The sequence below is a fragment of the Pseudooctadecabacter sp. genome (assembly GCF_020627745.1).
GTDB lineage: Bacteria > Pseudomonadota > Alphaproteobacteria > Rhodobacterales > Rhodobacteraceae > Octadecabacter.
This window is the reverse complement of the sequence record NZ_JAHDGE010000016.1, coordinates 1-56846: the sequence shown is the minus strand read 5'-3', so window position 1 is coordinate 56846 and position 56846 is coordinate 1. Positions and strand designations below refer to the sequence as shown.

Annotated in this window: 53 protein-coding genes, 1 tRNA gene and 1 pseudogene (1 of these 55 running past the window's edge); 24 read left to right on the top strand and 31 right to left on the bottom strand. The window is 59.7% G+C overall.

The features are described from left to right. The 3 genes from QZ653_RS08485 to QZ653_RS08475 all read right to left on the bottom strand — a co-directional run. Positions 1–501 carry the beginning of a mechanosensitive ion channel domain-containing protein gene (locus QZ653_RS08485; RefSeq protein ID WP_296419473.1) on the bottom strand. The gene continues 822 nt to the left of window position 1, outside the view, so the window shows 501 of its 1323 coding nt (coding positions 1–501); the start codon lies at positions 499–501; its stop codon lies beyond the left edge, outside the window. A 126-nt stretch (positions 502–627) separates the two neighbouring features. Then, entirely contained in the window at positions 628–2253 is a 1626-nt protein-coding gene (locus QZ653_RS08480) for a capsule biosynthesis protein (protein ID WP_296419471.1), read from the bottom strand. After that, positions 2195–2890 (bottom strand): ABC transporter ATP-binding protein, encoded by a 696-nt coding sequence (locus QZ653_RS08475; RefSeq protein WP_296419469.1) that lies wholly within the window; start codon positions 2888–2890, stop codon positions 2195–2197. Before QZ653_RS08475 ends, QZ653_RS08480 begins: the two co-directional genes overlap by 59 nt. 202 nt (positions 2891–3092) lie before the next feature. On the opposite strand from QZ653_RS08475, the gene QZ653_RS08470 reads away from it, so the two are divergent. Next, a complete protein-coding gene (locus QZ653_RS08470; protein WP_296419467.1) occupies positions 3093–3677 on the top strand; it encodes a uracil-DNA glycosylase family protein in 585 nt (194 codons plus the stop codon). Further along, complete coding sequence (locus tag QZ653_RS08465) at positions 3670–4458, top strand: SseB family protein (RefSeq protein ID WP_296419464.1); 789 nt, start codon at positions 3670–3672, stop codon at positions 4456–4458. The genes QZ653_RS08470 and QZ653_RS08465 overlap by 8 nt, the downstream gene beginning before the upstream one ends. An 80-nt stretch (positions 4459–4538) precedes the next feature. On the opposite strand, the gene QZ653_RS08460 is transcribed toward QZ653_RS08465, so the two are convergent. The 7 genes from QZ653_RS08460 to QZ653_RS08430 form a co-directional block, all read right to left on the bottom strand. Then, positions 4539–5468 carry an NAD(P)-dependent oxidoreductase gene (locus tag QZ653_RS08460; RefSeq protein ID WP_296419463.1) on the bottom strand — a complete coding sequence of 310 codons (930 nt, stop codon included), beginning with the start codon at positions 5466–5468 and terminating at the stop codon, positions 4539–4541. A gap of 3 nt (positions 5469–5471) precedes the next feature. After that, a complete protein-coding gene (gene rodA / locus QZ653_RS08455; protein WP_296419461.1) occupies positions 5472–6611 on the bottom strand; it encodes a rod shape-determining protein RodA in 1140 nt (379 codons plus the stop codon). A 4-nt stretch (positions 6612–6615) separates the two neighbouring features. After that, a complete protein-coding gene (gene mrdA, locus QZ653_RS08450) occupies positions 6616–8580 on the bottom strand; it encodes a penicillin-binding protein 2 (RefSeq protein WP_296419459.1) in 1965 nt (654 codons plus the stop codon). Continuing rightward, a complete protein-coding gene (locus tag QZ653_RS08445; protein ID WP_296419457.1) occupies positions 8577–9212 on the bottom strand; it encodes a hypothetical protein in 636 nt (211 codons plus the stop codon). Before QZ653_RS08445 ends, mrdA begins: the two co-directional genes overlap by 4 nt. Beyond that, complete coding sequence (mreC, locus tag QZ653_RS08440) at positions 9205–10122, bottom strand: rod shape-determining protein MreC (RefSeq protein ID WP_296419455.1); 918 nt, start codon at positions 10120–10122, stop codon at positions 9205–9207. Before mreC ends, QZ653_RS08445 begins: the two co-directional genes overlap by 8 nt. A gap of 20 nt (positions 10123–10142) precedes the next feature. Then, positions 10143–11180: a rod shape-determining protein gene (locus QZ653_RS08435; protein WP_296419453.1), complete on the bottom strand. Its 1038-nt coding sequence runs from the start codon at positions 11178–11180 to the stop codon at positions 10143–10145. Positions 11181–11399: 219 nt separating this feature from the next. Further along, positions 11400–12959, bottom strand: a complete 1560-nt coding sequence (locus QZ653_RS08430; RefSeq protein ID WP_296419451.1) for a 2-isopropylmalate synthase — start codon at positions 12957–12959, stop codon at positions 11400–11402. Between the two features lie 294 nt (positions 12960–13253). On the opposite strand from QZ653_RS08430, the gene QZ653_RS08425 reads away from it, so the two are divergent. From QZ653_RS08425 to QZ653_RS08415, 3 genes are read left to right on the top strand one after another with little or no spacing between them, the layout of a single operon-like run. Beyond that, positions 13254–13913, top strand: coding sequence for an SDR family NAD(P)-dependent oxidoreductase (locus tag QZ653_RS08425; protein ID WP_296419450.1), 660 nt, complete (start codon positions 13254–13256; stop codon positions 13911–13913). Continuing rightward, complete coding sequence (locus tag QZ653_RS08420; RefSeq protein WP_296419448.1) at positions 13907–15433, top strand: cryptochrome/photolyase family protein; 1527 nt, start codon at positions 13907–13909, stop codon at positions 15431–15433. The genes QZ653_RS08425 and QZ653_RS08420 overlap by 7 nt, the downstream gene beginning before the upstream one ends. 55 nt (positions 15434–15488) lie before the next feature. Then, positions 15489–15947, top strand: a complete 459-nt coding sequence (locus tag QZ653_RS08415) for a CreA family protein (RefSeq protein WP_296419446.1) — start codon at positions 15489–15491, stop codon at positions 15945–15947. Between the two features lie 4 nt (positions 15948–15951). On the opposite strand, the gene QZ653_RS08410 is transcribed toward QZ653_RS08415, so the two are convergent. Further along, positions 15952–17391: an MORN repeat-containing protein gene (locus QZ653_RS08410; protein ID WP_296419444.1), complete on the bottom strand. Its 1440-nt coding sequence runs from the start codon at positions 17389–17391 to the stop codon at positions 15952–15954. Positions 17392–17529: 138 nt separating this feature from the next. Between QZ653_RS08410 and QZ653_RS08405 the strand changes: the two genes are divergently transcribed. Further along, positions 17530–19197, top strand: a complete 1668-nt coding sequence (locus QZ653_RS08405) for an NAD+ synthase (RefSeq protein WP_296419443.1) — start codon at positions 17530–17532, stop codon at positions 19195–19197. A 30-nt stretch (positions 19198–19227) separates the two neighbouring features. After that, positions 19228–19656: a DUF1801 domain-containing protein gene (locus tag QZ653_RS08400; protein ID WP_296419441.1), complete on the top strand. Its 429-nt coding sequence runs from the start codon at positions 19228–19230 to the stop codon at positions 19654–19656. Positions 19657–19661: 5 nt separating this feature from the next. On the opposite strand, the gene QZ653_RS08395 is transcribed toward QZ653_RS08400, so the two are convergent. Continuing rightward, a complete protein-coding gene (locus QZ653_RS08395; RefSeq protein WP_296419439.1) occupies positions 19662–20048 on the bottom strand; it encodes a metallopeptidase family protein in 387 nt (128 codons plus the stop codon). A gap of 61 nt (positions 20049–20109) precedes the next feature. Between QZ653_RS08395 and gltX the strand changes: the two genes are divergently transcribed. Beyond that, positions 20110–21432, top strand: a complete 1323-nt coding sequence (gltX, locus tag QZ653_RS08390) for a glutamate--tRNA ligase (RefSeq protein WP_296419438.1) — start codon at positions 20110–20112, stop codon at positions 21430–21432. A gap of 59 nt (positions 21433–21491) precedes the next feature. After that, complete coding sequence (locus tag QZ653_RS08385; RefSeq protein ID WP_296419436.1) at positions 21492–22886, top strand: MATE family efflux transporter; 1395 nt, start codon at positions 21492–21494, stop codon at positions 22884–22886. Between the two features lie 408 nt (positions 22887–23294). On the opposite strand, the pseudogene QZ653_RS08380 reads toward QZ653_RS08385, so the two are convergent. The 3 genes and pseudogenes from QZ653_RS08380 to QZ653_RS08370 form a co-directional block, all read right to left on the bottom strand. Next, positions 23295–23399: pseudogene (locus tag QZ653_RS08380) on the bottom strand (gamma-glutamylcyclotransferase); the annotation flags it as partial. A 16-nt stretch (positions 23400–23415) separates the two neighbouring features. After that, entirely contained in the window at positions 23416–25938 is a 2523-nt protein-coding gene (locus QZ653_RS08375) for an ABC transporter permease (protein WP_296419434.1), read from the bottom strand. Beyond that, the gene (locus QZ653_RS08370; protein WP_296419432.1) at positions 25935–26621 is read right to left on the bottom strand and encodes an ABC transporter ATP-binding protein; all 687 of its coding nucleotides are present in this window, start codon (positions 26619–26621) and stop codon (positions 25935–25937) included. The genes QZ653_RS08375 and QZ653_RS08370 overlap by 4 nt, the downstream gene beginning before the upstream one ends. 40 nt (positions 26622–26661) lie before the next feature. Here QZ653_RS08370 and QZ653_RS08365 point away from each other — a divergent pair, with 40 nt between their 5' ends. Genes QZ653_RS08365 through QZ653_RS08355 form a run of 3 tightly spaced genes read left to right on the top strand, consistent with a single transcriptional unit; the run spans position 26662 to position 28143 of the window. Then, on the top strand, positions 26662–27294 hold the full coding sequence (locus QZ653_RS08365) for an arylesterase (RefSeq protein WP_296419430.1): 633 nt from the start codon (positions 26662–26664) through the stop codon (positions 27292–27294). Further along, complete coding sequence (locus QZ653_RS08360; protein WP_366933075.1) at positions 27295–27909, top strand: SOS response-associated peptidase; 615 nt, start codon at positions 27295–27297, stop codon at positions 27907–27909. Positions 27910–27939: 30 nt separating this feature from the next. After that, complete coding sequence (locus QZ653_RS08355; RefSeq protein ID WP_296419424.1) at positions 27940–28143, top strand: dodecin family protein; 204 nt, start codon at positions 27940–27942, stop codon at positions 28141–28143. 60 nt (positions 28144–28203) lie between these two features. Here the strand turns inward: QZ653_RS08355 and QZ653_RS08350 are convergent, their stop codons facing one another. The 4 genes from QZ653_RS08350 to QZ653_RS08335 form a co-directional block, all read right to left on the bottom strand. Continuing rightward, the gene (locus tag QZ653_RS08350) at positions 28204–28413 is read right to left on the bottom strand and encodes a cold-shock protein (RefSeq protein WP_296419422.1); all 210 of its coding nucleotides are present in this window, start codon (positions 28411–28413) and stop codon (positions 28204–28206) included. 262 nt (positions 28414–28675) lie between these two features. Then, a complete protein-coding gene (locus QZ653_RS08345; RefSeq protein WP_015496137.1) occupies positions 28676–28882 on the bottom strand; it encodes a cold-shock protein in 207 nt (68 codons plus the stop codon). 296 nt (positions 28883–29178) lie between these two features. Next, positions 29179–30834: an energy-dependent translational throttle protein EttA gene (gene ettA / locus QZ653_RS08340; protein ID WP_296419409.1), complete on the bottom strand. Its 1656-nt coding sequence runs from the start codon at positions 30832–30834 to the stop codon at positions 29179–29181. Positions 30835–30928: 94 nt separating this feature from the next. Continuing rightward, positions 30929–32824 carry a putative bifunctional diguanylate cyclase/phosphodiesterase gene (locus QZ653_RS08335; protein WP_296419407.1) on the bottom strand — a complete coding sequence of 632 codons (1896 nt, stop codon included), beginning with the start codon at positions 32822–32824 and terminating at the stop codon, positions 30929–30931. A 109-nt stretch (positions 32825–32933) separates the two neighbouring features. Here QZ653_RS08335 and QZ653_RS08330 point away from each other — a divergent pair, with 109 nt between their 5' ends. Together QZ653_RS08330 and dacB are read left to right on the top strand one after the other, a co-directional pair. Beyond that, positions 32934–33569 (top strand): nicotinate-nucleotide adenylyltransferase, encoded by a 636-nt coding sequence (locus QZ653_RS08330; RefSeq protein ID WP_296419482.1) that lies wholly within the window; start codon positions 32934–32936, stop codon positions 33567–33569. Between the two features lie 9 nt (positions 33570–33578). Further along, on the top strand, positions 33579–35150 hold the full coding sequence (gene dacB / locus QZ653_RS08325) for a D-alanyl-D-alanine carboxypeptidase/D-alanyl-D-alanine-endopeptidase (RefSeq protein ID WP_296419405.1): 1572 nt from the start codon (positions 33579–33581) through the stop codon (positions 35148–35150). Here dacB and QZ653_RS08320 read toward each other — a convergent pair. Beyond that, complete coding sequence (locus QZ653_RS08320) at positions 35147–35566, bottom strand: tellurite resistance TerB family protein (RefSeq protein ID WP_296419403.1); 420 nt, start codon at positions 35564–35566, stop codon at positions 35147–35149. The genes dacB and QZ653_RS08320 overlap by 4 nt on opposite strands. A 112-nt stretch (positions 35567–35678) precedes the next feature. Here QZ653_RS08320 and QZ653_RS08315 point away from each other — a divergent pair, with 112 nt between their 5' ends. From QZ653_RS08315 to QZ653_RS08305, 3 genes are all read left to right on the top strand, one after another. Continuing rightward, a complete protein-coding gene (locus QZ653_RS08315) occupies positions 35679–37316 on the top strand; it encodes a lysine--tRNA ligase (protein WP_296419401.1) in 1638 nt (545 codons plus the stop codon). Between the two features lie 69 nt (positions 37317–37385). Beyond that, positions 37386–37784, top strand: coding sequence for a DUF4864 domain-containing protein (locus QZ653_RS08310; protein WP_296419399.1), 399 nt, complete (start codon positions 37386–37388; stop codon positions 37782–37784). A 146-nt stretch (positions 37785–37930) separates the two neighbouring features. Continuing rightward, a complete protein-coding gene (locus QZ653_RS08305; RefSeq protein ID WP_296419397.1) occupies positions 37931–40219 on the top strand; it encodes a glycosyl hydrolase family 28-related protein in 2289 nt (762 codons plus the stop codon). A gap of 48 nt (positions 40220–40267) precedes the next feature. Here QZ653_RS08305 and QZ653_RS08300 read toward each other — a convergent pair whose 3' ends face one another. From QZ653_RS08300 to uvrB, 3 genes are all read right to left on the bottom strand, one after another. After that, a complete protein-coding gene (locus QZ653_RS08300; RefSeq protein ID WP_296419395.1) occupies positions 40268–40732 on the bottom strand; it encodes a HugZ family protein in 465 nt (154 codons plus the stop codon). Between the two features lie 9 nt (positions 40733–40741). Beyond that, positions 40742–41176 (bottom strand): excinuclease ABC subunit B, encoded by a 435-nt coding sequence (locus QZ653_RS08295; protein WP_296419392.1) that lies wholly within the window; start codon positions 41174–41176, stop codon positions 40742–40744. A gap of 160 nt (positions 41177–41336) precedes the next feature. Further along, a complete protein-coding gene (uvrB, locus tag QZ653_RS08290) occupies positions 41337–43541 on the bottom strand; it encodes an excinuclease ABC subunit UvrB (protein ID WP_296419390.1) in 2205 nt (734 codons plus the stop codon). A gap of 384 nt (positions 43542–43925) precedes the next feature. Between uvrB and QZ653_RS08285 the strand changes: the two genes are divergently transcribed. From QZ653_RS08285 to QZ653_RS08260, 6 genes are all read left to right on the top strand, one after another. Next, positions 43926–44237 (top strand): ETC complex I subunit, encoded by a 312-nt coding sequence (locus QZ653_RS08285; protein ID WP_296419388.1) that lies wholly within the window; start codon positions 43926–43928, stop codon positions 44235–44237. A gap of 47 nt (positions 44238–44284) precedes the next feature. Next, positions 44285–44361, top strand: a tRNA-Arg gene (locus tag QZ653_RS08280). A gap of 88 nt (positions 44362–44449) precedes the next feature. Beyond that, on the top strand, positions 44450–45598 hold the full coding sequence (locus QZ653_RS08275; RefSeq protein ID WP_296419386.1) for a lytic murein transglycosylase: 1149 nt from the start codon (positions 44450–44452) through the stop codon (positions 45596–45598). A 65-nt stretch (positions 45599–45663) separates the two neighbouring features. Continuing rightward, positions 45664–46350 (top strand): D-lyxose/D-mannose family sugar isomerase, encoded by a 687-nt coding sequence (locus QZ653_RS08270; protein ID WP_296419384.1) that lies wholly within the window; start codon positions 45664–45666, stop codon positions 46348–46350. Continuing rightward, positions 46338–47597, top strand: coding sequence for a glycerate kinase (locus QZ653_RS08265; protein ID WP_296419382.1), 1260 nt, complete (start codon positions 46338–46340; stop codon positions 47595–47597). Before QZ653_RS08270 ends, QZ653_RS08265 begins: the two co-directional genes overlap by 13 nt. Before the next feature lie 32 nt (positions 47598–47629). Next, complete coding sequence (locus QZ653_RS08260) at positions 47630–48493, top strand: endonuclease/exonuclease/phosphatase family protein (protein WP_296419480.1); 864 nt, start codon at positions 47630–47632, stop codon at positions 48491–48493. 65 nt (positions 48494–48558) lie between these two features. Here QZ653_RS08260 and QZ653_RS08255 read toward each other — a convergent pair whose 3' ends face one another. The 7 genes from QZ653_RS08255 to QZ653_RS08225 all read right to left on the bottom strand — a co-directional run bounded on the left by QZ653_RS08255 (position 48559) and on the right by QZ653_RS08225 (position 54529). After that, the gene (locus tag QZ653_RS08255) at positions 48559–49497 is read right to left on the bottom strand and encodes a phosphatidate cytidylyltransferase (RefSeq protein WP_296419380.1); all 939 of its coding nucleotides are present in this window, start codon (positions 49495–49497) and stop codon (positions 48559–48561) included. Then, positions 49494–50168 carry a lysophospholipid acyltransferase family protein gene (locus QZ653_RS08250; RefSeq protein WP_296419377.1) on the bottom strand — a complete coding sequence of 225 codons (675 nt, stop codon included), beginning with the start codon at positions 50166–50168 and terminating at the stop codon, positions 49494–49496. Before QZ653_RS08250 ends, QZ653_RS08255 begins: the two co-directional genes overlap by 4 nt. Before the next feature lie 106 nt (positions 50169–50274). Next, positions 50275–50562: a hypothetical protein gene (locus QZ653_RS08245; protein WP_296419375.1), complete on the bottom strand. Its 288-nt coding sequence runs from the start codon at positions 50560–50562 to the stop codon at positions 50275–50277. A gap of 23 nt (positions 50563–50585) precedes the next feature. After that, positions 50586–51269 (bottom strand): PspA/IM30 family protein, encoded by a 684-nt coding sequence (locus tag QZ653_RS08240; RefSeq protein WP_296419373.1) that lies wholly within the window; start codon positions 51267–51269, stop codon positions 50586–50588. A 110-nt stretch (positions 51270–51379) separates the two neighbouring features. Then, positions 51380–51970 (bottom strand): TetR/AcrR family transcriptional regulator, encoded by a 591-nt coding sequence (locus QZ653_RS08235; protein WP_296419371.1) that lies wholly within the window; start codon positions 51968–51970, stop codon positions 51380–51382. A gap of 128 nt (positions 51971–52098) precedes the next feature. Continuing rightward, a complete protein-coding gene (locus tag QZ653_RS08230) occupies positions 52099–53331 on the bottom strand; it encodes a mandelate racemase/muconate lactonizing enzyme family protein (RefSeq protein ID WP_296419369.1) in 1233 nt (410 codons plus the stop codon). A gap of 115 nt (positions 53332–53446) precedes the next feature. Further along, complete coding sequence (locus QZ653_RS08225) at positions 53447–54529, bottom strand: Zn-dependent alcohol dehydrogenase (RefSeq protein WP_296419367.1); 1083 nt, start codon at positions 54527–54529, stop codon at positions 53447–53449. Between the two features lie 150 nt (positions 54530–54679). Here QZ653_RS08225 and QZ653_RS08220 point away from each other — a divergent pair, with 150 nt between their 5' ends. Then, positions 54680–55585, top strand: a complete 906-nt coding sequence (locus tag QZ653_RS08220; RefSeq protein WP_296419366.1) for a mechanosensitive ion channel family protein — start codon at positions 54680–54682, stop codon at positions 55583–55585. Here the strand turns inward: QZ653_RS08220 and QZ653_RS08215 are convergent. Then, the gene (locus QZ653_RS08215; RefSeq protein WP_296419477.1) at positions 55582–56790 is read right to left on the bottom strand and encodes a TCR/Tet family MFS transporter; all 1209 of its coding nucleotides are present in this window, start codon (positions 56788–56790) and stop codon (positions 55582–55584) included. The two genes, QZ653_RS08220 and QZ653_RS08215, sit on opposite strands and share 4 nt — an antisense overlap. Positions 56791–56846: the final 56 nt, after the last annotated feature.

The following is a 56846-nucleotide window of genomic DNA, read 5'->3' as shown; positions in this document are numbered from 1 at the left end:
GAACAATTCTGCAATAAAGGCGTTCGGGGCAAGCCTGTCCCACGGTTGGTGCCACCGTCCGACCCAAGCGCCGATCCAGTTGATCAGCAAAAAGACGGTTAATGATATCAGCGCCAGAGGAAGCTGCACCAGCAGTTGTTCGATCCGCCCCATGAAACGGTCCACCGCCGGATCGAGCCTTCGGGCGATGTCAGTGGTTTCCGTCACTTCGTTCTTGAGAGCGACCACGCCCTCAACCCGGTTTACCAAAACATCAAGATCCTGACGTTCGACAAGTGAATTGGTCGTGCCCCGCAGCGTGACGACCCCGTCGGCGACCGTGACGGTAATATCATCGTAATTTCCCAGCTCCCCGAGAATATCGCGGATGCGGTTGGCGATATCCGCGTCCTGCTGAAAGCTTTGTTCGGTTGTGATGGGGCCGGATGCCGTGTCTTGGGACAGGGCCATATTGGCCGGCAGAAAGAATAATAAAGCGGCCAGAAGGCGAACGAAGACCATGTCAAATACGTCCCATAAGAATGCGATGATGTTAGGGCGCTGACAGTGTGCGGGCAAGCAACATGACCGCTGCACAGCCCGCCAGAAAGATCCCGAGTGATGTCGGGATCTTCTGGGGGGCCTTCGCTATGAACTGACCTGTTCGCGCAGGATGGATGCGGTCAGCGAAATCATCAGATAGATTCCCGACAGGATCAAAAAGGCCAACAACGTGTTTTCGAAAGCGCGCGGGTAGGTGGGTTCATCCGGCGCAATAGGGGACACGGAAATGGACAGATAGCGGACTTGACGGTTGGCCTCGATCCGGGCGCTGTCCATTGACATCAGGGCCGCCTGAACATTGCCGACCTCAAAGGCATAGTTTTCCTCGGCCAACCTGAGCCGCGCATCGTTCGATACGATGGTCCCATCACCGGACAACTGGCTGCGCAGAATGTCGATCTGGTCTTGCAAAATGGTAATCTGGCTTTCGACCTGTCGCACCTGCGCCTCGTTCGGGCGCCGGTTGTTGTTCAACGCCGCGAGGTTCAGACGTTCATCATCAAGCTGGACCTGCAGGTTGACGATCCGCTGTTGCAACGCAGCACTTTCCGCGCCGACGGGTCCCTGTTCGGTTTCTTGCTGGATGCGCACCAGTTCGGCCAGCGCCTCATTGCGGCGGGCTGCGGCCTCTTCGAATGTGATACGGGCGCCGGCCATCTGGTCTTCGCGAATACGCTGGGTCAGCTGGTCGACCTGTTCCTCGGCAAAGCCGATCAGCGCTTCGGAAAATTCCTGACTTTTTGCTGGATCGGCGGCAATAACCTCCATCTTGAGGATGCCTTCGGTCGTGTCATAGCCAATTTTCACATGATCCTGAAAAAGGCTGTAGGCCGCTTCAACCGTCGCGTCTTCCTCCAGCCGTTGGATCGGATCAATACCGGGGTCGGAAAAATGCGCAGTAAAATCATGATCGGCATCAAGGCGCAAAAATGCCTCTCTCGAGGTCATGTAGGATTGCACCGTGGTGCTGTCTGTCTGCGTCGCAAGACCCGTGCCCGAAAACAGGCTGCCAAGTCCGCCGCCGCCCTGTGCCTCGGCTTGTTGAATGACAAATTCGGATTTTGTGCCATACATCGGGGTGGCGATATTGTAAAAATAGTATCCGGCGGCAATGGTGGGCAGCAGAATAAACAGGCCCAACCGGACCATAAGCAGCGCAAGATTGCGACGTCTGCGGCGGGCGATGTCCCTTTGAATACTGCGAATTTCGTTGGCCCGAAGTTCGGCCGGATTTGATCCAGCGCCCAACTGGGTCGATGGCAGGCTTTGCTGTCGTTGAACGGTTTGGGGAAGCTGCACCTTGGCCTGATTGGCCGGAACCTTGGCTGTTGCGGCCTGCATCTGGTTGCCGCCCGGTTTGGCCTGCTGATCCGTGGGTGCCACCAGTTCCAGAACATTTGCGCGCTGGAAAGGGTCGATACCTTGCTGGCGTAACTGCCGCACAGCATCGAAATCGGACGTTACAGCAAGACCGTTTTTCTGTGCGACCCGCCGCGCCATACGCAGCTGACGTCCTGTCAGCCCTTCCTGCCGGATGGCGTCCAGACTTGTTTCCGCCGCGACAGTTTGGGCGCTGTCCACAACGCCTGTGGCCGCAGCCGCTGGGGCTGCGGGCGGGCGTGCCGGATCGGGGGTCGTCGGTGCGGTTTGGTCAGCCGCTGTTGACGAACGTCGTATCCGGAATTTCTGTGCCTTGGGTTTCGTAGTCATAGAGCTGTTTCGCTTCTTCCAAGGTGTCAAACATGGTCAGTTGGCCGTTGTTCAGAACGGCTGCTGACCGGGCGAATTTTTCAAGTGTCGCGGCTTGGTGGGACACGATGATAACTGTGGTGCTGGACAAACGCTCGCGCAGGATTTCCCCTGCCTTGCGATTGAATTCTGCATCCGTGGTTTGCGGCATACCTTCGTCGATCAGGTACATATCGAATTCAAGCGCCAACATCAGGCTGAAGGTGAACCGCGCCCTCATGCCCGAGCTGTAGGTTCCGATGGGCATGTCAAAGTATTCCTCGATGCCGGTCATCCAGCGGCAGAATGCCTCGACGTAGTCGGGATCAAGAGAATACAGGCGCGCGATATAGCGGCAATTTTCGCGGGCGGTGTGTTTGCCCACAACGCCACCCATGAACCCCAGCGGAAAGGAGATCCGGCACATGCGGTGAATTTCACCCTCATCGGGTTTCTCAAGGCCCGCCATCATGTTGATGATCGTCGTCTTGCCGGTGCCGTTTGGGGCCAGAATCCCGAGGGAGTTGCCCAGTTCCACACGGAACGACGCGCGATCAAGGATCACCTTGCGCTGGGTGCCTGTCCAAAAGGACTTACTGACATTTACAAACTCAAGCATACGGCTGTGTGCGACCTCTGTTCGGGCTATTCTATCGTTTACACGTTTGCCCGCTATTGTCTTCGATAAGTGAACAATCTGGCTATATTATGTCGGCGCTAAGGATTGGTTTACAATGTCTATGTCAGCATTTTGAGGGGAGCCTTCGCGGAATGTCCCCGTCAGGCTGGTCTTTGCCGAACCTTGAGGTAGATGGGAAGGTATGGGTCTTCAAACACAGATCGAAGCGTGCCGGTTGTGCGCCACGCGGTTCGCCGCGACGGCAACGGGGCACAGCCCACGACCGGTTGTGTGGTTCAAACCATCCGCGCGGATATTGATCGCAGGTCAGGCCCCCGGTTTACGTGTCCACAAAAGCGGGCGGCCCTTTACGGACCCTTCGGGCGACCGTTTGCGTGACTGGCTCGGGATGGATGAAACAACGTTCTATGACAAAGACCGCGTCGCGATCGTGCCGATGGCCTTTTGTTTTCCGGGCTACGACAGCAAGGGCGCCGATCTTCCTCCGCCACGTATTTGTGGCCAGACCTGGCACGAGAGCGTCATGGCCAGCCTTCCGCACGTCCGCCTGAAGGTGCTGGTCGGCGGCGCGGCACATCGGTATCATCTGGGCGGCAGAGCCGGAGTGACGCAAACCGTTGAGGGGTGGCGCGATCATGCGCCTGACATCTTTGTCTTGCCCCATCCGTCTTGGCGCAATACCGGATGGCTCAAGAAACATCCGTGGTTTGCGCAGGACGTTTTGCCTGCGCTTCAGGCGCGTGTACGAGAGGTTTTGAATGACTGAAGTGACCGAACTGGACACCGCCCACGGGGCGATGATGGCCAATGAAGAAGACGATCTGGCGCGGCTGCGGTTTTACGAACGGCTGGCCGACAGTGAACTGTTCATGTTGCTGGAGGGCGAGGCGGACGGCGACCAGATTACACCCGCCCTGTTTGAGGTCGAGGACCAGCAGTTCGTTCTGATCTTTGATCGTGAAGACCGCATGGTTGAATTTTATGGCAAAATCGCCCCCTACGCGGCTTTGTCCGGTCGCGGCATGGCGCAGATGCTGGAACACCAGCGCATCGGTATGGCGTTGAACATGGGTGTGGCCTCCTCCGCCATGCTTATCCCGGCTGAGGCCGTGGACTGGTTGGCGCAAACATTAGGGTCCGACCCCGAAGAGGTCGAAGGCCAGATCACCGAACTGACGCCACCACAAGGGCTGCCCGAAAGCCTGTTGGAGGCGTTGGACCGCAAGCTCGCGACAGCGGCAGGTTTGGCCGTTGAGGCATATTTGTGCGGCGTCACCTACGAGGGTGGCGGACGAGGCCATATGCTGGCGTTTGTCGGGACGGTCGAAGGGGCAGAAGGGGCGCTGACGGCAGCGGTTAACGAAGCTTTGGTATTCTCGGGAATTGAAGCGGGGATGCTGGATGTTGCCCATCTTGAAGGGGGCGACGGCATTGCGGAGCGGGTGGCGAAAGTCGGACTGCGCTTCGACTTGCCGACGCCACAGATGCCGGCACAGCCGGGATTGAACCCCGGCATGGATCCCGACAAGCCGCCGAAGCTCCATTAGGCCCTGCGGGGCGGGTTACCAAAATTCCATGAATTTTGGTGCCTCCGGCGGAGGTATTTTCGAACCAGAGAAACGGGGCCTTAATAACCGGCGGTGCGATCAACTGTGTGCAGAAACGGGCGGCCCTCTTCGCCGCGCTGAAGATTGTTGGCGATGACATCGGCGGCGGGTCTCGGGCGGGTGGCGGAGGCGATATGCGGTGTCACCGTCACAGACGGATGCGCCCAATACGGATGGCTGTCCGGCAGCGGTTCGGTGCAAAACGTGTCGAGCGTGGCATGTGCGATGTGTCCGCTGTCCAAAGCGGCCAGTAGGGCGTCATCGTCAATAAGCGGACCCCGTCCGGGGTTCAATACGAATGCACCTTTGGCTGTTTTTGCCAAGGTTTCGGCGTTCAGGATGTGTTCGGTGTCCGGGGTTTTGGGCAACAGCAAGATGACGCCCTGTGCCTGTGTCAGGGCGTCCCCGACGGGGCCGGACAGGCAACGGATGCCGCTTATATCCTTTGTCGTGCGGCTCCACCCTGTTACGGGAAACCCCAAAGCGGACAGGGCCCGCGCGCAGGCTGTGCCCAAAGCGCCGAGGCCAAGGATCGTAATTGGCCGGTCCTCTGCCAAGGGTGGCACAAATCCATCGCGCCAAATTCCGTCTTGTCCAAGGATGTGCCTGTCCATTCCGATATGGTGGCGCATCACATGGGCCACGACCCATTCCACCATGCCCTGATCCAGACCACCGCCCACCATCCGGCAAATCGGAAATGTGATTGTTTCATTGTGGACGATGTCTTCGACCCCCGCCCACAAACGCAACAGCGCCTTGCAACGGATAAAGGGGGAGAAATCCTCGATGATGTGTGACCCTGCCATCACGATGTAGTCGACCGTGTCAGGCGCGTGATCTGCCTTCAGGACCACATGCCGGGGCAGACGTGCGAAGGCCGCGATCAGGGCGGGCGCATATGTATCCCAATCCCGACCGGACCCGACAAACAGGGCATTCACCGTCATCTGTTACCTCGGTTTATGGACATGGGCGGACTGGACCAGACCGAAAGCAACCATCAGGACCAGCATGGCCGATCCGCCATAACTGACCAGCGGAAGCGGCACGCCCACCACAGGGGCCAGCCCCATGACCATTGCCATGTTGACGGCAAAGAACAAAAAGAACGTCACGGCCACCCCCATTGTCACGAGCGATGCAAACCTGTCTTTGTTGGTCACGGCGGACATGACGCAGAAGATGATGATGAGCGCGTAAAGGATCAAAAGGCCGAAGGCCCCGAGAAAGCCGAATTCTTCGGCGAGCGTGGTAAAGATGAAGTCGGTGTGTTTTTCAGGCAGGAAGTTCAGACGGCTTTGTGTTCCTTGCATGAAGCCCCGGCCCGTCCAGCCGCCGGACCCGAGCGCGATTTTCGCCTGGGTGATGTGATAGCCCGCGCCCAAGGGGTCTTGCGTGGGATCAATGAAGGTGTCGATCCGCCGGTACTGATAGTCTTTCAGGATTTGCCATGCCGTCCCTCGTGATTGAAAAACGGCTGTCACAAGCGCAATGCCTGCACCGATCACGGTCGCGAAATAGGCCCAGTGGACACCCGCAAGAAACATGATTGCCCCGCCGCCGGTCACAAGCAGGATTGTGGTGCCGAGGTCGGGCTGGCTGAGCACCAGATAAGCGGGTGCAGCGATAAAAATCAGCGGAATGATAATCCACAGGGGTTTGCTGACTTTGTTTAGCGGCAACCAGTCATAATAGGCCGCGAGCAACATAACGAGCGATATCTTCATCAGCTCCGATGGTTGCAGATCCATTGGGCCGAGGTCGATCCACCGTTGTGATCCATTGCGTTCGACGCCTACAAATTCGACGGCCACCAGCAGTAAAAGTGCCACCACGTAGGCGACCAACGCCATGTTGCGCCAGAACCAGATCGGGATCAGGGCCATGACCATCATAACCACAAGGCCCAGCCCGAAACGTTGGGATTGGGCCGTCACCCAAGGGTCCATCGACCCGCCGGCAACAGAATAGAGCATCAGAAAACCAAAGCCCGACACAGCCGTGATCAAAAAGACCACGGGCCAGTTGAGGTACATCAACTTGCGAAATCCGCTGGGGACGTATTTGACCTGATATTCTAAATAGGACATGACGCTATGCCTGGTCCGTATCGCGGCCAGGCTGGATATCGCGCAACATCGCCTCCATCTGGCGCTGCTGGTTGGCGATGGTCCCACGGACTGCCGCGGGATAAGCCTCAAGCGGCGGGGTGCCTTCGTAGAGGGCCTGCAAAAGCACATCACGGGCAATCGGGGCCGCAGCCACGGACCCGCCGCCACCGTGTTCCACAACCACAGCCACAGCGTACTTGGGATTGTCAGCGGGCGCATAGGCCACATACAGCGCGTGGTCGCGGGCGTTCCAGGGCAGGTCTTCGTTGCGGGTGATGACGCGGCCATTCTCGTCGCGGACAATAGCGCGGACCTGGGATGTGCCGGTTTTGCCGGCCATTTTGAACCGTTCTTCCGCAATGCGGGACCGGTAAGCTGTGCCACGGCTGTTGTTGGACACATCGAACATCGCACGGCGGATGCGGCGCAAATTGTTTTCGTTCAGGCCAAGGCTTTCACCTGCGCCGGAGGGCTGTTCGACGCCGCCGATAGATTTGACCAAACGGGGTTTTACAGCATTGCCCGTGGCGATCCGGGCCGTCATCACCGCCAGTTGCAGGGGCGAGGTGGCCACATACCCTTGTCCGATTGACGCATTGACTGTGTCGCCCACGCGCCAGTCCTCTCCGCGGGCCTCCCGTTTCCACGCTTTGTCCGGCATCAGGCCGGATCGAACGGCAGACATGGGCAGATCATGGCGTTCGCCCAGACCAAGTTTGCGGCCCATAGCGGCGATTTTGTCGATCCCGACCCGTTGGGAGATATCGTAGTAATAGACGTCGCAGGACTGTTTGAGGCTTTCGTTGAGGTTCATGTTCCCATGGCCGGAACGTTTCCAGCAGTGAAAGCGGACGTCAAAGACATCCGAATGGCCGACGCAACGGACAGTTTCATCAGCGTTCACGACACCGTCCTCAAGTGCAGCCAATGCCGTGACCATCTTGAATGTCGATCCGGGCGGATAGGTACCCTGTACGGTTTTTGCGGCAAGGGGACGGCGGTGCAGTTTCGGGTCAACTTCACGTTCGTTCAGTTCATCCCAAAGCGCGACAGAAATGCCTTGCACGAAAAGGTTCGGGTCATAGCTGGGGGCCGAACCGATGCCCTTGATGTCGCCATTGGTCACGTCCAGCACGATCGCCGCCGCACTTTCACCGCTCAACCGGGCCTGTATGTAGTTTTGCAGGCGGGCGTCCACGGTCAGTTGCACGTCGGAGCCGGGCAGCCCTTCGACCCTGTCAAGTTCGCGCATGACGCGGCCTGCGGCATTCACTTCGACGCGCTTGGTTCCAGCCGATCCGCGCAAATCCTGTTCAAGGTTGTTTTCAACCATTGTCTTGCCGATCTGGAAGCGGGGGATTTGCAACAGCGGGTCCTGATCTTCGATCCGGCTGAGGTCATAGTCGGAGACAGGCCCGACGTAGCCGACCACGTGAGCCATATCCGGGCCCTGTGGATAGTGGCGGCTGCGGCCAAGTTCTGCCACGACGCCGGGCAGCGCAGGGGCGTTTACCGTGACGCGGCTGATGTCTTCCCAACTGACCCGTTCGGCCACAGTCACGGGCACGAAGGAGGAGCGCACACGCAGTTCCTCGCGCGCCTTTTCAAGTTGCTCGGGGTCGATTGCGACAAGGCGGCTGAGACGGGCCAGAACCTCGTCCACGTCACCGGCGCCTTCGCGGGTCATCGTGATGGTGTAGTGCTGTTCATTGTCTGCCAGAACGACCCCGTTGATGTCATAGATCAGCCCGCGCGCGGGTGGAATAAGGCCAAGGTTGATGCGGTTTTCTTCCGCCAGCATCCGGAACTCATCGGCCTGTTCGACCTGCATGGTCGCCATACGACCGCCGAGGATGGCCACGACCCCCATTTGCGCAGTGCCCAGCAAAACAGCGCGTCTGGACAGACGGCGTGCGCCTTCGGCGGTTTCCTTTGGTCCACGTCTCATAGTCTGTGCCCCAGTGCATCCACTTCTCCGGGTGCGGGACGGCTTACGCCGAATGCCGCGTAGGAGACAAAAACAACAATCGGATAGGCGGCAATTGTAAGGATAAGCTGAACCAATGTCAGCCCCAGCGCGGCCTGTGGCACCAAGGCCACCGACAGGATCACATGATACAGCCCCGTGATCAGCGCGATCCCCGACCCAACGGTGATCCATTCAAGGGTAAATGGTAACGTGCGCATGGACCGGTTCCGCTTTCGAAGGACTTCCGACAGGATGAGGACAAGCGCCGTCCAAAGGCCGGGCGGACGTTGAAACAGCATGTCGGACAGAAAGAAGACCAAAGCAATAATCGCCACAGGCGCAAAGGACGGTCGGCGGGCGATCCATGCCAGCGTGATCAGCAACAGCAGGTCCGGCGCAATCCAGCGCGATGGTGTGCTGATCGGTTCGGGCGCGACAGCGCTGGCCTGATCGTTAAGGGTGACAACCCCATCAATGGGCATCAACCATTGTCCGCCAAAGCTGGGCGGGACTGTTTCCAAGGGAATGAGGTGTGAAAAGATCACCGCCAGACCCAGCAGCGTAAATGTAATGCGCCCGATCCACCTGCGACGCAGGACGTTGTCATCCATCGTCCGGCTCCTCCACCACGGCTGTGACGTCTTCGACCTCGGCGGAGGGAAATGTCATCGGGGCCAAAAGGGTTCCGGCCTCTTCTATTCGCGCGGTGGGTTGGCTGCGCAGAACGCGCAGGAATTCGAGGCGTTCAAGGTCTGCCGATAGGCGCGCCCGCAAGCGGCCATCGGTACCACGCGCCAGCTGTCCCACAAGAAGATCAGCGGGGAACACGCCCCCATCGCCTGATGTTACGATCCGGTCGCCAGGTTTTACCTGATCGGGGTCCTCGATAAAGCTGAGGATTGGATTGATCGTATTGTCGCCGGACAAAATGGCCCGTTGGCCGGATGGACGGATCGTCACGGGGATCTTGCTGGACGTGTCGGTCACCAAAATGACCCGCGCCGTGACTTCGCCCACGCCGGAGATGCGGCCCACCAACCCGATGCCGTCCATCGCAGGCCAGCCATCCAGAATACCATCGCGGGCACCCACGTTGAGAAGGACAGACTGACGAAAGGGTGACCCGCTGTCGGCCATGACCACGCCGGTGATCCGGGTCAGTTGCGGGTCAAGCTGGACATTGATCAGGTCGCGCAGACGGGCGTTTTCCTGATCGAGCTGGATTGCGGCCTCACGCCAGCTTTTCATGTCCTGCAATTCTCGGCGCAGATCGGAGTTTTGCTGCGCAAGTCGTTGGTAGGATTGAAAGTCGGACAGCAGGTTAACCATGCCCGTCACAGGCGCCATGGCCCAGTCAAAGCTGGGCACGACCGTGTCGATCACCATCATGCGGAACCGTTCCACGCGCGGGTTGTCGATACGCCAGATCAGGAAGGTGGCCAGCATGAACAGCACAAGAACGCCGACCAGCAGCCGCCGGACGGGGTTCACAAAATCCTCTGTCTGATCCTTACGTGCCAAAGGGGTTCCCCCCGCGAGTGTTAGCTGTCGTAATCAATAACGTGGCGCAACTGGGTTTCATATTCCAGTGCCTTGCCGGTGCCCAAGGCCACGCAATTCAGGCTTTCGTCCGCCACTGAAATGGCCAGACCGGTTTGTTCGCGCAAAGCAAGGTCCAACTGGCCCAGCAGCGCGCCACCGCCGGTCAGCATCACGCCACGGTCCACGATGTCGGCCGCCAGATCGGGTGGCGTCGCCTCAAGCGCGGTCATCACAGCCTCACAGATTTGCTGGACAGGCTCGGCGAGGGCTTCGGCCACCTGGGCCTGGCTGATCTCGGTTTCCTTGGGCACCCCGTTCAAAAGGTCGCGGCCGCGGATCATCATGGACTGTCCGCGTCCGTCGTCGGGCATGCGGGCGGTCCCGATGGAGGTCTTGATACGTTCGGCAGTCGATTCACCGATCAACAGGTTATGCTGGCGGCGCAGATAGCTGATGATTGCCTCGTCCATACGGTCGCCACCGACGCGCACGGAGCGGGCGTACACAATGTCACCCAGCGACAGCACGGCAACCTCGGTCGTACCACCGCCGATGTCGACGACCATGTTGCCGGTGGGGTCGGTGATCGGCATGCCTGCGCCAATGGCGGCCGCGATGGGTTCTGCGATCAGACCGGCGCGGCGGGCACCGGCGGACAGCACGGACTGACGGATCGCACGTTTTTCAACGGGGGTCGCGCCGTGGGGCACGCAGACGATGATCTTGGGTTTGGAGAAAGTGGACCGGCGGTGCACCTTGCGGATGAAGTGTTTGATCATCTCTTCGGCGGTGTCAAAGTCGGCAATCACGCCTTCGCGCATGGGGCGGATGGCCTCAATGCTGCCCGGTGTGCGGCCCAGCATCAGCTTGGCGTCTTCGCCCACGGCCAGGACTTTCTTCTGGCCGTCTTTCATGTGGTAGGCCACGACCGATGGTTCGGACAGGACAACCCCTTTGCCCTTCACATACACCAGCGTGTTCGCGGTTCCGAGGTCGATCGCCATATCAGACGAAAAGATGCTGCCTAAGCCAAACATATTGTGCCGTTCCCATGTGTCTTATATCCGCGACTCCCCCACGGGCGCAGACTGGCTGGCTTATAGGGTGTTGGCCGGATGGGGGGAAGAGGGTCAACCGTGAGGATGCGCGTTATTCCGCCACGTCTGCGGGACGGATCGCCGGTGTTTATCTTGCGCCTGCGGCGGGCGGAGGGCGCGCCGCTGCACGGCGCGCCGATAAACCAGCATCAAAGGATGCTATTCCCCGGCGTCGGTGTAGCGGATTTCCTTTTTGTCCGACCCTGCGCCAATTTTCTGACGCCGCACGATCAGGCGGTTGAGTGCGTTGATATAGGCCTTCGCAGAGGCCACGACGGTGTCGGTGTCGGCGGATTGGCCCGTGGCGATGCGGCCTTCCTCTTCCATTCGCACAGACACTGTGGCCTGCGCATCGGTGCCTTCTGTGACGGCGTGCACCTGATAAAGTTGCAGGCGCGCGTTGTGGGGGAACAGCTGTTTGACGGCATTGAACGTCGCATCGACGGGGCCGTCGCCGGTGGCCTGCACCGTGTGATCTGTGCCTTCGACTTCCAGCACCATGGTCGCTTTTTGCGGGCCGTTCATGCCGCAGATCACGGTCAGGTCCTTGAGTTTCAGGTGGTCTTCGGCGCTGTCGCTGAGTTCAATCAGGGCGATCAGGTCTTCGTCGAAAACCTCTTTCTTGCGATCGGCGAGGTCTTTGAACCGCACAAAAATGTCTTTGAGTTCATTGTCGCCCATCGTGTAGCCCAGCTTGTCGAGCTTATCGCGCAGGGCCGCCCGGCCAGAGTGTTTGCCCAGCGGCAGGGACGTGCCGCTGAGGCCAACATCCTCGGGCTTCATCACCTCGAACGTCTCGCGGTTTTTCAGCATGCCGTCCTGGTGGATGCCGCTTTCGTGGGCGAAGGCGTTTTTGCCGACGATGGCCTTGTTGAATTGCACCGGAAAGCCGCTGACCGTGGCCACACGGCGGGAGATGTTCATGATCTTCGTGGTGTCGATCCGCGTGTCATAAGGCATGATGTCGTGGCGCACGCGCAGGGCCATCACGACCTCTTCGAGGGCGGTGTTGCCAGCGCGTTCGCCCAGACCGTTGATCGTGCATTCGATCTGGCGCGCGCCGCCGTTGACGGCGGCCAGCGAATTGGCCGTCGCCATGCCGAGGTCATTGTGACAATGGGTCGAGAAGATCACTGTATCTGCATTATCCACCTCGGCGATCAGACGTTTGATCAGGTTCGCGGATTCCTCAGGTTCGGTATAGCCCACTGTATCGGGAATATTGATTGTCGTCGCACCCGCCTTGATGGCGATATCCACAGTGCGTTTGAGGAAATCCCATTCGGTGCGGGTGGCGTCCATGCTGGACCATTGAACGTTGTCACACAGATTGCGCGCGTGGGTGACGCAATCGTGGATACGGTCGGCCATTTGATCCATGTCAAGGTTCGGGATCGCGCGGTGCAGGGGCGAGGTGCCGATAAAGGTGTGGATGCGGGGGCGCTCGGAATGCTTCACGGCCTCCCAGCAGCGGTCGATGTCTTTGAAATTCGCGCGGCTCAGCCCGCATATTTGTGCGGATTTGGAGCGTTTGGCGATTTCGGACACCGCGTTGAAATCACCTTCGGAGGCAATGGGAAACCCGGCCTCAATAATGTCCACGCCCATATCGTCGAGCATTTCAGCGATCTCGAGCTTTTCGGCGTGGGTCATGGTGGCGCCGGGGGATTGTTCGCCGTCGCGCAGGGTGGTGTCAAAGATCAGAACATGATCGGTCATTTCGTAATTCCTTGTTTTTCCTTAGATATTCTTGGCGCGTCGTCCCCTCTGAGCGGTCGCGCCAAAAGGCACGCTCAGAGGCGGCTAAGGAGTAGGCCCAAGGTGGCCTGCGTATGTGCGGACGTGCTCATGGGGCGGACTATACGGATGGGGGCGCATTTGAAAAGGGAAATGTTCGCGCGAGGCACGCAAGAGGGTCATCCGCGAAGGGGCGTGGCTGAGGCGCGGGTGGAATTCAGGTATTTATGAACCAGAGAAACTGGAAGGACGGTGTAACAAGGCTACCTGCGGCGTATGAAACAGGCATTGGTTATCGGGGCGCAGGGCGGCATTGGGTCCGCTTTGGTGCAGGAGTTGGAGCAGCGCGGCTACGGTGTGACGGGGGTGTCGCGGTCGGCGGACGGGTTGGATGTGACCGATCCGGCTTCTGTGGATAGGGTGTTGGGTGCGGTCAACGGGCCGTTTGATCTGGTCATCATCGCCATCGGGACTTTGGCTGTGGGCGGCGCGCCTGAAAAGACGTTGGGCGCGGTTGAAGCGCAGCAGATGCTGGATGTCTATGCTGTGAACGCGGTGGGGCCTGCGTTGATCTTACGCCACGTCGAGAGGCTTTTGCCACGGGACGGGCGATCGGTGGTGGGGGTCTTGTCGGCGCGGGTCGGGTCCATCGGGGACAACAAGATCGGGGGGTGGTATTCCTACCGCGCGTCCAAGGCGGCGCTGAACCAGATTGTGCGTGGGGCCGCCATTGAAATCGGGCGCAAACGTAAGGAGGCGGCCATCGTAGCGTTGCATCCCGGTACGGTAGAGACGCCCTTCACCGCCGGATATCCCGGCCACAAAAAGGTGCCGGCGGCGGAGGCTGCAAAGAACCTGTGTGATGTGATGGAGGCGTTGAGGCCTGATCAGACGGGGCAGTTTTTCGATTATGCGGGGAAGGATGTCCCATGGTGAAGCTGGTTTTGGTTCTTGGCGATCAGCTGTCCGACAGCCTGTCCTCTTTGAAGGCCGCAGACAAAGGGTCGGACATTATCGTCATGGCGGAGGTGATGGGTGAGGCGGAGTACGTCAAACATCACCCCAAAAAGATCGCATTTCTGTTTGCTGCCATGCGGAAATTTGCGGCCCGGTTGGAAAAAGACGGCTGGGATGTTCAATATTCCAAACTTGACGACCCTGATACGCCCGCGTCCTTGAGCGAGGTTTTGTTGCAACGTGCTGAGGCGGCGGGGACGTCAAAGGTTGTGGTGACAGAACCGGGCGAATGGCGGTTGATTGAGGCGCTGCAAACGGTGCCGCTGGACGTTGAAATTCTCCAAGATGACCGGTTCATTGCATCGCACAAGATGTTTGAGGACTGGGCCGAGGGACGCAAGGCGCTGCGGATGGAATATTTCTACCGTGAGATGCGGCGCAAGACCGGTCTGATGATGGAGGGCGACAAGCCTGCCGGTGAGAAATGGAATTTTGACCACGACAACCGCAAACCGGCGCCCGGATCGGTCGAGTATTCCGGGCCGATGCGCTTTCAGACCGATGATGTCACGCGCACGGTCCTTGATCTGGTGCGCGACCGGTTCGCGGATAATTTCGGGACCGTCGATGATTTCTGGTTTGCCACCGATCAGGGGCAGGCGCGTCAGCATCTGGCCCATTGGATCAAGGGCGGTTTGCCCAAGTTCGGGGACTTTCAGGATGCGATGATGGGGGATGAACGGTTCCTTTATCACGCAATTGTCGGACTTTACATCAACGCCGGGCTGTTGGACGCCATGGAGGTTTGTGAGGCTGTCGAGGCGGCGTGGAAAGCGGGCGACGCGCCGATTAATGCGGCCGAAGGATTTATCCGGCAGATCATCGGCTGGCGCGAATACATCCGTGGCATCTATTTTCTGGAAGGACCGGACTACACCAGCCGCAATGTCCTGCAACATGACCGCGATTTGCCTGCGTTCTTCTGGGGAAAGAAGACATGGATGGCCTGCGTGTCGAAAACCGTCGAACAGACCCATGACGAGGCTTATGCCCATCACATTCAGCGTTTGATGGTTACCGGAAATTTTGCGTTGCTGGCGGGCATTGACCCCCATCAGGTTCATGAATGGTATCTGGCGGTTTATGCGGATGCCTATGAATGGGTCGAGGCCCCCAATGTCATCGGGATGAGCCAGTTTGCCGACGGCGGCATCATTGCGTCAAAGCCCTACATTTCCAGCGGAAACTACATCGACAAGATGTCGGATTATTGTAAGGGCTGCAGCTACAAGGTTAAGGACAAGACCGGACCGGATGCCTGCCCGTTCAATCTTCTTTACTGGCACTTTCTGGATCGGCACCGCGAAAGGTTCAAGGACAACCACCGCATGGGCAATATGTACCGGGTCTGGGACCGGATGGATGAGGACCGGCGGACCGCAGTTTTGAAAGATGCCGACAGGTTTCTGCAAAAACTCGATGCGGGTGATATCGTTTAGGGAACATTGACGGCAGGTCAGGGGTTGGCCGGTGTATTGCTGGAAAGGCACCCTTATGAAATTCCTTATCGCCGTGATTGCCGCGACTTTCACCACCTTCGTTGCGACTGTTGTGGCCGCTGAAGAAGTGGGTCGTGTGGGCGTGGACTGGGTGGGCAACGACATCATCGTGGAAGCGATCCCCGATCCCGACGTGGAAGGCGTCACCTGTCACATCAGTTATTTCGAACGCAGCCTGATTGACCGGTTGTCGAACGGCAACTGGTTTGAGGATCCGTCAAATGCCTCGGTGGATTGTCGGCAGACCGGACCAATCGTCATTGGTGATATCGACAGGTCGCGGGATGGCGAAACAGTGTTTCGCGAAGGTCGGTCGATAGTTTTCAAATCCTTGCGTCTGACCCGCATTCTGGATGAGGAAAATCAGGTCCTGATCTACCTCAGCCACGCCAACGAATTGAGCCAAGGTTCGGCCAAGATGTCGATTTCGACCATTCCGCTGTTCGACGGATAACCCCCTATTCGGTGGCGGGGGCCTCTTCGACAATAACACTGTCTGTTGCAGGGCTTGTCGCGCTTTGAGTGACCAGAGCGCCGTCCTGCCATTCTCCCCCGGCTACCTGCCCGGATGCGTAGGTCATTGTGCCTTCGCCCTGCCTGCGACCCGACCGGAACTGGCCTGAATAGACGTCGCCATTCGTATAGGTTGCCACGCCAAGGCCCGAGATTTCGCCCATATCCCATGCGCCTTCGTAGATAAATCCGTCAGGCATGGTGATCTTGCCGGTTCCGTGCCGTTGCCCATTCAGAAATTCCCCTTCGTAGACGGTGCCGTCCGCATAGGTCGCGGTACCGAACCCTTCGCGTTGCCCGTCGGCCCATGACCCTTCGTAGGTGTAGCCATCGGCATAGGTCATTGTGCCGGTGCCATGGTTTTTGGCATTCAGGAATTCACCTTCATACACCAGACCATTGGCGTAGGTGGCAATGCCGCGGCCCTGAATGACACCCGCTTCCCATTGGCCGTCATAAGTAGACCCGTCGGGATACGTGATTTTTCCGGTGCCGTCCGCCAGATCATCGGCGAATGTGCCTGCATAGGTAGACCCGTCGGGGTAGGTGACTTCGCCGGTCCCTTCGATCTGCCCTTCCGACCAGTCTCCGGTGTAGCGGTATCCATCGGTGCCGATGAACGTGCCTGTGCCATCACGCAGATCGGCGACGAACCCGCCCTGATATACATCACCGTTGGCATAGGTCACGGTGCCCGTGCCTTCGCGTTTGCCGGCCACCAGATCACCTTCGTAGATGTCGCCATTGGGCTGGATCAACCGGCCTGACCCTTCGATCTGGCCTGCAGACCATGTGCCTTCGTAGATCAGACCGTCCGGCATGGTCAGTGTCCCGACGCCTTGCCGTTCTCCGTCTGCCAAATTGCCTTCGTAGATTGCCCCGTCGGGATAGGTGATCTGGCCCTCGCCTTCCTTGACGCCGTTCACCCACGGGCCGTCATAGACGTATCCGCCGGGTGATGTCATCTTGCCGCGTCCGTGATGCATGGCATTCCGGAAATCGCCATCATAGACGACCCCGTTGGCATAGCGGGCAATCCCGCGGCCGGTGATCTTGCCGTCGGTCCAGTCGCCTTCATAGGTGCCGCCATCGGCAAAATTGATCAGGCCAAATCCTTCGGGTTTGCCAGCTGCGAACTGACCTTCGTAAACAGAGCCATTGGGGAAGTTCGCAACACCCTGACCACGGATTTCACCCTCGAACCATTCCCCTTCGTAGCGGTAGCCATTGGGCAAGGTATAGGTGCCCATGCCGTGCTGCAACCCGTTGAGGAACTGCCCCTCATAGATGCCACCATCGTCGTATTGCTTGGTCTGGACCGATTGGGCCAACGCAGGCGTGGCCAGCATCGTCAAGGCGATCAGGTGCGGTGTAAAACGCTTCATGGTCGGGCTGCTCCCCCTAGAGACTTTTGTGCACGATAGGGCCAAGGGCGGGGTGGCGCAACGGGGCGTTTACACCTTCGGCTTCCCCTTGCCTGCTTTGCGGACTAGATGAAGGGCAAAGCGATGAAAGGCCCCGCTATGACTGACCGTTTCCGCGTGACGATGGCACAGATGAACCCCACCGTAGGCGATATTGACGGCAACGCCGCCAAAGCACGTCATGCCTGGGACCAGGGCCGGGCAGCAGGCGCCGATCTGGTCATGCTGCCTGAGATGTTTATCGCCGGATATCAGACGCAGGATTTGGTCCACAAACCCGCCTTCGTGGCCGCCTGTCAGGCCGCGGTCGAGGCGTTGGCGCGCGATTGCGCGGATGGGCCGATGCTGGGCATCGGTGGGCCATTGGCTGAGGTGCCAAAGCTGCACAACGCCTATTTCATCCTCAAAGACGGGGTGATCCACAACATTACGCGCAAGTATTTCCTGCCCAATTTCAACGTCTTCGACGAAGTCCGTCTGTTTTCGCGCGCCGGTATGCAAGGCCCATGGGACGCGGGGCCTTTGCGCATCGGCACGCCCATTTGTGAGGACGCATGGTACGAAGACGTTTGTGAAGCCATGGTTGAAAGCGGGGCAGAGCTGTTGTTGGTGCCCAACGGCAGCCCCTATTTTCGCGAAAAGTTTGATGTGCGTCTGAACAACATGGTCGCCCGCGTGGTGGAGAACGAAGTGCCGCTGGCCTACCTGAACATGGTGGGCGGTCAGGACGACCAGATTTTCGACGGTGGGTCGTTTGTGCTGAACCGGGGCGGCACGTTGGCGGTGCAGATGCCGTGGTTTGCCGAAAGCGTCACAACCGTGGATTTTGTCAAAACGGACAACGGCTGGGCGGCAGAGGAGGGCGACAAAGCGATCCTGCCCGCACCGCTGGAAACAGATTATGCTGCCATGGTCATGGGCTTGCGTGACTACATGGCCAAGACGGGGTTCAAAAAGGTGCTGCTTGGTCTGTCAGGGGGCGTTGATTCAGCCATCGTGGCGGCCATTGCCGTCGATGCCTTAGGGCCGGACAATGTGCGCTGTGTGATGCTGCCTTCGGAATACACGTCTGAGTCCTCTTTGACCGATGCCAAAGCCGCCGTTGATGCCCTCGGCGTGGCATACGATATTGTGCCGATTGGCGATGTGCGCCGCGCGGTGACAGAGACGTTGGCCCCCTTGTTTGAAGGCTACGATGAGGGGCTGACCGAAGAAAACATCCAGTCCCGCATCCGCGGCCTGCTGTTGATGGCGCAATCCAACAAATTCGGGGAGATGTTGCTGACAACCGGCAATAAATCCGAGGTCGCAGTGGGCTATGCCACGATCTATGGCGATATGGCGGGGGGCTATAACCCCATCAAGGATATGTACAAAACCCGCGTTTTCGACGCCTGCCGCTGGCGTAACGCCAATCACCGCGACTGGATGATGGGCCCTGCGGGGGAGGTGATCCCCGTGGCGATCATCGACAAGCCCCCGTCGGCTGAGCTGCGCGAGGACCAAAAGGACAGCGACAGCCTGCCGGACTATCCCGTACTGGATGGTATCTTGGAAATGCTGGTCGACGGTGAGGCGTCAGTGGCGGACTGTGTGGCCGCCGGATATGACCGCGATACGGTCAAACGGGTCGAACATCTGCTGTACATCAGCGAATATAAACGGTTCCAATCGGCGCCTGGTCCGCGGCTGTCGATGAAGGCGTTCTGGCTCGACCGGCGCTATCCCATTGTGAACCGTTGGCGGGATGATAGCGGACAGGCGTGATTTTGATCGTCGGCCGTGTTATGTTGCGCCATGGCCGAGAATAAGACCAAAGCGACAGATCACGATGTTACAGCCTTTCTGGAGGCGGTGGAACACCCCGTGCGCCGCGCCGATGGGCTGGTTCTGGACGCGATGTTCCGGCAGATCACCGGTTGGACCCCGCGCATGTGGGGGCCGACAATCGTGGGCTATGGATCCTATGATTACGTCTACGACAGCGGTCGGTCGGGCACGTCATTGGCCACCGGGTTCAGCCCGCGCAAAGCGGCCCTCAGCCTTTATATTATGCCGGGGTATCAGGATTATTCCGACATCCGCGACCGTTTGGGCAAACACAAGATCGGCAAAGCCTGCCTTTACATCAACAAACTGGCGGATGTGGATTTATCCGTCGTTGAGGAATTGGTGCGCCGCGGTGTCGATGATCTGGGCAAAAAGTATCCGGTGACAGGCAGCTAGCTTAGCTATTCCCACCAACGATCAATCGCCGCAATGTCGTCATCCGACCATCCGAAATGATGGGCGAATTCGTGGATGGTCACGTGGGCGACCAGTTCGGTCAGGGTGACGTCACGCTCTGCCAATTCCATCACGATGGGGTGGCGAAACAGCCAGACCACATCGGGGCCGTAGGGGGCGTCAAAGGTGGATTTCTCGGTCAGCGGGATGCCGTCGTACATCCCCGTAATCTCATCGCGTTGGGCCTGCGGGTCATCCTCAGGGTCCAGCAGATGGTCGGGCACCGCGTCTTCGACTTGCACCACCACATCGCTGGCAAGCATAGCGAACGGGGCAGGTAGGTTCCGCACGGTTTCAAGCGCGATGCGTTCAATTTCAGCAAGCGTCGTCATGGGGCGGATATGGACATTTTGCGCGCGCTATGACAAGCGCGGGACCAACAGGAGTATTCCAATGACAACCACCCGTTTCGCCCCGTCGCCCACCGGTTATCTGCACATCGGCAACCTGCGCGCCGCCTTGTTCAACTACGCGATTGCCCGTCAGGCGGGCGGCGAATTCATCCTGCGGATTGATGACACAGACCCCGAGCGATCCAAACAGGAATACGTGGATGCCATTCAGGAGGACCTGACGTGGTTGGGGATTTCATGGGACCGGATTGAATATCAATCCAAACGGTTGGCGCAGTACGACGCGGCCCGTGACAAGCTGATCGAGATGGGACGTTTGTATGAATGTTTTGAGACGCCTGTTGAACTGGACCTCAAGCGCAAAAAACAGCTGAACATGGGCAAACCACCGGTTTATGACCGCGCAGCGCTGGACCTGACAGAGGACCAGAAGGCCGCCTACCGCGCCGAAGGACGGCAGGGGCATTGGCGGTTCAAACTGGATCAGGAACGGATCGAGTGGACCGATGCCATTCTGGGTGATCTGTCGATTGACGCAGCCTCCGTATCCGATCCGGTGCTGATCCGGGGTGACGGACAGTATTTGTACACCCTAGCGTCCGTCGTGGATGACACGGAATTTGGCGTGACCCATGTGGTCCGCGGGTCCGATCACGTGACCAACACGGCCACACAAATCCAGATGATTGTGGCCTTGGGCGGCACGGTGCCGACCTTTGCGCATCATTCTTTGCTCACCGGTCCACAGGGGGAGGCTTTGTCGAAACGCTTGGGCACTCTGGCCCTGCGTGATCTGCGCAAAAACGGTGTGGCCCCGATGGCGATCCTGTCCCTTATGGCGCGGTTGGGGTCCTCTGACCCGGTGGAATTGCGCGAAACAGTAGATGAGGTTGTTGCGGGTTTTGATCTGTCGAAGTTCGGCTCAGCCCCCACAAAATTCGACGCGGATGATTTGCAGCCGCTGACGGCCCGCTGGCTGGCCGCACGCCCCTTTGCCGACGTGGCCGACCGCGTGCGCGCGCTGGGCGTGCCCGATGCACTGGGGGAGCAGTTCTGGAATGTGGTGCGCGAGAACATTTCGTCACTGGAGGAAATGCGGGACTGGTGGGCCGTGTTCCGCGATGGCACCACACCTGAGATTGCTGAAGAAGACGCAGAGTTTGTAGCACAGGCCTTTGGCCTGCTGGGTGAGCCGCCTTATGCCGACGACACATGGTCCACCTGGACAGGGGCCGTGAAGGACGCAACAGGCCGCAAGGGTAAGGGTCTTTTTATGCCATTGCGCCACGCGATCACTGGCCGGACCCGTGGGCCAGAAATGGCGGACGTCATGCCCTTGTTGCAGGTGAAGCCCCGCGTTTAGGGGTGGCGCAAACTCTTTGAAAAGAGTTTGGTGACGGAAAATCAGAGGATTTTCTGCCCGTGGCTGATACCCAAGCGAAGTTTCTGACCGGATCGTTGATGCGGCACATCACCGTCATGGCGTTGACGTCGTCCGTTGGCTTGATGGCGGTGTTCTTGGTCGATTTCATCGACATGATCTTTATCTCCATGTTGGGCAAGGCAGAGCTGGCAGCCGCAATCGGCTATGCCGGGGCAATTTTGTTCTTCACCTCCAGCTTCGGGATCGGCATGGCGATTGCGGCGGGGGCATTGGTCGCACGCGATCTGGGCGAGGGGGACCGCGAAAAGGCCCAGCGACAGGCCACCAATGTTCTGATTTACGGGGTCGTCTTTGGGGCCGTCTTTGCGGCCCTTGTCTGGTTCAATCTGGCGTTCATCGTGGGATTGGTCGGGGCCACGGGGGAAACGGCTGATTTGGCTGTGTCCTATCTGCGTATCATCATTCCGTCCTTGCCGTTGTTGCTGGCGGGGATGGTGGGCGGGGCGATCCTGCGCGCCCATGGGGACGCGCGCCGGTCGATGATGGCGACCATTTATGGCGCGATCGTGAACGGCGTTCTGGACCCGATCCTGATTTTCGGCGCTGGTTTGGAGCTTGAAGGGGCGGCTTGGGCGTCGGTCGCGGCACGTTTGGCCATTGGGGCCACGGCCTTGATCCCGATTGTGCGGTTTTATGGCGGCTTCGGCCGTCCGACCTTTGCATCCGTGCTGCCTGATTTGCGGCCTGTCGTCGTCATTGCATTTCCTGCCATCCTCACCCAGCTTGCCACGCCCATCGGGCAGGCCTACGTCACCCGTGCCATGTCGACCTTTGGCGAGGACGCGGTGGCGGGGATGGCCATTGTGGGTCGTCTGACGCCGGTGGCCTTTGCGGTGATTTTTGCGCTGTCCGGGGCCATCGGGCCGGTGATTGGCCAGAACTTCGGTGCGGGCAACCGCGTGCGGGTGAAGGGCGCGTTTCGGGATGGGGTGATCTTTACAGCCGTGGTCGTGGTGGGCATGTCCTTGCTTTTGTTCCTCCTCAGGCCGGCCCTGCGCATGTTGTTTGATCTGGACGGGGAAGCCCTGACGCTGGTGTTCCTGTTTGCCGGCCCGCTGAGCCTGTTGTGGTTCTTCAACGGGTTGATCTTTGTCAGCAACGCCGCGTGCAACAATATGGGGCATCCGTTCTACAGCACTTTGGTCAACTGGGGGCGGCATACTTTGGGCACGATCCCCTTTGTGATGATCTTCTCAGCGTGGTTCGGGGCTGCGGGCGTGTTGATCGGGCAGGCGGTGGGCGGCGTTTTATTTGCCGCCGTTGCTGTCTGGGTTGCCCTGCGCATCATGAACGACGGAGGCGGGGACGTGGGCCGTCTTGATGGCCTCGACAAGCAGGCGCGCGTCTTCGGCTGGCTGCACCGGAACCGCTAGGGCCGCAAGGGCGGCATCGACGATGTCGCGTATGACATCGGCCAACGGTTGCGCGCGCGGATAGAGGGGGTCTGCCCTGTCATCTAGCACCGGCCCCCATGCGGTCGTTGTGTCAAAGAAATGCGCGGGCCCGCCGGGCATGAGAGCGTCGTAGCCCGCGACGACAACATCCAGATAGCTGAGCAAAATGGGATGGCCGGTTGAGGCCGGGGCCGTATGGTCGGGATTCGCTTGATAGACAGCTGTCGGGTTATCAAATTGCGCGGTCACGTCACGGCGCAGATAGGCATGTTCGCGCAGGTCCAAGGCGGCCCAGTCATCGTCCGGCACCTGCGCTGTGATCCCATGCAGCACTGTATCGTACGGTTCGACAGACAAAAACGCCACGGGGCGCGCTTTGGCCTGACACCAGACGCGCCGCCACCCGGTGAGGGTTGCGGGGCGCGGATCGGGGTAATGGTGCGTCGCCAGATTAACGAGGGAGCCGTAGCCAAAGAAGCGCGGATGGGTCATGCCGTGGTCTGCGTGATCATTCGCGGGCGCGCAAGACACGCGCGGGTTTTGCGGCCAAAGGCCCCCACGCAAAGGCAAGGCCTGCGATCATCGTGGCGGCCATGCCGCCTAGGATGATGACACTGGCGGAAGACCAGATGGGGGTAAACTCCGTCTCCATGATGTAGGTGCTGACCGCCCAGCCACCGGCGATCCCTGCGGCCAAGGCCACCAGACCGGCGGCAAGCCCCAGAAGGGCTGCGCGCAGGGCGAAGCTGCGCAAGATAGACGCGCGGCTGGCCCCAAGGGTTTTGAGCACCGCAGATTCGAACGTCCGCGCACGGGTCCCTGCCGCCGCCGCCCCGATAAGAACCAGAAAGCCTGTCACCAAAGTCGCCAAAGCGCCGTAGCGGGTGGCCGCCGCAATACCGCCGAGCAGATCGACCACTTGGTCGATCGCGTCGCGGACGCGGATCGCGGTGATGTTGGGGTAGGCCGTGGCAAGGTCACGCAGGATTGCGGCCTCGGCCTGTGGTTCGGAATAGACGGTGCTGATCCAGCTGTGGGGCGCGCCTTGCAGGGCTGTGGGGTTCATCGACATGATGAAACCTATCCCTGCGTCTTCAAACGACACTTCGCGGAAGGACGCGATGGTCGCGGTGATGTCACGACCAAGGATGTTGGTGGTGATTGTGTCGCCAATTTGCAGACCCATTTCCATCGCTTCCTCAGCTGCGAAGCTGACAAGCGGCGGGCCTGAATAGTCCTCCGGCCACCACTCACCTTCGGTGATCACGGTGCCCTCGGCAGGCTGCGCAGAGTAGGTCACGCCGCGGTCGCCTTGCAGAACCCAGTGGTCCGTGACCTCACGTGCGGGGGTGCCGTTGATTTGGGTGATGATGCCCCGCAGCATGGGGGCGGCCTCATACCCCGATACTTGGCTGTCGCTGTCCAGACGGTCGCGGAAGCCGTCGATCTGGTCGGGCTGGATGTCGACGAAGAAATAGCTGGGGGCGACCTCGGGCAGGTCATTGGCGATGGCGTTGCGCAAGTTGCCGTCGATCTGGCCGACGGCGGCCAGCACCGCAAGGCCGAGGCCAAGGGAGAGCACGACCGAGGTTGTCTCCCCGCCGCGCGCACCGATAGCGCCCAAGGCGAACCGCAGGGTAGGACGGCCACGTGACAGGCGCCTGAACTTGCGGGCGGTGAAACGGGCGAAAGCTGCGGCCAGCAGCAAAAGCGCGAGCGCAAAGAGGATGCCACCGGCGGTCCACAGCGTTAAAAATGCAGTGCCGGAAAAGGCAATCGCCGTGCCGATCAGAACCGCAAACAAGAGGATCGTCGCAAGGATGTAGCGTGTCGCGGGCAAGGTTTTCCCAGCGCCGAAGGCATCGCGAAAGAGGGTCGCGGCTTTGATGTCTTCGGTGCGGGCCAAGGGCCATAGGGTGAAAATCAAGGCGGCGAGGAGGCCGTAGATCGCAGCCTCCACCAAGGGGGCGAGATGCAGGGTGAATTGTGTCGGGATCGGCAGGCGGGCCTCAATGATGGGTGCGAAGGCCAGTGGAATGGCTGCCCCGAGGGCGATGCCGATGGCGATCCCGGCGAGGGTTAGGACGCCGATTTGCAGAAAATACGTCAAAAAGATCGTGCGGCGGGTGGCCCCGAGGGTCTTGAGGGTCGCGATGACGGCGGTTTTGCCTTGCAGGTAGGACCGCACTGCGGCGGAGACACCCACGCCGCCCACCGCAAGGCCGGACAGCCCCACGAGGATCAGGAACGCCCCGATACGGTCGACAAACCGCGACACACCTGGCGCGCCGGCGCGGGCATCCTGCCAACGCAGGCCGCTGTCGCGGAACTTCGCTTCGGCTTCGGCCTCTAACGCGGCAAGGTCGGTGTTTTCCGGCAAATCAAGGCGGTAGGCGCTGTCCATCAGCGTGCCTTCGGCCAGCAAACCCGCATTGGCCAGATCGTCCAACAGAACCAGTGATCGTGGGCCAAGGCCGAACCCGCCGCCAGAGTTGTCAGGGTAGTTTTCAAGGATCGCGGAGAGGACAAATGTCTGATCCCCCAGCTTGAACCTGTCACCGGGGGCCAGCGCCAACCGGTCGGCCAAGACCCGTTCCATGACCCCGCCCGGATGGGTGCCGTCGCCTGCAAAGGCTTGCGCCAAAGGCATCGGCGGGTCGAGGTCGACGGTACCGATCAGGGGGTAGAGGTCGTCAACGGCCTGCACTTGGGTCAAACCGCGTTCGACTGTGTCGCGGTCGACCACGACCATGGACCGGAAATCCGTCGTCTCGGACACGCGAGTGGCGATGCCGTTCATCCAGTCGCGTTCGGCGTCATTTGCAAACCGGTAGGTGAACCGCACGACCGCATCCCCGCCAAGCAGCGATGCGCCCTCAGCCTCTAATCCGGCCTGAATGGAGGCGCGCACGGTGCCCACGGCGGCGATGGCGGCCACACCCAAGGCAAGGCAGGCCAGAAAGATGCGAAACCCGTGCAGGCCGCCGCGCAATTCACGTTTGGCAAAGGTCCAAGCCAGCGACAGTGTCATTCGGCAGCCTTCAATGTGGTGTCGATACGCCCGTCGCGCAAACGCAGGACGTGATCACAGCGTGCGGCCAGTTCGTTGGAGTGGGTGACCATGATCAAGGTCGCCCCGTGCCGGTCGCGCAGACCAAAGAGCATGTCGATGATCGCGGCACCGTTTGTTTCATCCAGATTGCCCGTGGGTTCGTCCGCAAGCAGCAGTTTCGGGCGGGTCACCGAGGCGCGGGCCAGCGCCACGCGCTGTTGCTCGCCCCCCGACATTTGGGCCGGATAGTGATCAGTGCGGTGGGCAAGGCCCACGGCCTTAAGCTCTGCCTCGGCGCGGGCGAAGGCATCGCGCACACCGGCCAGCTCCAGCGGGGTTGCGACGTTTTCCAGCGCAGTCATTGTGGGAATAAGGTGGAAGGATTGAAAGACCACCCCCATATTATCCCTACGAAAGCGCGCCAGATCGTCCTCACCCATGGCGGTGATGTCTGTTCCAAGTGCCAGAATTTGCCCCGACGTGGCGGTTTCCAGCCCGCCCATCAACATCAGGAGAGACGATTTGCCCGACCCGCTTGGCCCGACCAGCCCCAAGGTATCCCCCTGTTTCACCGTCAACGATATGTCATGGAGGATGTCCACCTGTCCCGCATTGCCCGAAAGCGATAGCGAAACATCGGTAAGGTCGAGGGCGTCTGTCATGTCGGGGGCCTTTGAACGGGTCGGTTCAGTTTCATGTAAGATGATACGCGCCTGTCGCAACCTTGGATTTGCGATCATAGTGGGCGCAGGGGCAGCCGAGGCGGATACTGTGATGATTGCGGCCTTGGGCGACAGCCTGACGCAAGGCTATGGCTTGGCCCAAGAGGACGGGTTTGTGCCGCAGCTTGAGGCGTGGTTGCGCGCCCAAGGCGCCGACGTTGAGGTCATCAATGCAGGGGTATCGGGGGATACAACCGCAGGCGGGCTTAGCCGTGTGGCATGGACGCTGACGCCGGATGTGGATGCGATGATCGTGGCGCTGGGCGGCAATGACCTGTTGCGCGGGATTGATCCGGCAAACAGCCGCGCCAACCTCGATGGCATTCTGGCGGCAGGCGAAGACGCAGGTGTTGAAATGCTTTTGGTCGGCATGGAAGCACCGTTGAACTACGGGGCGACGTTTAAGGCGCAGTTTGACGGAATGTATGCTGACCTGGCTGAGGCCTATGACGTGCCACTATATGGCACGTTCTTTGACGGGCTGCTTGAGGATGGGGATATGCAGGCCGCACGGGCGCGATACATGCAGGCGGATGGCATCCACCCGAACCCTGACGGGGTTGCGCGGATTGTCGAGGCCATGGGCCCCTCCGTACTGGCGTTGATTGAATAAATGCCCGGACGGATGTTTCTGACGTCCCCGCCGGATGAGGTGTCTGCCTTCGCAGGGGGCATCATCCCCGATGTGCCCCCACGGCAAAACATCGCGCCGGGTGAAGAGGTTTTGACGCTCACCGCTGATGGGCCACGGATGATGCGCTGGGGGATGATCCCTGTAGGGCGCAAAAACGCCCGTGGACGCCCCGTGATGGAAACGATCATCAACGCGCGCGGCGAAACGGTGTTCGACAAAACCGCGTTTGAGGGTGTCGGACGTGCGGTTGTTCCGATCAATGGTTGGTACGAATGGACGGGGGAGCGACGCAGAAAGACCGCTTGGCGGTTGACCCCCACTGGTGGTGGCGTCGTGGGCGTTGCCGCGATTTTCGATATTTGGGCAGGGCCGGGCGGTGTTGAGGTGCCGCAGGTGGCGACGGTGACGTGTGAGCCTAACGCAGAAGTTCGCCAAATTCATCACCGGATGGGGGTGATCCTGAAGGCTGATCAGGTTGCTACCTGGTTGATGGGCGATGCAGCGGACGCATCGTTGCTTGTGCAACCTTTGGCGGACGGCGGTGTTGAAATTGTGAAGGAAACGGATGTCGACTTAACCAAGCCGGACCGTTAGCCTTTCTGAACCGCAATAAGGGAGCAAAACATGTCTGTCGCAAAAGTCACTGAAATCATCTCATCCTCTAGCAAATCCTTTGACGATGCTGTCGAAAACGGAATTGAGCGGGCGTCAAAAACTCTCAAGGGCATTACAAGTGCTTGGGTCGCGGACCAGAAAGTCACCGTTAAAGATGGCAAGGTGGATGAGTACCGCGTGGTTTTGAAAGTCACCTTCGTCCTTCAAGACTGAATTCAAATAAATCGGGCGCGCAGACGATCCTGCGCGCCCTTTTGAATTTCGGAATGGGGCTTAATCCGCCAAGGCCAGATTGATGGCGCTTTCACGTCCGTCGCGGCCAGCTTCAATGTCAAAAGTCACCTTCTGGTTGTCAGCCAGCCCGGTGAGTCCCGACCGTTCAACCGCAGAGATATGAACGAAAACGTCCTTCGATCCGCCCTCGGGCGCGATAAAGCCGTAGCCTTTTGTGGTGTTGAACCACTTTACCGTACCGTTAGCCATACTGTTGTTCTCCTTGTCTTTTTTCCGCTCGCAGCATGCAGCGGCGTGGCGCGTCAGTGCAGGATCGTGTCACTGGGCCGTGAAAGGAGCAGTCTGGATCGTGTATAACGTTGCCCCCTGAAAGTGATCCTGACCTAGGGGCAAATCAAGAAAAATCGCGCAAGGATTGTATTTTCGGCGATCCGTGGCCGGAGATTTGGACAGGGGTTTAGACAGAAAAAGGCGGCCCGAAGACCGCCTTTTCCAAAATCTGGCTTTCGCCTTATGCGAGTGCGAGGTTCACTGCGCTCTCGCGACCATCGCGGCCAGCTTCGACGTCGAACGTCACTTTCTGGTCATCTGCGAGGCCTGTCAGGCCGGAACGCTCGACAGCGGAGATGTGGACGAAAACGTCCTTGCCACCCGTTTCAGGAGCGATAAAGCCGAAGCCTTTTGTGGTGTTGAACCATTTGACGGTGCCATTGGCCATGTCATGTTTTCCTTTTCAAGAGGCTGCCCGCGGAGTGCGGCAGCTGTGGCTTGGTCAGTGCTAGGTCGAAGAACTGTAAGCCGATAAAGGAAGACAGGGGTCGATATAGGGTAACGTCTGCACAACCGCATATGGGGCAGGGGGACGTGTTTGGCAAGGGTCAGAGGCAAGGTTTGGATAAATGAGCCCCCGTCCAGCCGTCTGTCCGCGGGCCGCACTCCCGATCTGGTGAACAGCGACCCGGCCGTCTGCCACCCCGATTGCTGCGAGGCGGACTTGTGTCCGCCCCGAGTCACTTACCGCGCAAATTTCTTATGCTTCATCCGCTTGGGTTCCATCGCATCGGCCCCCAGCCTGCGTTTTTTGTCTTCTTCATAGTCTTCGAAATTGCCTTGAAACCATTCGACGTGGGCTTCGCCCTCAAACGCCAGAATATGGGTGCAGATCCGGTCAAGGAAGAAACGATCGTGGGAAATCACGACGGCGCAGCCTGCGAAATCCACCAGCGCATCTTCAAGCGCACGCAGGGTTTCAACATCCAGATCGTTGGTCGGTTCGTCGAGCAGCAAAACATTGCCACCCGATTTCAGCAGCTTGGCCATATGCACGCGGTTGCGTTCGCCACCCGACAGAATTCCAACCTTCTTTTGCTGGTCGCCCCCTTTGAAATTGAATGCGGAACAATAGGCGCGGGAGTTCATCTGCGCATCACCCAGCTGGATGATTTCACCACCTGAGGATATTTCTTCCCAAACCGTCGCATTCGCATCAAGCGCATCGCGGGATTGATCGACATAGCTTAGCTCAACGGTATCTCCAAAGCTGACCGTCCCTGAATCCGGCTCGATTTGACCTGTGAGCATCCCGAACAGCGTCGATTTACCCGCGCCGTTGGGACCGATCACGCCGACAATGCCGCCTGGCGGCAAATCAAAGGACAGGTCTTCAACCAGAAGCTTGTCACCCATCGCCTTGGTGAGGTTTTCAACCTCGATCACCTTGTCGCCAAGCCGTGGACCATTGGGGATGATGATCTGCGCACGGCCCATCTTCTCGCGTTCGGACTGGTTGGCCAGTTCATTATAGGCGCTGATCCGGGCCTTCGATTTGGCCTGACGTGCCTTGGCGCCCTGACGCATCCATTCCAGTTCACGCTCAAGCGTGCGCTGTTTGGATTTGTCCTCCTTGGCCTCCCGTTCGAGGCGTTTGGCCTTGGCTTCCAGCCAGCTTGAATAGTTGCCTTCGTGCGGGATGCCCGACCCGCGGTCAAGTTCAAGGATCCAGCCGGTAATTGCATCAAGAAAGTAGCGGTCGTGCGTGACGATCAGAATTGTACCTTTATAATCAATAAGGTGCTGTTGAAGCCATGCAATCGTCTCAGCGTCGAGGTGGTTTGTCGGTTCGTCAAGGAGGAGCATATCAGGTGCGTCAAGCAACAGCTGACACAGGGCCACCCGTCGTTTTTCGCCGCCCGACAGGGTTGTCACATCGGCATCATCCGGCGGGCAGCGCAGAGCCTCCATCGACACGTCGATCTGCGCGTCCAGATCCCACAGGTTCTGGCTGTCGATCTCGTCTTGCAGTTTGGCCATTTCGTCTGCGGTTTCATCGGAATAATTCATGGCCAGTTCATTGTAGCGATCAAGGATCGCCTTCTTGTCGGCAACGCCCAGCATGACGTTTTCGCGAACCGTCAATGCAGGGTCGAGTTCCGGCTCCTGTGGGAGGTAACCCACGCGCGCGCCCTCTGCGGCCCATGCCTCGCCCTGAAATTCTTTGTCCTGACCCGCCATGATCCGCATCAGGGTGGATTTACCCGTGCCATTTACGCCAACCACGCCGATCTTGACGCCCGGCAAAAAGTTCAGGCGGATGTTTTCAAAGACTTTCTTGCCACCGGGGTAGGTCTTGGACACTCCGTCCATAAAGTAGACGTATTGATAGGCTGCCATGGGTCAAATCCTGCATGTAAAACGGGTTTGGACCGTGCATACGCAAGGGTGATCAGGGGTGCAAGACGGCGCGGGGTGGACCCGTATGAAGCGTTTAGGAAATTCTGACCCGAGGGGCGCTATCCTCCGCCAACCACGGCACGACGTCGGAGGCAGGCAGGGGGCGGGATACCCAATACCCTTGGATCAGGCTGCACCCCATTTTTTGCAGTGTCTTCGCGGTTGTCTCATCCTCGACCCCTTCGGCCACGATAGCGATGGACAGGTCGTTGCACAGCTCGATTGCCTTTCGGACAATTTTGAAACTGACGTCATCGGTCAGGATACAGCTGACCAGACTTCGGTCGATCTTGACCCCTGACAAATCGAGGGTCGCAAGATGGGACAGACCGGCAAATCCCACGCCGAAGTCATCCAGAAAGACCCGAAAACCGGCCTGTTTCAGGTCCCTGATAATGGCACCCTGAGATGACGTTTCGGCGGCATCGCCGAAGTTATTGGTTTCCAGCACCTCAATCGTAATCTGGTGGCGATCCAGATTACTGGCCTCGACGGCCCAGATCAGACGGTTGATAAAGTCGGGATGCGCCAGAAGTTCCGGTGAGGCGTTAAAAGACATGCGCATGTCTGGAAACCCCGATGCCGCGAGGGAGGCCTTTTTCTCGAGCGCGGTCAGCATGGAAATCATGTCAAGTTCCCCCAGCAGACCGATATCCTCAACCACGGGAAGGAACTCCGCCGGGGAATAGACGCGCCCTGTGTCCGGATGAACCCACCGGGCAAGTGTCTCGAATCCGACGATCTGGTCGTTCCAGAGGTTTTTGATCGGTTGAAACCAGAAATCAATCGCGCCTGTATCAATGGCTTCGGCCAGATCAGCGGCCAGTTGCATTTCAATCGCATGGCGATTGTGAAGCGCGGCGTCATATAATTCGATGCAACCCCGGCCTGATCGCTTGGCCTCGTATAGGGCAAAGTCGGCTTTATTCAGCAGGTCTTCGGCGTTCATGCAGCCCGCTTCACTTTGGGCGGCACCAATGCTGGCTTCCGACAGCAGACTTCTGTCAGACCATGTCAGGGGGGTGGACAGTGCGTCCAACAGGCGTTGCCCGACAGCTTCAAGGTAGTCGAGGCTTTCGCTGCCAAGACAGACCACCACAAATTCGTCCCCTCCGATCCGTGCCACAAGATCGCTTTTGCGCAGGCTTGACCGGATTGTCTGGGCGGTATGACGCAGCACTGCATCGCCTGCCGAATGCCCGTGCGTGTCATTGATTGTCTTGAAATTATCCAGATCGACGTGAAGCAAACCAACCGATCCGTCGCGGTCTTCCTTCAAGGCGGTTTCAATAAAGTCGAGGAAAGCCGCCCGGTTGGGCACGCCGGTCAGGTTGTCGTGGGTGGCTTCGTGTTCAAGGCGCCCGCTCAGGTCTTCAAGGTAATGCTCCCTTTCGACCTGCGTGCTCACGTCCCGGCAGATCAGAATGGCGTAGTCACGTCCGTCCGACCCCGTCTGAAAAGCAACGCTCAACTGATTCCAGAACAGACTGCCGTCGCCGCGTTGATTGCGAAAAAGTTGCAGTTTTTTCAGCTGTTCATCCGATTTGTCGTATTCGAAAGCCTCAATAACCTCAGGCGGGAGGCGTGCGTTGTCGGGCAATGCAAATTCGAGCGGATTGCGTCCGATGATGTCAGATCTGAGTACCTTCATAATGTCGCAGTAGGCATTGTTGCACCACAGAATACGGCCCTTGAGATCCTGCAAAAGGATGCCGTCAGACGTGTTTTCAACACACAGTCGAAGATGGGTCAGATCGCGCAGGATGTCAGAGGTGTGGTCCTGGATTGCACCCATGCGCTGCCGCAACATCCGGTTCTGGGCGAACAGGTGAAAGACAGCTGCGCCGCACAGCAGCACGGCCCCAAAGGTGCTGAAGAAAATAATGGTCGAATTCGTCACGTGCCAGATCCCGAATGTGTGGTTCTGCATAGAGGATGAAACCCTGCTTAACCGTTAAGGGGCGTAACTTTTTCATTAGGAATTGACTTTTTTTCCGCACATGCTGATCTGCCCGTTCAAGGACATCAGGGAGATGACCATGGAGCGGTACAATGGACCCGCCGCACGTTCAGGGCAAAAGATAGGTCTTCTGGGGGGGTCTTTTGATCCGGCTCATGACGGGCATGTCGCGATCACGCGGGCGGCGTTGACCCGGTTTGGCCTTGATCGGGTGTGGTGGCTTGTCAGTCCCGGCAACCCTTTGAAAAAACACGGGCCGGCCCCTATGCCCGACCGTCTGGCCACAGCGCGCGCAGTGATGACGCACCCACGGGTCGAGGTGACCGATATAGAAACGCGCCTGGGCACGCGGTTTACGGCGCAGACCATTGTCGCCCTTCAGATGAAGTATCCAGGGGTCCGGTTTGTCTGGTTGATGGGGGCGGACAATCTGGCGCAATTCCATCGCTGGCAGGACTGGCAGACAATCATGTCGCGGGTGCCGGTGGGGGTATTGGCGCGACCGGGCGACCGGATTTCCGCGCGTATGTCCAAAGCCGCGCGGGTCTTTCGCGGAGACCGGCTGACAGGGCGCCAATCGGCGCTGCTGGCCTCAGCACACGCCCCTGCATGGTCCTTTATCAACCTGCCGATGACCCAATCGTCATCGACCGCGATCAGAAATGCAGGGAACTGGGGCGCGGGGGCGGTTGTTGACCCTCAACTGGCGCGTTAGGGGTTCATCATGTCTGCTGTCTTGTCTCGTCGTGCCATTCTGGGTGGCCTTATGTCTGGTGTGGCAAGTGTTGCAGCCGCACAGGCCCCCCTGACGTCCTTGCGTCCCTTGGCCCGCACGGCCGCGGATGCCGCAGCGCCGGATGTCAGTCTGATCCCACGGATCGCGCCGCGTGTCCGCGCCAGTATCGAGGATATGATTGCCGATGCAAACCTTGGCGGGACGGTCGGTTGCGTCCTTGCCGATGCGCAGACCGGTGAGATTCTTGAAACGATCGAGGCGGATGTGGCGGTGCCTCCGGCGTCAGTGACAAAGTCTGTCACCGCGCTTTACGCATTGGATGCGCTGGGCGGGGACTACAGGTTTGCAACGCGCTTATTTGCGACAGGGCCCATCGAGGATACTGTTTTGCGTGGTGACTTGATATTGGCGGGGGGAGGAGACCCGACCCTGTCCGCCGATCATCTGGCCGAACTGGCTGATGATTTGAATGCGGCCGGTGTCACACGCGTCGCGGGACGCTTCCTGTGTTATCGCGGCGCGCTTCCCTACGCAGAAGAGATTGAGCCGTCCCAGCTGGATTATCTGGGATACAATCCCGCTGTGTCCGGCCTTAACCTGAATTACAACCGCGTGCATTTTGAATGGCGGCGGGTGAACGGGTCTTGGCAGACCACGATGGATGCTCGCACGGAAAACCGCGTCCCGCCGGTGTCCATGGCCCGCGTGTCTTTGGTGGACCGGCGCACGCCTGTCTTCGATACCACATCACCGGATCGCTGGACGGTCGCCCTGTCCGCGTTGGGCAATGGAGGGTCACGATGGCTGCCCGTGCGTCAGCCCGCATTGTATGCAGGGGATGTTTTTCAAACACTGGCTGGTGATCTGGATATTGATCTGCCCCGTCCGGAGGTCGTCGATACGCTGCCCGATGGTATGGAAATTGCCCGCCACGACAGTCCGACCCTGCGCAGCATATTGAATGAAATGCTTTTGTATTCGACCAATTTGACCGCAGAGGTGTGCGGCCTGGCGGCGACACGGGCCAAACTGGGCCGTCCGGTCGATATTGTTGGATCGGCGGAGGAGATGACGCGCTGGCTGGGGGAAACTTACGGCGTTGAGTGCGACTTCAAAGATCATTCCGGGCTGAGCGACGCGAACCGGATTTCTGCGAACGCCATGACACGCATCCAACTGCAGGTTGGCGTTGATGGCCCGCTCAAGCCGATCTTGCGGCGCATTCCCATGCGTGATGCTGAGAACAGGCGACTTGACGATTATCCAATCACTGTGCGGGCCAAAACGGGGACGCTGAATTTCGTCAGTGCCTTGTCGGGTTACATCGAAACGCCGGACGGGACAGATCTGGTCTTTACGATTTTCACCGCCAATCTGGATCGGCGCGAACGGGGTAAGGCCACAGGTGATGAGGTCCCGGAGGGGTCAATTGCATGGAACCGGAGGTCGCGACGCCTTCAACAGCGACTTCTGCAACGCTGGGGGCTGATTTATCGCAATACGCCCGAGTTGCCCGAATTGGAAGATGTCGACCTGAATGAGGCTGAACTGACCGATTAAAGCGTCATATGACGTGCACGTGCGCCGCGTTCGATGGCAGCAGCGTGAAGACGGTCGATTGTAAGTTCGTACCGGACTTCTTCCAGCATCCTCAGTTCCGACTGGGCAATATCGCCGTCAGCGGCGGCCACGTCACACGCCAGCGCATAGGCGGTTTCGTGCAAACGTTCGGGCAAGGCGTCGCGGATCAGGCCGAACAATGCATCAAGGCCGTCTTCTTGGCTGAACAGGTCAAACACCGTTTGCGAAATTGTCGGGACGTGGTCCGCATCGTAATTGGCGAATACGGGCAAGTTGTTGATGATGTTGGTGATTTTGACCAACTCGGCTGTTCGGATTTCCTCATCACTGGCGGAGACAGCGATCATGACGGCGCAAAGCGCGTCTTGGGCGGTCATGGATGGGGTGTCGGACATTCTCTTGCTCCTTGCCAGTTATGACCCATTTATTGACGCGGATGCTGCACTGCAATAGGTGCAGCGGCGACTGTGCCAAAGGGGCGCAGTGGACATAGAATGGATGGTTCCGATGACTGCTTTGCGTGATGCTGCGATGACCTCGAAGGCGTGGCCTTTTGAAGAGGCACGCAAGCTGTTGAAACGGGTGGAGCGGACCGGCAAGGACCACGTGCTGTTTGAAACGGGCTATGGTCCGTCCGGCCTGCCGCATATCGGGACATTCGGGGAAGTATCGCGCACCACGATGGTGCGCCGCGCGTTTGAGGTGATTTCGGACATCCCCACGCGGTTGATCTGTTTTTCGGACGATCTGGACGGGATGCGCAAAGTGCCGGGCAATGTGCCCAATCCCGAACGGCTGCAACAGTATCTGCAGTTGCCGCTGACTGAGGTGCCTGACCCGTTTGATACATACGAAAGCTTTGGCCATCACAACAACGCCATGCTGCGGCGGTTCTTGGATACCTTTGGGTTCGAATACGAGTTCATCTCGGCCAAGGAATACTATGAAACCGGCCAGTTTGATGAGGTCCTGCTGCGGGCTGCGGAACGGTATGATGATGTGATGGCCGTGATGCTGAAGTCGCTTCGTGAGGAACGGCGGGAGACCTATTCGATCTTCCTGCCCAAGCATCCCGAGAGCGGACGGATTATGTATGTGCCAATGAAGCACGTGGATGCCAAAGAGGGCACGGTCACGTTTGACGACGAGACCGGCCGGGAGTGGACCGTGCCGGTGACCGGCGGCAATGTGAAGCTGCAATGGAAGCCTGATTTCGGCGCGCGTTGGGCGTCGCTGGGTGTCGATTTCGAGATGTATGGCAAGGACCACAGCACCAACACGCCGATCTACGACCGCATTTGTGAGATTTTGGGCGGCAAGAAGCCCGAACATTTCACCTATGAGCTGTTTTTGGACGACCAAGGCCACAAGATTTCCAAGACGTCGGGCAACGGTGTCAGCATTGATGAATGGCTGACCTATGCGTCGACGGAATCGCTGTCGTATTTTATGTACCTCAAGCCGAAGACGGCCAAGCGGATGCATTTCGATGTGATCCCCAAGGCGGTGGACGAATATCACCAACAGTTGCGCGCTTATCCCGGTCAGGATGCGGCACAACAAGCCAACAATCCGGTGTTCCATATCCACGGGGCGGATGTTCCGGTGTCCACCATGGTGGTGCCGTTTGCGATGCTGTTGAACCTCGCCTCCGTCAGTCAGGCGGAAGACAAGGACAAGCTGTGGGGCTTTATCCAGCGCTATGCGCCTGATGCGTCGCCTGATGCAAACCCCGATCTGGATGCGGCGGCAGGCCATGCGGTGCGGTACTATAAGGACTTCGTTGAACCCACCAAGGAATTCCGCACGCCTGAGGCCCATGAAGTGACGGCCCTGACCGCACTGGCGGAGGCGTTGAAATCCGATGAGGCCGCCTTGGCAATCATCGCTGAAAAGAACGCCAAGGAAGGCAAAGACGTGGCCCTGCCCGAGGTCAATTGGGGCGATGACGAGTTCTTGCAATCCATCGTGTTTGCAGTTGGCAAGGTGCATGGGTTCGACCCGCTGCGCGCGTGGTTCAGCACGCTTTATGAAGTGCTGCTGGGCGCAAAGCAGGGGCCGCGCTTTGGCGGGTTCATTGCGCTATATGGTCGTGAGGAAAGCATCGCTTTGATCGAAGCCGGCGCCCGCGGTGAACTGGCCTAACGCGACGAATTGAAACCAACTTAGGGTCTGACGCGTATCTGTGATGATGGATACGCGGAGGATCATGATATGAAGGCTTTTGTTTTTGCGCTCGGACTGGCGCTGGCGCCGTTTGTGGCCACGGCCCAAGAGGATGCAATCGAGGATGTGATTACGTCCCAGTTGCAGGCGTTCAATGACCGTGATGTGGCAGAGGCCTGGCAACATGCGAGCCCGATGATCAAGGGCATGTTCGGCACCGCCGACAACTTTGGCATGATGGTGCGCAATGGCTATCCGATGGTCTGGGACAATTCCGATGTGCGGTTTTTGGACCGTGAGGATATGGGCCGCGTGATGCGCCAAGAGGTGCAAATCCAAGGACCGGATGGTTTGTTTTATATCCTTGATTATCAAATGATTGAGACACCCGACGGCTGGCAGATCAATGGTGTTCAGGTTATTCCCGCGCCCGAAATGATGTCCTGAGCGTTGCGCAGCTGACAGGGGCACCGTCACGGTGGCCTCAGACCTCGTTTACCTCGCACAACTACCCCTTACCCCGAAGGCCAGCACCGCGTGCGGCCGGGGATTGGGGGCCGCATGACGTGACCCCGGCAACAAGGGGTTTTGCGATGAACAAGGTTATCACCGACGGTCTGGAATTGATGCCACCGCCGTTTTCGGACGGGCTAGATGTGTGGTCCAGCGGCGACGGAACGCCCGGATCTGACACATATGCAGGGGCAGGCGGTGGCGTCTTTGTGCCTGCCGATCAGGACTTTGCCGGTGCACTTGAGATTGTCAAAGGAACCAGTGTCACGCAGCTGCGCTACATGGGCGAAACCGCAATCCTTCCCGGTTGTTATCTGCGGGTGACGGCGCGGGTGAAATGCCTGTCGGGCGCTTTGCCTGACGTGCGCATTGCAGGCTGGCCCGGTCGGGCCGGCGGTGCCGAGCTGACAGGTGTGACAACCACGGGACCATCTGTTTCCCTGACGTCTTACGGTCAGGTGTTCGAGGTGTCGGCCATCATCGGTACGGGGCAGCGCAACGGAGTCGATATGGTCTGGGCAGATGCCAATTACGGCCACATCGGTCTTGATTTTACGGGGCCTAACGGTGCCGTCGTGCGCGTGGACGACATCCAGATTGAAGACATCACCGGCGCATTTTTGCGCGATATGCTTGGGATCGTGGATGTGCGTGATTACGGCGCGGTGGGCGACGGCGTGACAGATGATGCCGCAGCCTTCGAGGCCGCAGACCGCGATGCCGGAGGTCGCGAAGTTGTTGTCACGGCAGGCACCTATTTTCTTGGCGACCATGTGACATTTCAAAGCCAGGTCCGGTTCGAAGGGACTGTCGTCATGGGTGAGGAACATCGCCTCATTTTTCAGAAGAATTTCGACTTCGAAACCTATGCCGATGCTTTCGGCAATGAGGAAACGGCGTTCCGCAAGGCGTTTCAGGCCCTTCTCAACTTTTCGGATCATGAATCGCTTGATCTGGGCGGACGCCGGATCGCCTTGAGCGCGCCGGTGGATATGCAGGCCGCCGTCAACAATCGCACCGAATTCGCAGTCCGCCGCGTGATCCGCAACGGCCAGCTTGAGGCGATTGCGGGCCCTGCGTGGGAAGACGACGTCATGGTCGCCCAAGCAACCTATTCAAACAACGACCCCCTTATCTTGAGCAATGTGGCGAATATTGCTGCAATTCGTCCGGGATCACTGGTGACAGGCAATGGCGTTGGCCGTGAGGTCTATGTGACACGGGTGGATGTTGCAGGGGGGCGGATCACGCTGAGCAACCAGCTGTTTGACGCGCAAGGGACACAAGCCTTTACCTTCACCCGTTTCAAATACCTTCTGGATTTCAGCGGCTTCGACAAGCTGTCCGATCTGATCCTTGATCATATGGAATTCCGGTGTGACGGCGTGTCCAGCGGTGTTCTGATGCCCGAACGCGGATTGCTGATGCAGTATCTGGATTGCTGGTTCAACAGACCCAAAGACCGCGCCATCACGTCCCACGGATCGGCCTGTCAGGGCATGATCATCGACCGGTGTAATTTTGAATCCAACGAGGTCAACATCCCCTCGCAAAACCGTACGTCGCTGTGTTTCAACACCAACAAGAATGATGTCAAAGTCCGCAACAACCGGTCCGCGCAGTTTCGTTATTTCGGCGTGATGAACGGAACAGGCAACATGATTTCGGGCAATCACTGGTTCAATGGTGACAACGAGGCAGCGGGCGTCCGCGTCGGCGGTCTTATCCTGACAAATCCCAGCCCTGTGACGACCGTCACCGGAAACTACATCGACAACAATTTTATCGAATGGACGAATGAACATGACGCCACGCCCGACGTATCCGGCTATTCTTTCAGCGGGCTGTCGATCACGAACAATATCTTCATGTGCATCAACGTCACACCGGCCTTCCGTTGGTTCGTCATCAAACCCTACGGTCCGGGTCACTATATCAACGGGTTGAATGTGCAGGGGAACATCTTCCGCACCTTCGGCGCAGATATTGAACGGGTCGAGGATGTCGATACGACCTTCGCCACACTGAACAACAATCGTGCGAGAAACATCATCTTCAGCGGCAATTCCTTCCACGGGGTCGATCAGCAAACGCGCAACCCCTACATCGACGTCCACGTGCAAAATACCGAAGACCAGACGTGGGTGATCGACAGCGGAAATTACCTGCCCTTTGGTGGCGAAACCCGTGTGATTGATCAGGTGGTGCCCGTCTATGCGATCCGCAATGCGGCTGACACGGCTGTCTTTGCCAATCCCTATACCGTTCAGGAACGGGGATCGTCGCAAGGGGAATTCCACGTGGTCTGGCCGGAACCTGTGCGCGGTCAGGTGCGGTTCTCTGTTCGGATGGACAATCCGGCGGACTGACGGGCACCACGGGACCGATGCGGGGATAGGGGGCGCTGGGTGCGCCCCCTATTGGTTCAGGTCCGCAGGTGTCAGGCGATAGGCCTTCCCGAAGCCGCCATTCAGATGCGCGGCCGTGGCCGTCATACGGACCATCCTGAAATCTGCAAAATCAATATAGAGTTTCGCTTTCGGGTAAGCGGCGAGCCACGGGTCGCGAAGCGGAGGTTTCTCCACGAATGTCGCTCTGCATTGGATGGTCAGTCGCGGGTGGGCCAAAGGATCACCTTTCTGGGCGGCGTCGGAAATCAGCATGGAACATCTTGGATCGGCGGTCAGGGCCGCGGTATGGGATGACAGGTCGGACACCAACAGGTGAAGAGCATCGTCAATCCATATGCTGGCCACCCGCGTGACCATCGGGCCGCCGGTTGCGGGGTCGATCACACCCAACGCACCATGGCGCGCATCGTGCAACAGGCGTGCCGCCATCTGACGGGCTTCGGAACTGGTAGGGCGGATGGGGCTGGGCATGTCAGCGTCTTACGACACAGCGGGATCGTCTGATGGACAATTCCGAAACGCCTGAACAGCGGCGGCGGCATCGGATGTATCGGCGGTGACAAATCGAGCGCCGGTCCCTGCGGCCAGACTTGTGTTGAATTCAATCCCGTCAAGGACATTGCCAAAACCGCGGTCGCGGACGGACAGTGTTGCGCTGTCCCCGCTTAACATATGGCGGGTCGTACCAATCGTCACGGGAACACCCCCCTGAAACGTCATCTGGAACGAGGGTGCGTCGTCCCACTCGCCCTCGCGCAGCGTGATGAACAAAGCATACTCCGGCAGCGAAACATCATAGGTGATCGCAATTTCTGCTGTGTCGGTTTGATGGGTCAGGGTGCAGACCGGATCGGGTGAAAAGTCCCACGCGAAAGCAGGCAGGGGCAGGACTGTCAGGATCAGGGCAAAGCGCATGATTGACATGTAGGTGCGATGCCCGGTTTGGCCAGCCCAAGGTACGCGCCATCGCCCCGAACTCCCCTTGAAAGACGCGTTTCCGGGGAAGCATATCGAATGCCGCTTCCCGCAGAAAACCGGTTCTTTTCAAACGGTGCGATGCTCAAAGGCCAGCCCGTCAGCCCCCGCGTTTCTTTCGCGGCTTCACGCCCCCCCTTTGACCGGGCCTGCCAGCGGTGGACCGGCCTGTCATTTTATTGGCTTCGGTCACGGCCTTTTCGACAGCCTGCTGACGCGCCAGCGGGTCGTCGGAGACGACAAGATCAACGGTTTCTAGGCGCTTGACCTCATCTCGCAGGCGGGCGGCTTCTTCGAATTCAAGGTTTTCGGCGGCCTTGCGCATGTCGGTGCGCAGCCCTTCGAGCACCGCCTGCATATTGGCGCCCGGCTTTTCGACCTGAGCAGTCACGCGGTTCATGTCCACATCACCCTTGTAAAGTCCCGCCAGAATATCTTCGACGTTCTTCTTCACGGTTGCCGGTGTGATGCCATGTTCTTCGTTATAGGCGATCTGCTTGGCCCGTCTGCGGTCGGTTTCGCCCATGGCACGTTCCATAGATCCGGTGATCTTGTCCGCGTACATGATCACGCGCCCTTCGGCGTTTCGCGCGGCGCGGCCAATGGTCTGGATGAGCGAGGTTTCGGACCGCAGGAAACCCTCCTTGTCGGCGTCCAGAATGGCCACCAGCCCGCATTCGGGAATGTCCAGACCTTCGCGCAGAAGGTTGATCCCGATCAGCACGTCAAAAGCGCCCAGCCGCAGATCGCGCAGGATTTCGATGCGTTCGATCGTGTCGATGTCCGAGTGCATATAGCGCACGCGGATGCCGTTTTCGTGCAAATATTCGGTCAGATCCTCGGCCATGCGTTTGGTCAAGGTGGTGACCAAGGTGCGGTAGCCGTCTTGGGAAACCTTGCGGATTTCGTCCATCACGTCATCGACCTGCGTTTCCACAGGGCGGATTTCGATGACCGGATCCAGAAGGCCGGTGGGGCGGATGATCTGTTCGGTGAACACGCCACCGGTTTGGTCCAATTCCCACGCGGCGGGGGTGGCGGACACAAAGACGGACTGGGGGCGCATGGCGTCCCATTCCTCAAACTTGAGGGGTCGGTTGTCCATACAGCTGGGCAGGCGGAACCCGTGTTCGGCCAGAGTAAATTTGCGTCGGTAGTCGCCTTTGTACATGCCGCCGATCTGCGGGACAGAGACGTGGGATTCGTCTGCGAACACAATGGCGTGGTCGGGGATAAATTCGAACAGGGTGGGGGGCGGTTCACCCGGTGCACGGCCCGTCAGATAGCGCGAATAGTTCTCGATCCCGTTGCAGACACCCGTGGCCTCCAGCATCTCGAGGTCGAAATTGGTGCGCTGTTCCAGTCGCTGGGCTTCAAGCAATTTGCCTTCTGCCACCAGTTGATCCAGCCGCATCCGCAGCTCTTTCTTGATGCCGATGACGGCCTGCTGCATGGTCGGCTTCGGCGTCACGTAGTGGGAATTGGCATAGATGCGGACCTTGTCCATGGTCCGTGCCTTCTCGCCCGTCAGGGGATCAAATTCGGTGATGGTTTCAAGCTCTTCCCCGAAAAACGACAGCTTCCACGCGCGGTCATCCAAATGGGCGGGCCATACCTCAAGGCTGTCACCGCGCACACGGAATGTGCCGCGCTGAAAGGCGTGATCATTGCGGCGGTATTGTTGTGCGATCAGATCGGCGATGATCTGGCGTTGGTCGTAGTCGTTGCCCGCATGGATGTCCTGCGTCATGGCACCATAGGTTTCCACCGACCCGATGCCGTAAATGCAAGACACCGAGGCCACGATAATCACATCGTCACGTTCCAACAGCGCCCGCGTGGCCGAATGGCGCATCCGGTCGATCTGTTCGTTGATCTGGCTTTCTTTCTCGATGTAGGTGTCCGACCGCGCCACGTAGGCCTCGGGCTGGTAGTAGTCGTAGTAGCTGACGAAATATTCGACAGCGTTGTCGGGGAAGAAACCTTTGAACTCACCATAAAGCTGGGCGGCCAGCGTCTTGTTCGGTGCAAGGATGATGGCAGGCCGCTGGGTTTCTTCGATGATCTTGGCCATCGTAAAGGTCTTACCGGTACCCGTGGCCCCCAACAAAACTTGGTCCTGCTCCCCGCTCAGCACGCCTGCCGACAGTTCCTTGATGGCCGTGGGCTGGTCGCCTGCGGGTTCAAATTCCGTGTCCAAAACGAAGGCGCGCCCGCCTTCCATTTTCTCGCGGGTGCGCACGTCCTCGGCCGGATTGGCAAGGTATGTGGGCGCTTCTGATTTGTCGGTCTGGGCGTAGGGCATGGGCACTCCTTAGTACCCTCTATGTGACCTTTGAGGGGAGAGGATCAAGAGGGGCTGCTGACAGCGGTCTGTCAGCAGGGTCAAGGGGCCGGTATCAAGAAATTGTCAGCACGATCTTTCCGATAAATCCCTTGTCTGCGAAAGCCTGTTGGGCTGCATGTATCTGATCCCGCGGATAGGTCGCTGCGACAAGAGGTTTGATCTGGCGCTGCAAACCAGCACCTCCCGCCCGCCGTGCCGTGTGAGGATGCCGCCCTCGATCACCGACCTTCTCCGTGCGTGCTAACCCCGACGGTCAGGGGACATTCGTCTGGATGCCACCTTTGAAACCCTTGCAAGGGGCGATGGAATCCCCGATATACGCGCCAGCCAAGGGAGACCGAAATGCGCGCACGTATCTATCAGCCTGCCAAGACCGCGATGTCATCCGGGACCGCAAAGACAAGGACGTGGGTTCTTGAATTTGTGCAAACCAGCGCGCGTGAGGTTGATCCGCTGATGGGCTGGACGTCATCCAGCGACACCCAGACGCAGGTCAGAATGACCTTTGCCACAAAAGAGGCCGCGTTGGACTATGCCAAGGACAACGGAATCGAGGCTGTCGTGCAGGACCCCAAAAAGCGTGGCGTGAACATCCGTACCGGTGGCTACGGAGAGAACTTTGCCACCAACCGGCGTGGCGCCTGGACCCACTAAACTCCGCTTGATGTGCGCAGCCTTCCCCCGCTAGAAGCAAGGCGTGCGGTCCCTTAGCTCAACTGGATAGAGCAGCTGACTTCTAATCAGCAGGTTGAGGGTTCGAGTCCTTCAGGGATCGCCAGATGGCTTTGGGCAAGAAGCGGCCCATGACGCACGGACGGCGCGGTTTTTCACTGTCGCGGGGCGCGTGCCGCGCTAGTCTTGCAGACATGAATATCTGTAAACGTCATTTTCTGTTTGGCCTTGGGGGCTTTGCCCTGACGGGCTGTTCCGCCACCGCCGACAGTGTCGCGCCCCTGCGCCGGGTCGGGCAGGCCCTCGCCCCCGATCTGCAACCCGTCGACCGGACCGATTTCAGGAATTGGGTCGCGACCTTTCGCGCGCGGGCACGCAGGGCGGGCATTACGGACGCGACCTTTGATGCGGCCTTTGCCAATGCGGGCTACATTCCCGGCGTAATCACACGCGATGGCAGCCAGATCCAGACCCGCCGCACGTTTGAGGAATATCTGTCCATTGCCACATCGGACGAACGGTTGGCCAAGGGCCGCGCGGCGATCGCGCGGCATGGCGGAACCCTGCAAGCCGTCGAAGACCGATACGGCGTTGACGCCATGATCGTGGCGGCGATCTGGGGCATGGAAAGCACCTTTGGCGAAAAACGCGGGCAAATTCCCGTCATCTCTTCTACGGCAACGCTGGCCTTTGACGGACGGCGCGGTGCCTTCTACGAAAGCCAGCTGATCGCGGCGCTGCGGATCCTGCAGCGCGGCGACACGACGCCTGCGCGTCTGACGGGCAGTTGGGCAGGGGCCATGGGCCACACGCAATTTATTCCTACGTCCTTTGAAGGGTTTGCCGTTGATTTCAACGGTGACGGACGGCGCGATATTTGGGCTGACGATCCGGGCGATGCTTTGGCATCCACCGCCAGCTATCTGGCGCGCAATGGCTGGCGGTCCGGCCTGCGCTGGGGCGCGGAGGCAGGCACAGGCGGGGTCAGTGGCCGGTCTGTCACCCCCCAAACGGGTGGGCCGACCTTTACGGTTACGCGCAATTTCAACGTGCTGAAGACCTACAACAATTCCGATTTCTACGCCTTGGCTGTGGGGCATCTGTCGGACAGGCTGGGCGGCGCTGGCCCCTTGCGCGGGTCCTTCCCGCCGGACCGCAACGGGCTGACACGGGACGACCGGTTGGCACTGCAACGGGGGCTGGCCGCGCGGGGCTATGACATCGGCACGATCGACGGCGTCATTGGCGCCCGCACCGAGGCCGCGATCCGCGATCTGCAAGCGCGCGCCGGTGTTGCCGTGACGGGAACGGCCACCCGCGATGTGCTGACGCTTTTGCGATAACCGAAACGTTGCCGAAACTTATGCGGCCTTCTATGCCTGTGCCGAACCGGTAGGAAAGGTCTGATATGAAACGTTCCCGCATCAATACCATTATGGCCGAAGCAGATGACATGATCCGGTCTTACGGCTTCGTGCTGCCGCCTTGGGCGTATTGGACACCGGCTGAATTCAGGACCCGCGCGTCGGAGGCGGCTGAGGTGATCAAAGCGCGCAATGGCTGGGACATCACCGATTATGGCGCAGGGGACTACGACAAAATGGGGCTGTTCCTGTTTACCCTGCGCAACGGCCGTCTGGCCGATCTGCAGCGGGGCGGGGGCATGTGCTACGCCGAGAAGCTGTTGATTTCCAAGCAGGATCAGCTGTCGCCCATGCACACCCATGTGATCAAGGCCGAAGACATCATCAATCGCGGCGGGGCCACATTGGTGATCGAACTTTACGGATCAGACCCCGCAGGCCATTTTGACGAAACCGCAGGCGGCACCGTGTGGTGCGACGGGCTGCGGCGCGATTTTGCGCCCGGTGAAAAGCTGAAACTCGCCCCCGGTGAAAGTGTCACCCTGATGCCCGGTGACTGGCATGCTTTTTGGGGTGAGGGCGGCGATGTTCTGATTGGCGAAGTCAGCACCGTCAATGATGACGAGACAGACAATATCTTCCGCGCGCCGATTGGGCGCTTCGCTGAGATTGAGGAAGACGCGGAGCCCACACATCTGCTGGTCAGTGATTATGCAACATGGCTGAGTTGAGCGATCCGAACGCCTTTCTGCGCATGCTGTTTGCCGAGGCCGTGACCCGCGCAGACCCCATGCGCTGCGTGCCGGATCATTTGGGGCCGAAGCCTGAAGGGCGCTGTGTCGTGCTGGGCGCTGGCAAAGCCTCCGCCCGGATGGCCGAAGCGGTCGAGGCGGCGTGGGGACCGATGGAGGGGTTTGTCATCACGCGCTACGGCTATGACCGCCCGACCCGAGGGATCGAGATTGCACAGGCGGCCCATCCGGTGCCCGACGCCGCCGGTGTCGCAGCGACCCGACGGCTTTTGTCCAAGGCACAGGACCTGACTGCGGACGACACCTGCATCATGCTGATTTCCGGCGGCGGGTCTGCATTGCTGTGTGCGCCAGCGGAGGGGATCACGCTTGAGGACAAACAGGCGCTGGCGGCGGATATGCTGGCGTCGGGCATGCCCATCGGGGACATCAACGGCATCCGCAAAGAACTGTCTGCGGTCAAGGGCGGGCGGCTGGCCGCTGCGGTGCACCCCGCGCAGTTGCGGGTGTTGATGATTTCGGACGTGCCGGGGGACGCACCCGGCGACATTGCCAGCGGTCCGACGGTGGGTCATGCCGGAAATGCCGCACTGGCGCTGGAAACGCTGGCCAACTGGCGCGTGACGCCGCCGCCGTCCATTGCCGCGTTCCTCACGGCGGGCGGCACTCCACTAAATGTCCAAGACCCCCGTCTGGCCGGTGTCGAAAACATCATTGTCGCCGCCCCGTCCCATTCGTTGAAGGCCGCAGCCGATCTCGCCATGGATCACGGGGTTGAGGTGCGCATCTTGGGCGATGATCTGGAAGGCGAGGCCCGTGATCTGGCCGCCCAGCAGGCCCAACTGGCGGTGGATCTGTCCGCCGCCGGAGTGGACAGGCCCGTGCTGTTGTTGTCAGGTGGGGAATGTACCGTGACCCGGCGCGGTGCCGGTGTCGGAGGCCCCAATGCGGAATTTGTCTTGGCCGCAGCGGTGGCGTTGCAGGGACATCCGAAAATCCACGTTATTGCCTGTGACACCGACGGTGTTGACGGCGCAGCAGAGGTCGCAGGTGCCGTTGCTGATCCCACGACACTTGCACTGGGTGAAGCGATGGGCATATCCGCGCAAGCACAGCTGACCGAAAACAATGCCCACGGCTTTTTTGAGGCCATAGGCGCACAGGTGGTAACAGGGCCAACCATGACCAACGTAAATGATTTTCGCGCCCTTCTGGTGATGCCGTGATCCGCGCCCTGCGCCGTTTGGGGCTGGTTGTCATGGGGCTGGTGGCCTTGCTGGTCGGAATGGTCGCATGCAATTCGCTGCCCCAGCCGGTGCAAGCGCCTGTCCCAGATACGCTGCGGGTGGGCACCTATAACGTGCATTACATCTGGCTGAACCGCCAAACGGGCGATTGGTCCGTGGGCGATTGGGACCGGCGCAAGGGGCCGTTGCAAGCCGCCTTTCGCGCCATGGAGGCCGATGTGGTCGGTTTTCAGGAGATGGAAAGTTTCGGGCGCGGCGTGGCCCCGCAGAACCTGACCCTTGACTGGTTGATCGAACAGAACCCCGATTATGGGGCCGCAGCCATCGGCGACCCGTCGGAGTTTCCCTACACCCAGCCGATTTTCTACCGCCGTGCGGCCTTGGAATTGCGCGATCAGGGGTGGTTCTTTTTCTCGGACACGCCGGATGTGATCTATTCGCGGACGTTCAACGGATCATGGCCGGCGTTTGCGAGCTGGGCGGAGTTTGAAGACCGGACCGGCACGGTCTTTCGCGTCTACAACATCCACACCGAATACCGCAGTGCGTCGAACCGGCGGCTGTCCACAGCCTTGGTCGCAGACCGGATCGCAGAGCCCGCATCGCGGATGCCGGTCTTTGTGATCGGGGATTTCAATGCCATCCGAGGATCGGCCACCTTGCGCAATCTGGAAGAGGCAGGCGTCACGTTCTGGCCTGCGCAAGGATCGACCTTTCACTTCAATCGCGGGCTGAACCTGTTTCCCGCCATCGACCACATCGGCGGCACGGGCGGGATTGCCCCCGTCGGGGATGTGTTTTCGATCCGGGGCCGGTTTGACGGCGAATGGCCCACAGATCACTATCCCGTCGTGGGGGATTTCCGGCTGCCGTAGCGCGTGGGGCGGCTGCGGGATTTGAGTTTTTCTGGCCAGATGAAGGGGGGACCCTGCGTGCCGCCTCAGACGTAGATCAGATGCGTGAGGTGGTAGAAGACGGGGGCTGCAAAGATGACACTGTCAAACTGATCCATGAACCCGCCTTGGCCGGGGATCAGGTGCGACCAGTCCTTGACGCCACGGTCCCGTTTGACGGCAGCAAAAACAAGGTTGCCGAACATACCCACCAGTGACGCAAGGGCAGCCATGCCGGCGGCCCCCATGACCGAAAACGGCGTCATCCACGCCAGCAGCGCGCCAATGATGGCAGCGCATAGAACGCCCGCAGCCATCCCTTCCCACGTTTTGGCGGAGATACCGGGGATGATGCGCGTGCGGCCAATCCGGCGGCCAAAGAAGAAATCCAGAAGGTCGCCGAATTGCACAACCATGATCAGGAACGCGATCAGCATGACGCCGCGATCATCAGGGTAGCCTGCAACCTCAATCGACAGCAGGGCAGGGACGTGGGACAGACAAAAGATGCAGATCATCATCGCCCACTGGGTTTCCGCCACGCGCACCAAAAACCGGTCCGGATTGCCGCGCAATGCAGAGACAACGGGCAACAGCAAAAACGCGTAGACCGGAATGAACACAGTATAAAGTGTCTGCCATTCCATACCCACAAACAGATATTGCAACGGCAGGATCGCAAAGAACGCCAGCGCCAGCGACAAATGATCCGCCTTGCGTTTGCTGGTCATCGTCAGGAATTCCCGCAAAGCGGCGAAGGATGTGAACGCAAAAAGAAGGATGATCCCCAGCTTGCCGATGATCAGTGCCAAGGTGAACAGGATGACCATGCCCCACCAGCTGCGCACACGGGTCATGAAGGTCTCGATCACCGGATTATCGTGACCTGCACGCGCGTGCAGGATTTCCCCCAACAGCGTGAGCGCGGTCATCAGCCCGCAGGTGCCCACGAACAGCCACAGCAATTCAGCGGTGGTCGAACTCATAACCGTTCCCCTTTCGGCGCCAGATCGGCCAGAGACGCGGCAGCACGGTGCAGGAACGTGTCCTTGTCCTCGCCCTCGCGCACATGAACCGGCGCGCCGAAGGTGACGGTGCAGATCAGTGGCAGGGGGATGACCTCCCCCTTGGGCATGATGTCGGTGACGTTGGCGATCCAGGTGGGGACAAGGTCCACGTCGGGGCGCGCGGTGCCCATGTTGTAAAGCCCCGCCTTGAAGGGCAGCAGCGGGTCTTCGGTCATGTTGCGGTTGCCTTCGGGGAAGATGATCAGCGACGATCCTTCATCCAGCGCATCCAGAATGGCCTGCATGGGGTTTGCACCAGCCTCACGCGCCTCCGGCCTGCGATCGACGAGGACACAGTTGAACACCTCAGGCCCCACAAAGGCGCGCAGTTTGTTTTTCAGCCAGTAATCCGCCGCCGCCACTGGGCGCACGGTGCGGCGCATGTTGGGGGGCAGGACGGACCAGATCATCGGCATGTCCGCGTTGCTGACGTGGTTGGCGTAATACACCCGCTGTCGCGGCACCGGTTCGATCCCCCGCCAGTCAGGCCGCACGGCGGTCAAAAACCGCACCAGAAGCGAAATGGCGAGGCCCACGATTTTGGCGGCAAGCCTGCGGGGAAAGGTCAGAATGGCATTCATCTGGGGCATCTTGGCTGAGGTTTGCGGGCTTTGGAAGGGCAGGGTGTGAATTGGGTGCGCCCCGCCCTGTCGGGACAGGGGCAGGGCAGGGCGCGTTTGCCGTAACGGGCAAGGGTCAGTCGGCGTCGTCGCCGCCGACATATTCGGCCAAGAGACGTTCGTTGCGGGCCTCTTCCACGCGGGTGATGCGGTCTTCGGACAGACGCTCATCAAAGCGCAATTTGACGAAGTTCACCAATGCGAGGGTCAGCAGCAAAATGCCGATCCCCCAGTAGCCTTTGGTGGCCAGCGGCACGTCGGGGGACATGTAAAGGGACAGCGCCAGCATGCCGTAGGCGATGACCACGCCGATGCCGTTGAAGAAGATGATCAGGCCGTTGTCGGATTTGTTGAAGTTTGTCATTTGGTTTCTCCTATTGAATTGAATTATTTGGATGTTTTGGTTTTCAGACGGGCAAGGACGTCGTCCGCTGTGGTGCGTGTGGCGGGACCGCAGCCTTGGGCGGCCATACGGTCGGCCAGCGTTTCATGGCCAAGGTCACGGTCGATTTCGCGCAGGATTTCCGATTGCTCAAACGGGTCGTCGCGGCCCATGACACGTGCGATCAACTCCTCGGCCTCTTCGGTGGCGGACGTGGTGCCGATGGTCGTGTTCAGTCTGGACTGGATGGCCTGTTCGCGGCGGACGGCGCGGGCTTGGATGGCCCCTTGTTTCAGGTCGATGATGCGGCGGTGGCCTGCCTCAATCGAGGTGCGCAGGCGGATGACCTTCTGATCGAGCCGCGCGCAGGTTTCTGACCTGATCGTCCGTTCGTTCTCCATTTGGGCGATGGCATTGGCGGCCTCAGTGGCGAGGTCTTCGCGGTCCTGATCCAGCGCCTGTTCGGCACGTTTCGTCATGTCCTTGATGCGGTTTTGCAGGGCGTCGCGTTGACGGTCCTCGCTGCGTTGCCGTTGGATCAGGGAGGCCAGCGTGGCCTTCGCCGCCTTGAGGGAGGTTTCGGCCTCGCGGATTTTTTGATCGATCAGTTCGATGGCAAAGGCATCGCGGACGCGGTCTTCGGACCGGGCATTTGCGCCTGCGATCAGGGTTGAGAGGGTCTTGAACATGGTGTCTTCCTTTCGGGTTCTGATTTCATGAACAACGTTCACGAATAGAGATAGAAAGGTCGCGATCTATGATCAAGGATATTTTTGAACAATGTTCAAAAATTCAGGAATTATTTGGCTAAGTGGCTGAGAATAAGAGAAATCATTCTGTCCAAATGCGGGGCAGGCACGCCTGCTGATGCCTCATCCAGCCCCAAAAGGACGATTCCATGAACGGATGAGAACAGCCCGCGGGTCAGCAAACCACGTGTTTCGGCGTCGTGATCGGGAAAGATCACGGACAGCGGCGCGTCGATATAGGCAAAGAGCTGCGCCATTTCCTGAAGATACCACTCCGGTGCGGCCTCACCTCGGGCGCGTTCAATGTCAAACAGCGCGCGCCACAGGTTGAAGTGCTGGGCCGCAAAGGCGTGGTAGGCGTGTGACATCACGATGAGCTGTTGGGTCGCGTCCTGCGGGGCGTCGGCCAGCGCCTCGGCCACAGTGGCGCCCAGCTGTTTGAACGTCCGCGCGTTTACGGCCAAGACCAGATCGTCGAGGTCCCCAAACACATTATAGATGGCCCCCAAGGCGCATCCGGCGTCTTGGGCGAGATCGCGGGCGCGGAGGGTTTTTAGGCCGTTTGCGGCGATTCGGCGTTCGGCGTTAATGATCAGGGTGTCGCGCAGGGCGGCGCGGCGGGCTTGGACTTTTCCGGCCATGGGGCCTCCGACATGAACTGTGTTCACTGTCTAAGGGGGCGGGGCGCGTTTGGCAAATGGGCCCTCCGGGGGGAGTATTTGAGGGCAAAACGAAACAGGGTTGCGCGCGCGTTAAGGTTAATGCGGGATCAGTCGGCTTTGACGGGGGCGCCGCCGGCGAAGACGTTCTGGCCGTGGTAGCTGATCGGGTCGCTTTGCATTTCGAGATGCAGGCCGGTGTCTGTGTAGGGATGTGCGCGGGCGAGGTCTTCGTCCACGTCAATGCCCAGACCGGGGGCGGTGGGGACGGGGATGTAGCCCCTCTCGACGGTGATGGCGTTCTTGATCAACGCGGCGTGGAACGGCGTTTCGATCGTTTCGGCCATCAGGATGTTGGGCAGGGTTGCGGCCAGTTGAATATTGGCCGCCCATTCGATGGGACCGGCGTAGAGGTGCGGGGCCACTTGGGCGTTGTAAACCTCTGCTATTGTGGCGATTTTCTTGGTTTCCCAGATGCCGCCGGAGCGCCCGAGCGCCGGTTGCAGGATGGTCGCGGCACCGGCGCGCAGCACGGCGGCAAATTCGGCCTTGGTGGTCAGACGTTCGCCTGTGGCGATGGGTGTTTTTACGGCTGCGGCGACCTTGGCCATTTCCCCCACGGCGTCGGGCGGGATGGGTTCTTCGTACCAGAGCGGCGAGAACCGGTCGATGGCCTGCCCCATGCGAATGGCCCCGCCGGTGGAGAACTGGCCGTGGGTGCCAAAGAGCAGATCGGCGCGGGGGCCGACAGCCTCCCGTATGGCGGCGCAGAAGTTAACGGAGGTGTCGATGTCGTGCATCGACGGCATGTGACCTGCGCGGATCGTGTAGGGGCCTGCGGGGTCGAATTTGACCGCCGTGTAGCCCTGCGCCACATAGGCCGCTGCGGCCTCGGCGGCCATGTCGGCGCTGGCCCAAAAGTCGGGAAGTGTATGATTTTGTTGCGGATAAAGGTACGTGTAGGCGCGGATACGGTCGTTCAGGCGGCCCCCGATCAGCGCGTGAACCGGCCTGTCGCGGTCTTTGCCAAGGATGTCCCAACAGGCGATTTCAAGGCCGGACCATGCGCCCATGACAGTCAGGTCAGGCCGCTGGGTGAAGCCGCTGGAATAGGCGCGGCGGAACATAAGTTCAATGTTTTCAGGGTTTTCGCCCGCCATATGACGGGAGAAGACATCTGTGATGACGGCGCGCATGGCGTCAGGCCCCACAGAGCTGGCGTAGCATTCGCCCCAGCCGGTGATGCCGGTGTCCGTCGTCACCTTGACCAGGATCCAATACCGTCCGCCCCAGCCGGGGGCGGGGGGCGCGGTGACGATAATGTCGAGGTCGGAAAGCTTCATGAGGGGTCCAATCGTTAACGATCTGGTCTTATGATCTGGTCAACTGGCGCTAGGACCAGCGTGTCACATCGCGTACACAACCTGTACACATCCTGTATGTACGGGGCGGTACAGCCTAGAACACGATGACATTGCGTTTGGCGGCACCGGTGCGGGTGTCTTCTATGGCGTCGTTGATCTGGTCCAGCGACCAGCGGCCCGAGATCAACTCATCCAGCTTGAGGCGGCCCTGCAGGTAGAGGTCGACCATCCACGGGATGTCGCGTTTGATCACCACGTCGCCCATTTTGGAGCCGATCATGCCTTGCCCTGCGGCGGCGAAATTGGCGGCCTCATAGGTCGAATGCTGGCCGGAGCCGGGCATACCGACCATGACGATGTTGCCGCCCTTGGCCAGATAGCGCGGGGCCTGATCGTAGACGCCCGCGACGCCCACGGTCACCAGAACCGCATCGGCACCGCGCCCCATGGCCGCCTTTGCATCCCGCCACGGCGCATCGGTGCTGGCCAGCACCGCATCGGTCGCGCCGAAGTCGCGGGCGACGTCGAGTTTGCTGGGTTCCATATCGACGGCGACGATGCGGCGCGCGCCTGCGATCACCGCGCCCTGAATGGCGTTGAGGCCCACGCCGCCCGCGCCGATGACCACCACGTCCTGTCCGGGGCGGACCTGTGCGGCGTTGACCACAGCCCCGATGCCGGTGATGACACCGCAGGCCAGCAGCGAGGCGGCCTCCATCGAGATGCCGTCGGGCAGCGGCACCACCTGGCTTGCGTCCACGACGACCTTTTCGGCAAAGCCGCCGCAGGCCATGGCCTGATGCAGCTTGCCGCCCTGGGCGGTTTTGATCGGGCCGTGGTCGCCATCATAGGGGGTTTCACAGTTGGTGGGCCGTGCGGTGGCGCAGCTGGGGCAGGTGCCGCAGGACCGGATGAGCGTAACAACGACACGGTCGCCCACAGCCACGCCTTTGGCGCCCGGCCCTGTGGCGGTGACGGTGCCTGCGGCCTCATGCCCGTAGACCGCCGGAAGGGACCCGCCCCAGATGCCGTCCGCATAGGAGATGTCGGAGTGGCAGATGGCGCAGGCGGCAAGGGTCACTTCGACCTCTTCCCCCGTGGGGGCGCGCAGGTCGATCTGTTCTATGGTGAAAGGCGCCCCGAAGGTGTGGCAGACGGCGGCTTTGATAAGGGGCATAAGATGTCTCCGGTCGGTTTTACCCAATAGGTCAAGTGGCGGCGTTCAGGGCAAGGGAGAATGCGACATGACAGGTCGCAAATGGCGTGACGCGTGGGAACCCAAGCGGCGACAGGGCGTTAGGACAGATAAATCAAAGGGGTGCGGGTCATGGAATTGGGATTGGAACAGGACCCGGTCAACATCCTGCTGGAGCAGTTGCGCGCCATTGCAGAAGGGGCCATTGCCATTGCCCCGCAGCTTTTGATTGCCATAGTGTTTTTGTTCATCACGTGGGGGGTCAGCAAGCTGGCCCAGTTTGTGTTGCGCACATCGCTGGACAAGACGTCCCTGCGCAAGAGCCTGCGGGAATTGTTCCAGTTGCTGATGGGTATTCTGATCTGGACCATCGGTGTCCTTGTGGCCATGGTTATCGTGTTTCCCAATCTGACGCCGTCGAGTATTCTGGCGGGGCTTGGCCTTGGGTCTGTGGCGATCGGGTTTGCCTTCAAGGATGTGTTCGAGAATTTTCTGGCGGGCATCATCATCCTGTTCCGGCCGCAGATGCGGATCGGGGATCACATCGAATGTGAGGATGTCGAAGGCAAGGTGGAGCATATCGCCATCCGCGAGACCCATATCCGGCAGACGGACGGGCAGTTGGTGATTGTGCCCAATTCGATCCTGTTCAAGAACCCTGTCTGGGTGCGCACCGATCAGGACAAGCGCCGTGTGACGGTGGCCTGCGGGGTGGCCTATGATGTGGATGTGGACGAGGCGCGCGAGGTGATCACCCGTGCGGTCAAGGGGTGTGACAGTGTCCGCCACAGTGATGATCCGGTCCAGATATTCGCGCAGGAGTTCGGGGAGTCTTCGATCAATTTCGAAGTGACGTGGTGGACGGGGTCCGCGCCGGTTGATGTGCGGTCTTCGCGTGATGAGGTGGTGGCCGCAGTCAAGCGCGGGCTGGACGAGGCCGGGCTGGAGATCCCGTTCCCGTATCGCACGCTGACGTTCAAGGAGCCGCTGCCGGTGCAGCAAAAGGCGCAGGCGGATGCGCAGGCGACGGGGGACTAGGCGGCGCGGGGGCGGCCCAGAAATGTGATCATGCAGACGATCATGATGGCCGCTGACAGGGCGAAGGCCGCGCCGGGAAAGTAAAGGCCGGTGTCGTTGGTGAACATCCAGAACAATTGGGTCATGACCAGCGGGGAAAAGATCATCGCGATGGATTTGGCTGAGGCGATGACGCCTTGCAGTTCGCCCTGTTGGTCGTCGCCGGCCCGTTGGGACATGAGGCCCTGCAGGGCGGGTGTCACCACCGCGCCGAGGGCTGTGACAGGGATGAAGGCCAGCGCGACCCAGCCGGTGGTGATGACAGTCAGCAGCACGAAGGCTGCGAAGTTGAAGGCGATGCCGTAGATGATGGTGCCGCGTTCTCCGAACCGTTTGAGGGCGGGGCGGATCAGCGCGCCTTGTACGATGGCGATGCCAATACCGAACAACGCCAGTGATGCACCGACCATGCCGGGCGACCAGCCGAAGGCCTCTTTCGTGAAATAGGCCCAGGTGGCGGGGTAGACGATGAAGGCAAATTCATAAAGGAACACCAGAAAGATAAGCCGGCGTACACCGTCGAGCTGGCCAAGCGCGCGGAACGCACCGAACGGATTGGCGCGGCGCCACAGGAACGGACGGCGGATGCTGTCGGTGACGGTTTCGGGCAGGACGAAGTAGCCGAACACCAGATTGAGCGCGCCGAGGGCTGCGGCGGCATAAAACGGCGCGCGGGTGCCCCATTCGCCCAGCAGGCCGCCGATCACGGGGCCCAGCACAAACCCCACCCCAAAGGCCGCGCCAATCAGCCCGAAGTTGGCGGACTTTTCCTCCGGTTTCGAGATGTCGGCGATGAAGGCGGCTGCGGTCGATTGCGTGGCGGCTGTGATGCCGCCCACCACGCGGGTCACAAACAGCAGCCAGATCGAGCCTGCAACGGCCATGACGAGATAATCCACGGTCATGACCAGCAGCGAGATCAGCAGCACAGAGCGGCGGCCGTATCGGTCCGACAGGGACCCCAGAACAGGGCCGAAGATGAATTGCATCACGGCAAAGGTGGTGGCGAGGATCCCGCCCCAGAGGGCGGCTGTGCCGAGGGTGCCGCCTTCGACCTCCCTGATGAGGTCGGGCATGACGGGCAGGATCAGGCCGATGCCCATGGCGTCCAGCGTCAGGGTCACGAGGATAAAGGTGATCGCGCGGCGGCGCTGGGCGGCGGTCATATCGGTCATGTCTGACGGCTATCTTGAACTTGGCGGGTCGGAAAGGGGGATAATCA

Coding starts and splice junctions, on each gene's coding strand:
- QZ653_RS08275 (WP_296419386.1), top strand. CDS start 44,450: ATGAATATCTGTAAACGTCATTTTCTGTTTGGCCTTGGGGGCTTTGCC.
- QZ653_RS08300 (WP_296419395.1), bottom strand. CDS start 40,732: ATGCCCAGCCCCATCCGCCCTACCAGTTCCGAAGCCCGTCAGATGGCG.
- ettA (WP_296419409.1), bottom strand. CDS start 30,834: ATGGCAGCCTATCAATACGTCTACTTTATGGACGGAGTGTCCAAGACC.
- rodA (WP_296419461.1), bottom strand. CDS start 6,611: ATGTCCTATTTAGAATATCAGGTCAAATACGTCCCCAGCGGATTTCGC.
- QZ653_RS08245 (WP_296419375.1), bottom strand. CDS start 50,562: ATGACAAACTTCAACAAATCCGACAACGGCCTGATCATCTTCTTCAAC.
- QZ653_RS08285 (WP_296419388.1), top strand. CDS start 43,926: ATGCGCGCACGTATCTATCAGCCTGCCAAGACCGCGATGTCATCCGGG.
- QZ653_RS08480 (WP_296419471.1), bottom strand. CDS start 2,253: ATGACTACGAAACCCAAGGCACAGAAATTCCGGATACGACGTTCGTCA.
- QZ653_RS08405 (WP_296419443.1), top strand. CDS start 17,530: ATGACTGACCGTTTCCGCGTGACGATGGCACAGATGAACCCCACCGTA.
- QZ653_RS08470 (WP_296419467.1), top strand. CDS start 3,093: ATGGGTCTTCAAACACAGATCGAAGCGTGCCGGTTGTGCGCCACGCGG.
- gltX (WP_296419438.1), top strand. CDS start 20,110: ATGACAACCACCCGTTTCGCCCCGTCGCCCACCGGTTATCTGCACATC.
- QZ653_RS08350 (WP_296419422.1), bottom strand. CDS start 28,413: ATGGCTAACGGTACGGTAAAGTGGTTCAACACCACAAAAGGCTACGGC.
- QZ653_RS08465 (WP_296419464.1), top strand. CDS start 3,670: ATGACTGAAGTGACCGAACTGGACACCGCCCACGGGGCGATGATGGCC.
- QZ653_RS08400 (WP_296419441.1), top strand. CDS start 19,228: ATGGCCGAGAATAAGACCAAAGCGACAGATCACGATGTTACAGCCTTT.
- QZ653_RS08410 (WP_296419444.1), bottom strand. CDS start 17,391: ATGAAGCGTTTTACACCGCACCTGATCGCCTTGACGATGCTGGCCACG.
- QZ653_RS08430 (WP_296419451.1), bottom strand. CDS start 12,959: ATGACCGATCATGTTCTGATCTTTGACACCACCCTGCGCGACGGCGAA.
- QZ653_RS08415 (WP_296419446.1), top strand. CDS start 15,489: ATGAAATTCCTTATCGCCGTGATTGCCGCGACTTTCACCACCTTCGTT.
- QZ653_RS08215 (WP_296419477.1), bottom strand. CDS start 56,790: ATGACCGCCGCCCAGCGCCGCCGCGCGATCACCTTTATCCTCGTGACC.
- QZ653_RS08330 (WP_296419482.1), top strand. CDS start 32,934: ATGGAGCGGTACAATGGACCCGCCGCACGTTCAGGGCAAAAGATAGGT.
- mrdA (WP_296419459.1), bottom strand. CDS start 8,580: ATGAGACGTGGACCAAAGGAAACCGCCGAAGGCGCACGCCGTCTGTCC.
- QZ653_RS08320 (WP_296419403.1), bottom strand. CDS start 35,566: ATGTCCGACACCCCATCCATGACCGCCCAAGACGCGCTTTGCGCCGTC.
- QZ653_RS08420 (WP_296419448.1), top strand. CDS start 13,907: ATGGTGAAGCTGGTTTTGGTTCTTGGCGATCAGCTGTCCGACAGCCTG.
- QZ653_RS08270 (WP_296419384.1), top strand. CDS start 45,664: ATGAAACGTTCCCGCATCAATACCATTATGGCCGAAGCAGATGACATG.
- QZ653_RS08365 (WP_296419430.1), top strand. CDS start 26,662: ATGATACGCGCCTGTCGCAACCTTGGATTTGCGATCATAGTGGGCGCA.
- QZ653_RS08305 (WP_296419397.1), top strand. CDS start 37,931: ATGAACAAGGTTATCACCGACGGTCTGGAATTGATGCCACCGCCGTTT.
- QZ653_RS08355 (WP_296419424.1), top strand. CDS start 27,940: ATGTCTGTCGCAAAAGTCACTGAAATCATCTCATCCTCTAGCAAATCC.
- QZ653_RS08295 (WP_296419392.1), bottom strand. CDS start 41,176: ATGCGCTTTGCCCTGATCCTGACAGTCCTGCCCCTGCCTGCTTTCGCG.
- QZ653_RS08370 (WP_296419432.1), bottom strand. CDS start 26,621: ATGACAGACGCCCTCGACCTTACCGATGTTTCGCTATCGCTTTCGGGC.
- dacB (WP_296419405.1), top strand. CDS start 33,579: ATGTCTGCTGTCTTGTCTCGTCGTGCCATTCTGGGTGGCCTTATGTCT.
- QZ653_RS08425 (WP_296419450.1), top strand. CDS start 13,254: ATGAAACAGGCATTGGTTATCGGGGCGCAGGGCGGCATTGGGTCCGCT.
- QZ653_RS08240 (WP_296419373.1), bottom strand. CDS start 51,269: ATGTTCAAGACCCTCTCAACCCTGATCGCAGGCGCAAATGCCCGGTCC.
- QZ653_RS08265 (WP_296419382.1), top strand. CDS start 46,338: ATGGCTGAGTTGAGCGATCCGAACGCCTTTCTGCGCATGCTGTTTGCC.
- QZ653_RS08445 (WP_296419457.1), bottom strand. CDS start 9,212: ATGGATGACAACGTCCTGCGTCGCAGGTGGATCGGGCGCATTACATTT.
- QZ653_RS08255 (WP_296419380.1), bottom strand. CDS start 49,497: ATGAGTTCGACCACCGCTGAATTGCTGTGGCTGTTCGTGGGCACCTGC.
- QZ653_RS08260 (WP_296419480.1), top strand. CDS start 47,630: ATGGGGCTGGTGGCCTTGCTGGTCGGAATGGTCGCATGCAATTCGCTG.
- QZ653_RS08225 (WP_296419367.1), bottom strand. CDS start 54,529: ATGCCCCTTATCAAAGCCGCCGTCTGCCACACCTTCGGGGCGCCTTTC.
- QZ653_RS08345 (WP_015496137.1), bottom strand. CDS start 28,882: ATGGCCAATGGCACCGTCAAATGGTTCAACACCACAAAAGGCTTCGGC.
- uvrB (WP_296419390.1), bottom strand. CDS start 43,541: ATGCCCTACGCCCAGACCGACAAATCAGAAGCGCCCACATACCTTGCC.
- QZ653_RS08315 (WP_296419401.1), top strand. CDS start 35,679: ATGACTGCTTTGCGTGATGCTGCGATGACCTCGAAGGCGTGGCCTTTT.
- QZ653_RS08395 (WP_296419439.1), bottom strand. CDS start 20,048: ATGACGACGCTTGCTGAAATTGAACGCATCGCGCTTGAAACCGTGCGG.
- QZ653_RS08230 (WP_296419369.1), bottom strand. CDS start 53,331: ATGAAGCTTTCCGACCTCGACATTATCGTCACCGCGCCCCCCGCCCCC.
- QZ653_RS08220 (WP_296419366.1), top strand. CDS start 54,680: ATGGAATTGGGATTGGAACAGGACCCGGTCAACATCCTGCTGGAGCAG.
- QZ653_RS08250 (WP_296419377.1), bottom strand. CDS start 50,168: ATGCCCCAGATGAATGCCATTCTGACCTTTCCCCGCAGGCTTGCCGCC.
- QZ653_RS08375 (WP_296419434.1), bottom strand. CDS start 25,938: ATGACACTGTCGCTGGCTTGGACCTTTGCCAAACGTGAATTGCGCGGC.
- QZ653_RS08435 (WP_296419453.1), bottom strand. CDS start 11,180: ATGTTTGGCTTAGGCAGCATCTTTTCGTCTGATATGGCGATCGACCTC.
- QZ653_RS08475 (WP_296419469.1), bottom strand. CDS start 2,890: ATGCTTGAGTTTGTAAATGTCAGTAAGTCCTTTTGGACAGGCACCCAG.
- QZ653_RS08360 (WP_366933075.1), top strand. CDS start 27,295: ATGCCCGGACGGATGTTTCTGACGTCCCCGCCGGATGAGGTGTCTGCC.
- QZ653_RS08460 (WP_296419463.1), bottom strand. CDS start 5,468: ATGACGGTGAATGCCCTGTTTGTCGGGTCCGGTCGGGATTGGGATACA.
- QZ653_RS08235 (WP_296419371.1), bottom strand. CDS start 51,970: ATGGCCGGAAAAGTCCAAGCCCGCCGCGCCGCCCTGCGCGACACCCTG.
- QZ653_RS08310 (WP_296419399.1), top strand. CDS start 37,386: ATGAAGGCTTTTGTTTTTGCGCTCGGACTGGCGCTGGCGCCGTTTGTG.
- QZ653_RS08335 (WP_296419407.1), bottom strand. CDS start 32,824: ATGCAGAACCACACATTCGGGATCTGGCACGTGACGAATTCGACCATT.